Origin of the sequence: Streptomyces sp. NPDC058239, assembly GCF_042882185.1 — a bacterium.
Lineage (GTDB): Bacteria > Actinomycetota > Actinomycetes > Streptomycetales > Streptomycetaceae > Streptomyces.
Genome location: NZ_JBHVWS010000017.1, coordinates 115,112 through 155,908, shown reverse-complemented (window position 1 = coordinate 155,908; position 40,797 = coordinate 115,112). Strand labels below are relative to the sequence as shown.

Sequence of the window (40,797 nt, the reverse complement as noted above, 5' to 3'; positions counted from 1 at the left end):
GCTCGGTCGAGCCCGTCCGGCGCCTGAGGACGGAAGAGCTCAGCCCTGCCAGGAGTGCGGGGCACGGAAGCCCGGGGTGCGTTCCAGGCGGCGCCATCCGGCGGTGCTGCGGCCGCGGTGGGCGGGGGTCGCTGCGGGCTGGGCGGCGGCGCGGGCGAGCAGGACCGCGGTTATGGCGGCCAGCTCTTCGGGGTCGGCAAGACCCTTCTCGACACGCAGCACGGACTCGGCGGCAGTGCTCATGGGTGGTTTCTCCGTCTTCTCGGCAGGTCTTCGCGGGCTCGGCAGGGTTGCTGCGACGCTGCGGACTACTGCGGGGGGTTGCCGTGCTTGCGGGACGGCAGGTCGGCGTGCTTGGAGCGGAGCATGGCGAGCGAGGCGATCAGCACCTCGCGGGTCTCGGCAGGGTCGATGACGTCGTCGACCAGGCCGCGCTCGGCGGCGTAGTACGGGTGCATCAGTTCGGCCTTGTACTCCTTGACCATGCGGGTCCGCATGGCTTCCGGGTCCTCGGCGTCGGCGATCTGCCGACGGAAGATGACGTTGGCGGCACCTTCGGCGCCCATCACCGCGATCTCGTTGGTCGGCCAGGCGTAGGTCAGATCCGCACCGATGGACTGGCTGTCCATCACGATGTACGCACCGCCGTAGGCCTTGCGCAGGATCAGCGAGATCCTCGGCACAGTCGCGTTGCAGTACGCGTAGAGCAGCTTCGCACCGTGCCGAATGATTCCACCGTGCTCCTGATCCACCCCGGGCAGAAAGCCGGGTACGTCCAAAAGAGTGATGATGGGAATGTTGAATGCATCACACATCTGGACGAACCGGGCCGCCTTTTCCGACGCCTCGATGTCCAGGACACCGGCGAGGGACTGCGGCTGGTTGGCGACGATGCCGACGACCTGGCCGTCCAGACGGGCCAGGGCGCAGATGATGTTGCGGGCCCAGCGCTCGTGGATCTCCAGGTAGTCGCCGTCGTCGACGAGCTCCTCGATGACCTTGTGCATGTCGTACGGACGGTTGCCGTCGGCCGGCACCAGGTCGAGCAGGACGTCGCCGCGCCGGTCGGCCGGGTCGTCGCTCGCCACGGTGGGCGGGTTCTCCCGGTTGTTGGACGGCAGCATCCCGATCAGGTAGCGGACCTCGGCGATGCAGGTCTCCTCGTCGTCGTACGCGAAGTGCGCGACGCCCGAGGTCTCGGCGTGCACATCGGCGCCGCCGAGGCCGTTCTGGCTGATCTCCTCACCGGTGACCGCCTTCACGACGTCCGGCCCGGTGATGAACATCTGGGAGGTCTCACGGACCATGAACACGAAGTCGGTGAGCGCCGGGGAGTAGGCCGCGCCGCCCGCGCACGGGCCGAGCATCACGCTGATCTGCGGGATGACACCGGAGGCCCGGGTGTTTCGCTGGAAGATCCCGCCGTATCCGGCGAGCGCGCTGACGCCCTCCTGGATACGGGCGCCCGCGCCGTCGTTCAGCGAGACCAGCGGGGCACCGGCCGAGATGGCCATGTCCATGATCTTGTGGATCTTGGTGGCGTGGGCCTCGCCCAGCGCGCCGCCGAAGATCCGGAAGTCGTGTGCGTAGACGAAGACCGTGCGGCCGTCGACCGTGCCCCAGCCGGTGATGACACCGTCGGTGTAGGGCTTCTTCTGCTCCAGGCCGAAGCCGGTCGCCCGGTGCCGGCGAAGCTGCTCGACCTCCTTGAACGAACCCGGGTCGACCAGCAGTTCGATGCGCTCCCGCGCCGTCAGCTTGCCCTTGGCGTGCTGCGCCTCGGTCGCCCGGTCACTCGGTCCGCGCCGGGCCTGCTCGCGCAGCGCCAGCAGTTCGGCCACACGGCCACGGGTGTCACTCGGCTCGCCCGGGGTTTCGTCCACAACGGTCATGTACCGACCCTACGAAGCCGGGCAAGTAAATCCTGCCGTCGACTCCGTACAGTCTCCTGACCTGTTTCCTGGTGGAGCCTGACAGAACCTTGGGGGCATGCAGGCGAAGTACCAGCCCTTACGGGTCCGTCTTTGTGCGGGTCCGACAAAGACGGACTGTGGTCTGCTGCACACTCGTGTCAGCCTCGGAGTGTGGTCCGGTCGGGGGGTCCGGGCCCTTGCGGACGGCATCCGGCCGCTCCCGTACCGCTCCCGCGCCGGTCACCGGGGCGGGACGCACGGCGGATTTCCGCGAGAATACCCCGGCCCTGCGTCCCCACCCGGCACTCCTCCCGAGCCCCGGCGTCTACCGGACCTCGCACCGCAGGGTGGCTCCCTCCGTTCCCGGCTCGACCCTCAGCACCAGCCGTCGGCCGGTGGCACGTACCTCGATCCCCGGGTCCGCCGAGACGATCTCCCGTACCGGCCGCTCCCAGACCACGTCCACCGGCGCACCGGTCCGGTCGGGCCCGCTGACGCACACCGTCGTGGAACGCCGCCCCTCCCGTACGAGCACGCTCGCCGCGGCCGTGACGGAGAGCGGACCGGCCGCACCCGGCTGCCAGAAATTGGCGGCGGTCACCCCCAGCGAGCGGACGGCGACCGCCTGTGCGGCGGCGGTGTTGGCATGCACGGTCAGCCAGTGCCGGTCGGCCGCGCGGGCGGCGACGGTTCTGCGGGAGGCGCCGGGCATCAGCAGGTATGCGTACTCGGCGTCGACCGGGTCGGTGCCGTGGTCGAGCCAGAGGGTCTGGTAGCGGCGGGTCCGGCGTTCGGTGGAGCTGGTGGTGTTGATGTCGGACCAGGCGCCGGTACGGTCCTCGCGCAGGGTGTGCAGGTCGGCGCCGCCGGGGAAGACCCAGCCGCCGTGACCCGCGAGGTGGGCCCAGCGGGGTCCGGTACGGTCGTCGACGGTGAGGGGGTCCGTGCCGCCCTCGCCGAGCATGCGGTTGTCGACGATCGTCTCGACGGGGACCTTGTCGGTACCGGTGATGCCGGCGCCGAGGCAGACGACCGTATCGGCGACGCAGAACCATGACTTACGGGCGTCCAGGGTCGAGCCGAGGCCCTTGAGGTGCTGGCCCACCGCGCCGAATTCGCCGTCCGTGGCACCGCCGACCCATTTCACCGCGGGTTTGGGCGCACCCCATTCGCCACCCGCCTTGTCGGCGAGCCGTTTGGTGGACACGGTCGTTCCGGGCAGGCGGTAGAAGTCGACGGTCGGCCAGAACCAGTCGGTGTACTGGTCGTTCTCCTTCCCGCCCGGCCACCAGTAGAGCATTCCGGCGCCGGTGTGCCAGCCGCGCGGATTCTCGCCGTTGCCGCACTCGTAGTGCGAGATCCGCTCCGAGGCCATGGAGATGCCCGCGGCCCAGTCCGGGCGGCGGTGCACGGCGCGGGCCATCTCGGCGAAGAGGTGGTGGCCCACCCGCTCGGGCGCGGCCGGTACGGCGGCGGCCTGGACCGCGTGCAGCCGGGCCAGGTCCGCGATGCCGAACTGGCGGGCGGTGAGGATCGGGCTGGTCCGGTCGCGGGCGATCCAGCCCTTGATCATGCCGTGCCACCGGTCGCGCTCTGCCGCTGAGGCACCCGCGGCGAGGAGGGCGATCCCGGCGATGACGCCCTGCCCGTGGAAGTGGTCGCCGCGCATCACCTGGAGGTCGTCGTTCTTCAGGTAACCGCGGCTGATGGCACGGCCGTTGACACTGTCCATGACCAGGCCGTTGTAGATCAGCGGCGCATACGCGCGCTCGACGCTGTCCAGGATGATCTGCCGGTCGGGGTCGGTGACGGCCCAGGTCGAACCGGCGAGCAGCGCGAAGAGGCGGCCGAGGCCGTCGAGCATGACCTGGCCGTAGGTGCCGGAGTAGGCGACGGTGGTGTGCTGGATGAACGACCCGTCCGCGTACAGGCCGTCTCCCTCGGTGACGTACGGGAAGACGGGTGACAGCGCGTCCCTGGCCAGTGCGACCTTCGCGGGCGCCCTGCCGAGGACGCCGCGCAGGGCGACGGAGCGGCACAGGTCGACGCGGTTGGCGCCGGTGGAGGTGCCGCTGTAGTCGCGGAGCACGGCGTCGGGGATGAAGTGGTCGACGGCGGCGCAGGCGGCCTCGACGCGGGCCGCGCCCAGGTGCTCGTACAGGACGGACGTGATGTCCATGAGGATGCGGGGGCTGCCGATCTGCCACTCCCACCAGTTGCCGTACGGGGTGACGGAGGAGTGGTAGGCCGTCCGGGCGAGGTGGTCGTAGCCGCGGATGATGTCGGCGAGCAGTGCGGCGTCGCCGGTCGATCCGGTGCCGGGCTGGGCATACGCCTGGGTCATCGTCCACAGGCGGCTGTATCCCTGGGTGATGCCGGACGGCGGGTTGTACGTGATGCCGGGCCACAGCGAGTCGGCGGCCGGGCTCATCGTGGAACGGAACCCCCGGGCGAGCGTGCCGATTTCGGCGAGGCGGGAGGCGTACGGTTCGGCGGCCGCGTCGAAGCCGGCGCCGAGCGCGATCCCGGTCCAGCGCAGACGGAGGGTGTCGAACTCGTCGGCCTCGGCGGCGGCTGCGGCCGTCGCGGAACCGGGGAGGGAGATCGCCAGGGCGGTGGCGGTCGAGAGGGCGAGCAGGGTACGGCGTGACCATACGGGCGGGTTCGGCATGTACGGCTCCAGTTCGTCGGGGGGAAGGCCATCGCATGCAGATGCGGGACGGGTGCCCACCATGCGCACCCGTCCCGCATCCTGCGCTCTCAACTACCGCAATGGAAGCGTGCGTCACCCCAGTCCGCGTGGTCGTTGCCGTTGCCGTCGCCGCCGTCGCCGACGACCAGTTCGACGTACTTGGCCCCCGTGACGTCCGCCGTCAGCGACCAGGCGCTGTCGGCCGCCTTCAGCACGGGCGACTTCACCTTCTCGGTGCCGTCGGCCGTGACGCTGAACTGCACGCTGCCCCGCGAGGTCTGTACGTCGTCCACGCCGACCTGGGCGGTGAAGGAGGTGCACCTGCCGCCCAGGTAGTAGCGGATCTTCGCCGGGGCGTGGCTGCCGAGGCCCTTGGTGTAGGCGGTGCCGCCGATCTTCAGCGGGGTACCGTCGCCACTGCCCTGCTCTCCGTTGGAGAGGTCCCGCTCGACGGGTCCCCAGCCGTTCTCGGAGGCCGTCCAGTCGAGGTCGCTGGCCCAGCTGTCCGTGGTGGGCGGCGGCGGCAGGGTCCGTACGGAGGTCTGCGCGCCGAGGGTGCGCCGTGCGCCGCCGGCCGTGTACGTCGCCTCGGAACTCAGGCTGTACGTCTGGTACTTGGCATCCACCGGCGGCGTGACCTGCCAGCTGCCGGTGACCTTGGCGCCTGCCGCGACCGAGTCGAAGGTGACGGCGCCCGCGGGCTCGGCCTTCCAGCCCTCGGGGACGGTCAGGCTCAGCGCGACACCGGTCGCCGCGGTGGCCTCGTAGTTGGTGAAGCTCGCCTTGACGGTGTTGGCCGTGCCCGGCTCCAGGGTCTCGGTCGCCGGGTCGACACCGAGCGTGCCGCAGGCGGCCTGCTCGGAGGCGGGGGCCGGGCCGAGGTCGGTCACGGTGAACGCGTCGAGGACGAAGTCGGCGCCGTCGGGTGCGTCGCCGCGCTTGCGCAGTCCGGTCCAGGTGGCGCCGCAGCCCGCGGTGACGGTCTCGCTGAAGTGGCCGGTGGTGCGCTGCTGTCCGACGGGGGTGGTCCGGGTCTCGACCGAGTCGGGGTTTCCTTCTGCGGTGATCCGGTCGTAGCCGTCGACCCATTCATAGGCGCCGGCGTGGCTGGACTGGTAGTCGTACTCGACCTTGTAGCGGTGGCCGTCGGCCATCGGCACGGTCCAGGGGGCGGTGCGGTAGACGAGTCCGGTGTTCTCCTCGTGGGCCTTGAGGGACTCCTTGCCGCCGATGACGTCGTCGACGAGCTTTCCGTTCCAGCCGGCCTGGGTGTACGGGGTGTGCAGCTGGGAGATGACGGTCCGGGGGTCGGTGGAGCCGCCCGCGTCGCCCTTGAGGAAGGGGCCCCAGCCCTGGTCGACGTCCTCGAAGTCCTCGTACACGACGGTGTTCTTCTTTGTCGCCGGGGAGTTGGTGACAATGCGTACGTCATCGGCCCGGACGCTCGCCGCGCTGCCCTTGGCCGCTTCGATACGGAGCGTGGCGCGGCCGTTCGCGGGGGCGGTGAAGTTCACCTTCGCCCGCTGGAAGTACGTACCGTGCCAGTCGGACGCGGCGACGTAGTCCTCGGCGGTGGAGCGGTCCACCGCGACGGACCTGCCGCCGATGGAGAGCGTGGTGTGCCGGGTCTTTCCGGGCTGGACCTCGATGAGCGCGGATGCGGTGTAGCGCTTGCCGGGGGTGAGGCCGTCGATGCCCTGCGAGAGCGCCGCCGTGCCGGTGCCGGAGAGTTCGGCGCTGTTGCGGCCCTGGCCGTCGGTGTCGCGGGCGACGGTTCCGGTCTTCGACCAGGCGCTGAGCCCGTTGTCGTTGAAGCCCGGATCGTCGACCGGGGTGCCTTCGCCCCACTTGGCGTCGGCGGCCTTCGGCGCCCGGTCCGGGTAGAGGACGTACGGCTGACCGGCCTTGGCGGTCAGTGTGATCTTCCCGCCGGACGGCTTGACCGTGCCGGTCTTGACCCGCCCGTTGTCGGTGAGCTCGTAGACGGTGTACGTGCCGTTCGACGGCACCGCCCAGCTGCTCGTACCGCCGGACTTGCTGTAGTGGTACAGCTTCTTCCCGCCGTCCCACGGCAGCAGGTAGTCGGTGCCGCTCAGGACCTTGCGGCCGTGGTCGTAGAACGTCCGCTTGCCGTCCTCGACCGTGCCCCGGACATCGCCGGTGAGGGTGACGTCATTGCCGTCCCAGCGGGTGATCTTCTGCTGCTGGAGGTACTTGGCGGGCAGATTGCGCTGCCAGATGTTGTCGTAGAAGGCGTTCCAGTCGGTCTCGTTGGTCCAGCCCTCGAACTCCTCGATGGCGGTCTGTCCGAGGACCGGATCGTTGTTCCAGACGTCCTTCTCACCGTTGCGGATGAACCGGATGATCTTCGAGTTGAGGCCCTTGTTGGTGGCGCCGCCGTAGTCGAGGTCATTGGCCCAGTGCGACCAGAGCGAGCCGCGCTCGAATTTGTCGGCCCACTCGGTGGCGACGTTCCAGCCCTGCTCCTGCACTTCCTGGAGGGTCTTGTCGGGGATCCAGCCGTGCGTGTAGTAGACGTCGAAGTAGAGCAGGCTGAGGTTGCGGTCCGTCTCGTCCCGCAGCTGTTGTATCCGCTTGGCCAGGTCGCCGCTGTTCACGTCGCGGCGCTGGTCGATGTAGTAGCTCTGGCCGAGCCAGTTCCAGCCGGGCTTGGTCTTGTCGACGAGCTTCTCGTCGAAGGCGTTGGCCTCCGGATACGCCTCGGTGTCGTTGATGTGGACGCCGAAGGTGGCACCCCACTTCTTGCCGTCCTTCAGGAGCTCGTTGAGGTCCTTCAGCCCGCCGGCGCGCTTGTTGTAGTTGCCGCCGTAGTCGGGGTGGGCCGAGTCGTGGCCCTCGGAGGCGAAGCCCTTGAGGATCGCGAGCTGCCCGAGGCCGTCGGTCGCGAGGGAGACCCGCTTGACGTCGTCGAGGGTGCGCAGGAAGGGGTGGGTGGCCTGGCTGGCGAAGTTGAACGGGATGTGGGTGACGACCCGGTCCGGGGTGTCCTTGCTGCCGGGCGCCGCGATGCCGATCGAGCGGAACGCGACGGCTCCGTCCTGCCAGTCGACCTTCTTGTCGCCATTGGCGTCGGGAGTGACGACGACCTTCGCCCAGGGGAGGTTGTCCCCGCTCTCCGGCTTCGGCGCCCCGTCCCCGCGGTAGGTCCACTGGCCGGACCAGACGCCGACCCGGACACTGCCGTCGTCGGCCTTGCGGGCCTGGTGCCAGAACCGGGCGTCGTCGCCGCCGGTGGCGCCGGAGGGCTTGTCGTACGAGGAGTTGGACTCGACGGCCGCGGCGAGCGAGCCGGTGTTGAGAATCGCGTACGAGGCGCCGACCGGCGCCGTGTCGGCGGCGGTGTCCGGAGTGACCCGGGCGAAGACGTCGGCGGTCTTCGTCGAGTCGTTGTCCAGCCTTGTGAAGGCGGTGGCGGCGCCGTTGTCCGTGGAGCCGACGGAGACCAGGTCGTGGCCGGGAATGTCGATGGTGCCGACGCGGAACGCCTCGGTGTCACGGACGGCCGTCACCTTGAAGGTGGTGGCGCGTCCGGAGACGGAGAGCGAGGCGTCGATCTCGATGCCGGGCAGGTCGGTGAAGGTCAGCGTGTAGCGGGCGGTCGAGGCGGTGACCTCGGGTGCTCCCTTGAGCTTCACGGGGTGCGCGGTGCCGTTGAGGGTGACGGCGGTGACCGGCTGCGTACTGCCGAGCAGCTGATCGCCGCTCGCCCTGTCGGTGTACGCCAGGACGCGCGGGAAGTCGTCGGCGACGGCGACCGAGAGTTGCGCGGACCGGATGACGGTGGCGTCCGCGGGTACGGCCGACTCGACTGCGGCGGGTGAGTGGGCGGCGGCTGTGGCGGGGAGCGCGGTCCCCACCAGCGCCAGGACGGCGGCTGAGGCGGCGGCGACAGCGCCCGCCGAAGTGAATCTTCGCGACATGTGCCCTGAGTAGTCCCCCTGTCCGGACACCGTCAACGACGTACGGCTCCTCGGGGCGCTCCAGTCCAACAACCGTGATGCGTAAGTCCAAGTGGACCGTACGCGTCCACCGGCCGACGTCTTGGGGACGGGGCGGCCGGAGCGCCTCGCGCCCCGGGCCGATCGCGCCGGTTTCGGTACGCGATGCCGGTGTCAGGTACGGCGTCTCGCGGCACGGCGGTCGTCGGCGCTGCCGGACGGGTCGGGATCGGTGTCGGCGCCGGCCGGCCCGTCGGGTTCCGCCGGTTCGGCGTGCTTGCCGTCCGCCCAGGTCAGGGCGGCCACCATGGAGCGGAAGGCGGTGCGGTAGATGCGCGGGCCGGTGCCCGTGTGGTGCTGGAAGTGGTGGCGCAGGTTGGCGGGGGTGCCCAGCCCGGTGCGCGTGGCGATGCGCTCCACCGGCTCGTCCCCGCGCTCCAGCAGGCGCTGCGCCGCCTGGACGCGGGCGCGCAGGAGGTACTGGAGCGGGGAGAGCCCGGTCTCGGCCCGGAAACGCCGGTTCAGGCCGCGGACGGTGAGCCCCGCGTGGTCGGCGATGTCGTTCAGCGTCAGCGGGTGGTCGAGGTGGGCCTCCATCCACCGGATCGTGGGCCCGAGGGAGTGCGGGCCGGTCCCGTGGCGGATTGCGGGCCCCGTGGCGTCCTCGGCACCGGCGGGTGCGTGGAGCTGCATGAAGACCTGCCGCTCCGTCTCGATGGCGACCGGTACGCCGTGGTCCAGGGTGATCAGGTGCAGGCAGAGATCGAGGCCGCCGAGTACTCCGGCCGCGCTGTGGAACGGGTCCGCGTCCACGACGGCCCCTTCCGGATCGACCTCGACGCGGGGATGGCGCCTCGCCAGCTCCGCCGCGTACTGTCGCCCGGTGGCCGCCCGGCATCCGTCGAGGAGCCCGGTGGCGGCGAGGGTGAACGTCCCGGTGCCGAACGCGCCGATGCGGCTGCCCCGGTCCGCGGCGGCCCGCAGCGCGTCGGCGACCTCGGGTTCCGGCTCGTCACGGAAACCGGCGTGTCCGGGCAGCAGTACGGTATCGGCGTCCGCCAGCCCTTCCAGGCCCCAGGGCGTGTCGATGCGGAAGGGCGCCGGGGAGCCGGTCCCGCGAAAGCCGGGAGCGGTGCAGTACCGCAGCTCGTACGCGACATGCGGGTGGTGCCGGGCGGCTGTGCCGAAGCACATTCCGGGCCCGGTGAGTTCATGGCCCGGCACCCCGTCGAGCACGAGGACGGCGATCACTGGCATGTCCAGAATTTAGCCGAGGGTGACATCAGGACCGCTTTTTCCGGACGGGACCGATACGGAGGATGGGTGTTGCGCGGCACCGGAAGCGAGAGAACGCCCGGCAGCCGGTTCGCACATCCACCACGCGCACGACGCGCATCGGAACGAAGGAATCACCCGTGTTCACACGCAGCTCGCCGTCCGCCGGCCCGTCCCGGTCCCGCAAGTCCCTCTCCCGCCGTGCGGGACGGGTCGCCGCCGTCGCCCTGGCCGCGACGGCCTGCGTCACGGCCATGTCCCCCAGCGCCAGCGCCATCGTCAACGGGCAGGAGGCCACGCAGCGTTACCCGTTCATGGCCACGCTCCCGCAGACGGCCAAGTTCCCGACAGGTGACGGCGAAACGATCGACGTACGCGCCCAGTGCGGCGCATCGCTGATCACCTCGCGCTGGCTGGTGACGGCGGCCCACTGCGTCAACCCGGAGGCGCTGGACGGCATCGTCCGCATCGGGTCCGACGACCGCGAGTCCGGCGGCACCGTGCGCCACATCAAGCGGACCGTCACCCACCCCGCCTACGACGTCGAATCCGATCCCAGCACGAACGACATCGCGCTCGTCGAGCTGGACCGCCCGGTCTCGGAGAAGCCCATCCGCATCGCCAAGTCGGTGGGCCGGCCCGGCACCCCGACGCGACTGCTCGGCTTCGGTACCGTGCGCGACACCGACTACCTCCCCGATGCGGTGTTCCCGGACAAGCTCAAGCAGCTGGACACCCGCATCGGCGCCGTGAACGAGTGCTCGCCCGGCCGCGCCGACAAGACCCGGATCTGCACGATCAGCAAGACTCCGGGCGCCATGGCCTGCTTCGGCGACTCCGGCGGCCCGCAGATCCAGCACGGCCGGGACGGGCGCTGGGAGCTGGTCGGCGCCACGTCGGGCGACGGGGACACCGACCCGACCTGCGGCACCGGCCCCGGCATGTACACCAACGTTCCCGCGTACTCCAAGTGGATCGACAGGACCATCCACTCGCACCGCTGACGCGGCACGTACCCGGGCGGGGGGACCGTCCGTCGGCCCGCCCGGGTACGTCCGAGTACGCCCTGACCACCGCCGCTCCCCCGTCCCCCTACCCTCGGATAGATTCTGAGTATGTCCGTAATCGCCGTTCTTGTACCTGACAGGCTTCCCGGACACCAGCTGACCACCCCCGGGCTGGTCTTCGGGACAGCGACGACCGGCCACCCCGACGCCGACTACGAGGTGCGGCTCTGCGCCGCCCCCGGCCTCACCGCCACGGGGGCACCCGCACCGCTCCGGATCTCCGTCCCGTGGGGGCTCGACGGCCTCGCCGACGCGGACGTCGTCCTGGTCCCCGGTCAGGACGGCGACGGCCCCCGCGACGAGCCCACGCCCGAGGTGCTCGCGGCACTCCGGGCCGCGGCCGCACGCGGCTGCCGCATCGGCGCGACCGGCACGGGCGTCTTCACCCTCGCGGCCACTGGCCTCCTGGACGCCCGCCGCGCCACGACCGGTTGGCGCCACACCGAGGAGCTGGCCCGCCTCCACCCCCGTATCGAGGTCGATCCGATCGGCACGGTCGTGACGGACGGCCGGTTCCTCACCTCGGCCGGGATCTTCGGCAGCCTGGACGTCTGCCTGCGCCTGCTGGCCCAGGACCACGGCGAGCGGGTGGCCGGTGAGACCTCCCGGGAACTCCTCACCCCGCTCCTGCCCCACGGCGACCGCGTCCAGGAGACCATCGACCGCGAACTCACCGAGAGCGCGGGCATCGAACCGACGCTGCGCTGGCTGGAGGCCCGCCTGCACCTCCCGCTGACCCCGGCGGACCTCGCCGCGCACGCGGGGATCAGTCTCAGCAGCCTCAACCGCCGCTTCCACGCGCAGACCGGCGCCACCCCGTCCCAGTACCTGCTGCGCCGGAGGCTGGAGCGGGCCCGCGAACTGCTGGAGGACACCGACGAAGGGGTGGAGCGGGTGGCGGCCCGGTGCGGTTTCACCTCGCCGGCCAGCCTGCGCCACCACTTCTCCCGACTGACGGGCACCACACCACGCGCCTACCGGACCCGCGCGCGAGGCGGGCCACATCGGGGCGGACAGTGATGAACAGGCCTTGAGCAGGCCGGGATTGCTCCTTCGACCACGGGCGTGTGCAGGAACGGTGGAAAAGTTCCCCGAAGCCGGCCCTCCCCCGGAAGCCCTCCACGTAGCCTGCTACCGAATGACGAGCACGCGGTGGGGGCGGTGCGCGTCCGCTGCCGCGGCTCACCGACGGATGCCATCAGGGGGCAGCATGCTCAAGCTGGACGCTCCGGGTAATTCTTTCCAATCCGTGATCTCCAACCACGACTATCCGGATACGGAAGCCGAGTGGAACGGGACCGGGCCGGGGTGGGGCTGGATGTGGGTTCCTTATCCTTTCAACTCGCAGCGCGTGCAAGGGCAGTTCACCCGTCACGTCTTCAAGCGCAACCAGACGTCACGCGATGATCTCCGGGCTTTCATCGGCGAGAACCTCGCCGAGAACGATCGACGCTGGTCCAAAGCGGCCGCTGCCGCCCTTCGTGGTGTCACTGCTCAGGAGTTCGTCCTGATCTGCTCGAACGTCTGGGCATTCGCCTTGTTCGAGGTCAACTCAGGCTCGACCGCGAAATCCGGTACCGCTTTCTACAACCGGTGGGTCGGAGGGGTGAACGCCGATCCGGAGGCCCCGTACATGCTGATGGCCGCGGAGAAGCCGGTCGTCATGGCGATGGGCTGACCACGGTTTCGCCTCACCGGCCGAGCGCCTGCCGGACGGCGTGGAGCCGGTCCGGCAGGCGTCACCGGCGGACGTGGAACGTCACCAGCGGAGGGCGGTGAAGTCGATCGGCCGGGGCCGCAGCAGCGCCGTGCGTTCCGCCAGTGCGTGCAACCGCCGGGACATCTCGTCGACGTCCCGGCGCTGCCGGTCGCCGTGGCCGGGCAGTACCCACTCGAACCGCAGGTGCCCCGCCGTCCTCGCCAGGGAGGCGGCCAACTCCTCGATGGAGTACCAGGTCACGCTCTCCGCGACTTCGAGATCATCGGTCGTGCGCGACCAGTAGAAGCTGTCGCCGCTGAAGCAGTACCGGTCGTCCGCGAGATAGAGCACGCTGCCCCGGGTGTGGCCGGGCAGCGGATGGGCGGTGACTCCCTCGCCGATCTCCACCGGGTCGAGCCCCCGGATCACCTGGTCCGCGTCCGGCGCCGCGTCGAGGTCCCCTTCGTGGATCCACATCCGGGCGCCGAAGTGGTCGGCGTAGCGGCGCCCGTGCGCGACGTGGTCGCGATGGGTGAGCAGCACATCGGTGACGGGCCCCGTCGTCGCCACGTACCGCTCGGCGAGTCCGGGGCTCCAGCGCGGGGTGTCGATCATCATGACCGTGCCGGACGGGCGCCGCAGCAGATAGGAGTTGGCGCCGGCGGTGTGCTGGGAGTTGTGCCCGCAGACCAGTACGCCGTCGTCCAGCGCCATCGGGAACGGGTCGAGCGCCGGGTCCGGCTGCCCCGACGCGGGCCGGATCGAGCGGGTGTGGCAGGCGAAGACGGCGGCGTGTAAGCGCCGGTTCTCCGCCTCGTCGCTCGGTTGCCGCAGGATCCGTGACGCCCCTTCCTCCTCTCCGATCAGCTCGGGTGCGAACTGTCGGGCTACGTCGCAGTTGGTGCAGCGGTCGTCCACGTACCAGTCGGCCATGGCAGGGTTCCTTTCACTTCCACGGGATACGACCCCATCGGGGGCCGCCGTTCCAGGGATAACCCACGCGCGACCGGAACCGATAGGCCACCCGCCGATCCAGTGCTTCGGATCCCGGGCCCCTCACGCGAAACAGGGCGGCACGCCCGACGCCTGGCGCGGGGTCCGGCCGCGCACCTCGAACTCGCACCACACCACCTTGCCGGGGTTCCGCTCCCCCACCCCCCACTTGTCGGCGAGCGCCGCCACCAGCAGCAGCCCCCGTCCGCCCTCCGCATCGGGCGCCGCGCCCTCATCGGCGAGGCGCACCTCCCCATCACCACTGTCGTGGACCTCGACCCGCAGGACGCCGTCGGCCGGCTCCAGGTAGAGGTGGGTACGGAAACCGCGACCGGGCGGGACACCGTACAGGAGGGCATTGGTGACGAGTTCGCTCACGCAGAGCAACACGTCGTCGACACGGGCATCGCACGCCCAGTCGACGAGGGCCTGGCGCACGAACTGTCGTACGAGCGGGACGGACCGGCGTTCCCGACGGTGGAACGCTTCGCGGAAGTAGGGGAGTTGAGTTGGTTCGTTCACACCGCCAAGGTCACACAACGTCACTACTGTTGATCAGCGCATCGGCTCGTACAACGCAGTTGTACGGCTTCTGACGGGTCATCCGGGTTTCGCGACGGGGAGAGGCACTTCATGCACTCGGCGAGGAAGAACAAGCGGATCACGTCCTGGCACCTGATCGGCGCCCAGCTGGCGACGTTCCGCAAGGCGGCCCGGATGACACAGGCGGCGCTGGCCGACCAGTTCTGCGTGGGCGAGGACACGATCGCGTCGATCGAGCAGGGTCGCAGGCCGTTGCAGGCCGATTTCGCAGCGCAGCTCGACGAACTGCTGGGCACGAAAGGGGTGTTGCAGGTCGCGGTGTCGAAGGTGCCGCAGAAGGAGAGGTTCCCGGCGTTCGTGCAGGATTTCGTGGAGTACGAGCAGGAGGTGCTGACGCTGCTGTCGTACGAGAACCAGGTCGTCCCAGGACAGTTGCAGACCAAGGAGTACGCGCGTGCGGTCTTCGTCTCTCTCTATCCACCGCTGGAGGAAGAGGAGATCGAAGAACGGGTCACGGCGCGACTCGACCGCCAGAAGGTCTTCGATCGCAAGCCGAGACCGATGGCCAACTTCCTGCTGGAGGAGAGCATCTTGCACCGGCCCATCGGGGGGCGTCATGTTCTCCGCGAACAGCTCCGGCATCTGAGACGTTGCGCTGAACTCCCTTTTCTGGGACTGCAGATCATGCCGAGCGACCGCGAGACGCATGCCGCACTGGACGGTCCGATGGTGCTGTTGGAGACCCCCGATCACGATCAGCTGGCCTACATCGAAGGGCAACGCATCAGCTTCCTGATCGACGATCTCGACGAGGTCAGCGTTCTCCAGCAGAAATATGGGATGCTGCGTTCGCAGGCGCTCTCTCCTGAACGAAGCATGCGCCTTTTGGACGAACTGCTTGGAGAGTCATGACCCGCGCAGCACACCCGGCCCCCAGCTCGACCGCTCTCGCCTGGTTCAAGTCCAGCTACAGCAGCGACCAAGGCGGCGCCTGCCTCGAAGTCGCCTACGACTGGCACAAGTCCAGCTACAGCGCCAGCGAGGGCGGCAACTGCGTAGAAGTCTCCGCTCACCCCACCGCCGTGCACATCCGCGACTCCAAGGTCACCGACGGCCCCGTCCTCACCGTTCCCCCCGCCGCCTGGGCCGCCTTCCTCGACCTCGGCTTCACGGCCTGAGGGTCGACACCACCGGGATTTCGGCCCCCCCGTGTGCCGGACCATTGGGCCTGATCGCCGGCTCGGCGGCCTTCGACGAGTCCGGCCTCTGGGAACAGCGGTACAGCGGTTATCGGTGAGAACGATCATGGCCGTCTAGCACAGTGATCCACTTCGCTGCTGGGGTTCGGTGAAACGCCTCCGAACCTGGTCCGGGGCTGGCTACGGTCCGGCTCGTGCCGGTGGAATTTCTGAGCGATGAGCAGGCCGGGGCGTACGGGACGTTCGCCGAGGAGCCGACGAGGCCCGAGCTGGAGCGGTTCTTCTTCCTGGATGATGTGGACCGGGACCTGATCGCCCTGCGGCGGACGGAGCATCACCGGCTCGGCTTCGCACTCCAGATGTGCACGGTGCGCGGCGAAGGTGCTGCTTCAGGAGCTGGAGCTGGTCGAGGAGCAGGAGGCGGACCTGGACGTGGCCGCGCTGTGGGCAGCAGTGGAGGAGGTCGCGCCGCGTGCCGCCGTGATGACCGCGGCGGCCACCGTGGTGACCCTGGTGCCCGAGGACGAGAACTCGGCCGAGGTCGCCATGCGGGCCGCGCTCGCGAACCGGTATGCGACGGTGCGCCCGTTCCTCGCGTTGCTGGGTGAGTCGAAGGCGCTGGACGCGGCGAGTGCCGGGAAACGGGTCCTGGCCGGGGTGCGGGGGCTTCCGGCGCTGGCGCGGCGGAAGGTGGGGGTCAAGCCGCTGCTGCCGCGCGAGGTGGACGCCAAGCTCGTGCCGCCGGCGTGGCGCAAGGCGGTGTACGCCAACCCCGACCTGCCGCAGGGTGCGGTGGACCGGGACGCGTACGTGGTGTGCGTGCTGGAGCAGCTGCACCGGGCCCTGAACAACCGTGACGTCTTCGCCTCGCCCTCGCACCGCTGGTCCAACCCGCGGGCACGCCTGCTGGACGGGCCCGACTGGGACGCGGTCGAGGAGGACGTCCTGGCGGCCCTGAGCCTGGACATGCCTGTCACCGAGCACCTGGCGGAGCTGGTGCGGGGCCTGGACGCCGGGTGGAAGCAGCTCGCCGAACGTCTGGAGGAGGCGGGGCCGGCGGCGAAGGTCTCCATCGAGGTGCAGGACGACGGGCGGGTAAAGCTGAACGTGGACAAGCTCGGCGCGCTCGGCGAGCCGAAGTCCCTGACCTGGCTGCGCAAGCGGATCGGGAAGATGCTCCCGAAGATCGACCTGCCGGACCTGCTGTTCGAGGTGAACGCCTGGACCGGGTTCCTCGACGCCTTCGTCCACCTCGGCGACGGCACGACCCGGATGAAGGACCTGCCCACCTCGGTGGTCGCGCTGCTGGTGTCCGAGGCGTGCAACATCGGCCTGGCCCCGGTGGTCAACCCCGGCTACGAGGCCCTGACCCGGGCCCGGCTCGTGCACGTCGACCAGTACTACCTGCGCGCCGACACCATCGCCGCGGCGAACGCGCGGCTGATCGCCGCCCAGGCCGACATCCCGATCGTGCGTTACTGGGGCGACGGACTGCTCGCCTCCGTGGACGGGCTGCGCTTCCAGGTGCCGGTGCGCACCATCAACGCCGCCCCGTCGCCGAAGTACTTCGGGTTCAAGCGCGGCATCACCTGGCTCAACGCCGTCAACGACCAGGTCGCGGGCATCGGGCAGATGGTCGTCCCGGGCACCCCGCGCGACTCCCTGCACATCCTGGACGCCCTGCTGAACCTCGACGGCGGGGTGAAGCCGGAGATGGTGGCGACCGACAACGCCTCGTACTCCGACATGGTGTTCGGCCTGTTCAAGATCCTCGGCTACAACTTCAGCCCCCGGTTCCGCGACCTGGACGACCAGCGGTTCTGGAGGGCCACGATTCCCGGCGTCGCCACCGGAACGTACGGCGCGGTGGAGGACCTGGCCCGCAACCGCGTGAACCTGAACAAGGTGATCACGCACTGGCCGGACATGCTGAAGGTCGCCGGTTCCCTGGTCACCAACCAGGTCCGCGCCTACGACCTGCTGCGCATGTTCGGCCGCGACGGGCGCCCGACCCCGCTCGGGGCAGCGTTCGCGGAGTACGGGCGGATCGCCAAGACCGAGCACCTGCTGCGGGTGGTCGACCCGGTGGACGACACCTACCGCAGGCAGATGAACCGGCAGCTCACCGTGCAGGAGTCCCGCCACAAGTTGGCCCGGGACGTGTGCCACGGCAAGCGCGGCACCATCCACCAGGCGTACCGCGACGGCATGGAGGACCAGCTCGGCGCACTCGGCCTGGTCCTCAACGCCATCGTGCTGTGGACCACCAAGTACATCAACGCCGCCGTCGACCGGCTGAAGGCCGAGGGCCACGAGATCCGGGACGAGGACATCGCCCGGCTCTCCCCGCTCAAGCACCGCAACCTCAACCTCCTCGGCCGCTATAGCTTCACCGCTTCGACGCCGGTCGCCGGCGCCCTGCGCCCGCTGCGCGACCCGGACGCACCTGAACTGGACGAGGACGACGACGGCGGGGACAACGCGGACTGACTGAACAAGAGGCGTCCAGGGCACTCATCAGCCGTGCAGCGGCTTGGGCCTGCGGCTCCATTGAGCTGCCATTGACCGCCTTGACGCCCTCGGCGTCCAGCTGCTCGGTTCTCACTCGCTCAACAAGGCCGGTGAGTTGCTCTCAACTGACGCAAGCAAACACCGGATCTCGTCGCGAGCAAGTCGGCCCGGTCCGGCCTCTGTCTCATGCATATGCGCTCCGACGACCGGTAGTAGACACTGTCTACTCGGGTTGGTAGACAGTGTCTATGGAAAGTGAGAACTCCCTGCGGGAACGGCTGGTCGACATCGGAGTCGATCTCGTGACGACCGAGGGCTCCGTGTCGGTCGGGCTGCGCGAGATCGCCCGCCGGGCGGGGGTGTCGCACGGGGCGCCACGTCGGTACTTCCCCACGCATCACGCCTTGTTGTCAGCGATCGCCCAGCGGGGCTTCGAGGACCTGGGGGCTCAGTTCGTCGCCGCGATCGCCGACAACACATCCCCGCGGGCCCAGGTGCGAGCCGCCGCGCGGGTGTATGTCGGGTACGCATTGGAGCGCCGCGGCATGTTCGAGCTGATGTTTCGCCACGATCTGCTCGACAGCGAGCAACACGCCCACAGCGAGAGACATCTGCGGAAGTCGACTCTCCCGCTCTTCGAGCGCATCGTCGCCCTCGTGGCCCAATGCCGGGCAGAGCCGAACCCCGCGCACAGGCCCGGCACGACGAACGAGGCCGCGCCAACGCCGGCCATGACAGCCGCGGCCCTGTGGTCGAACCTGCACGGCATCGCCCAACTGTGGGCATGGGGCAGCCTTCAGCTCGCTCTCGACGCCTCACGGCCGGGCAGTCCACCTGACCGCGACCAACTCGACCAACTCATCACCGCGGTGCTGAACACTCACCTGGGCACGGTGAACTCATGACCGCGCATGTACGGCTCCACCTTGCCCTCGTGGTCAGCGTGTCCAGCGCTATGCTCGTCGCGCTGGACGGCACGGTCCTCCTCGTGGCGCAACCCAGCCTGCAGCGCGACCTCGGCGCGAGTGTGGCGCAGACCCAGTGGACGAGCACCGGCTATCTGCTCGCGGTGGCCTCGCTTCTCGTCATCGCCGGCCGCCTCGGGGACAGGTACGGGCACCTGCGGCTGCTGCTGGTCGGCGTACTGGGTTTCGGCGCCGCCTCGGCCGGCATCGCGCTCGCGCCCTCTATCGGCTGGGTGATCGGTCTGCGCGCCGCCCAAGGCGTGTTCGGTGCGCTACTCCAGCCGGCGACACTCGCGCTGCTGAGGCTGACGTATCCGGCGGACCGGCTCGGTAGGCCGATTGCCATCCGGACCAGCGCGATCGCGGTGGCCGCAGGGGCGGGCCCGGTCCTCGGGGGCGTCCTCGTCGCCCACTTGGGCTGGCGTGCCGTGTTCTGGGTCAACGCCCCCATCGTCCTCGTGATCGCCGCGCTCACCCTCAGCGTCCGGCCGCCGAGGCTGGAACGCACCGGCTCGGGGCGGCTCGATCTCGCCGGCGCGGTCCTGCTCGCGGCCGCGCTGGCGCTCCTCGTCCACACCCTGGCCGGCGTACCGGCGCGCGGATGGACCGCGGCGCCGACATTGTCCGGACTGGTCGCCGCCGCAGGACTCGCAGCTGCACTCGCCAGGCACGAGCGCCGCACCGCGGACCCGACCGTGCCGTACGAGGTGGCGCGATCCATACCAGTCACCGCATCGATGGCAATCCTTCTGCTCACCACCGCCGGCCTGTTCGGCACACTCTTCACGGCCACGTTCTACCTCCAGAACATACTCCGCCTCGATGCGCTCGCCTGCGGCCTGCGCGTCCTTCCACTGACCGCACTCATGGTCCTCGGCGCACCCTTCGCCGCCACCGCACTGCGCCGGTACGGCCCGCGAAGCAGCGCGATCACCGGTACGACCCTCGTCGTCACTGGCATCGCCGGGCTGTCCTGGCTCGGCCCGTCCAGCACGTGGATGGCCACGGGCGCGGCATTCGCGGTACTCGGCGCGGGGTTCGCCACCGTGATGGTCACCGCCACCGGAACCGTCGTCGGCGACGCACCACCCGGGTATGCGGGGGTCGTCGGCGGGCTCAAGCAGACCGCCATGAACATCGGCCCGACCCTCGGCATCGCCGTCGCAGCCAGCGCCGGGGCCTCCGCGAGCGGCTCCCCCCTCGTGGCCGGAACGTCCGCTCCGGCGATGGGTTCCACCGTGCTGGTCCTAGCCGGGTTTTCAGCCCTCGGTCTGATACCGGCATTGATGCTGCCCTCACACCCGGCCCGCCGAGCAAGACTCGACACGACCGCCCAATCTGGTGTGCCGCGTCGGTAACCTGAAGCGGCCGCCCGCATCCGTGGCTCCCCGCCTGTCGTCAAACGATCGTTTGACGACAGGCGGCCGACGCGTCCAATGAACCCGCGGAATCAAGGGGTTCGCGGCGGCCCGAATCCAATCGGATCCGATGGTGATTGCTGACAGGGTTTGACGACAGATAGGGTCCGATCCTCCGTACGGAAGGGACCCCACGGTGGCGAACCTGGTCTACAAGCGGGTCTCGACCGACCAGCAGTCCACCGCCCGGCAGGACCTCGTCCTGGACGAGGCCGGCATCGAGGACCCGGTCGTCTTCGAGGAGGACCCCGGCACCTCCAGCCGCCTCCACCCCCTCCAGCGCCCGAAGTTCGGCGACCTGCTCACCTACGGGCGGCCGGGCGACACCGTGCACATCTCCGAGATGTTCCGCCTCGTACGCGGCAACCAGCACATCCTCGACGTGCTCGACGTCCTCCACCGCGACCGCCTCTCCCTGCGCATCCACGACGGCGCGTTCTCCGCGATGGACCTCACCGCCCGCCACCCCCGCACCGGCGAACTGCTGTCCACCGTGAAGTTCATGGTGCAGACCCTCGCCGCCGCCGGCGAACTCCAGCGCGACCTCCAGCGCGAGCTGACCTACGACGGGCTGCGGGCCGCCGAGGCCAGGGGCAGCAAGGGCGGGCGCCGCCCCGCCGTGGCGGCCGACAAGACCGACGACGTGCGCGCCGCGTACCTGGAAGGCCGCTCCATCGCCGCCCTCGCCCGCGACCACCGGGTCAGCCGCGGCGCGATCCGCACGGCCGTCGCCGACCTCCTGCCCGACCACACCCCCACCGAGGAGGACGCCCCCGCCTCGGACCTGCCGGTCACCCTCGACATGCCGTGCAAGGTCGCCGACTACCTCCGCACCACAGAGCTGGAGCCCGCCGAGCGCGCCGCGCTCGACCAGGGGGCGCCCGTACGGCGCGGCCAGGGCTACACCCTGCGCGTCAGCGCCGCCCCCGGCGTACACCGCCAGCTCCTCGCCCGCTGCCAGCCGCTCGACGGCGGCCACGGCGTCCCCGCAGTCCCGGCCCAGCGCAAGGCCCGCCGCGAGTACGAGAACCGCGTCAGCACCCTCACGCCCTGAACAAGATCGTTCTCACCGATAACCGCTGCACCGATGTTCCCCGAGGCCGGAGTCGCAGCTTCCGGTTGTCGTGTCATCGCGAGCCCGCTGATCTCCGGTACGACCGTGCCGATCACCACGTCCAGCACCGCATCCGCGCGCTCGCACGCCCGTCCGCCTGAATGCGCCCATCCTGGCCATCCCGGCCGGCGGCGACCTGTATCAGCGAGGCGAGGACCATGTCGGCCTGTACCGACGGGCATCGGCACCACGATCGCGCGTCGAAGCCCGATCGAGCCTACGAGGTCCGGCTGATCCGTTGAGGTTGCTACGCCTCCTCCGTGCTCGTCGGCCGGGCGAACGCTCCCGGACGACGTCGGCAGACTCGGCGGCAGACTTCCCGGGAGCAGGCCGCAAACCGACAGGTTTCGGTCATGCGGTCGACGGTTGCCTCGTCAGAGGGTTTGCCCCGTGTCCCACGGCTTGTGTGCCGAAGCCCGCGGCTATGGTCTGCCCTTCGACTACAGGGAGTGCGTCATGCGCAAGTTTTGGCTGTCCGTGGCTGCGGTTGCTACCGCTGCCGGGCTACTCACGGCGTGTTCGGGTGCGAAGGACCCCGCCGACTCGGCGAAAGAGGGCGCCCCGAAAGCGGGGACAGGGAGAGCCTGGAGCGAGGAGACCTCGGCGGCGAACCCGTCGAGGGACGTCAGAATCGTGAAGTCAGGGTTCGAGGGCCATCGGGCCGGGGGTCATCGCGCGTACGTCGTGCACTACACGATCAGGAACGGCGGGAGCGGGGCGGCGAGTTACTTCGCGCAGTTCGAGTTCCTGGACAAGGACGGGGATGTTCTCGGGAACACCGGGGTGACGGCCGACAGGCTGGGCCCAGGGAAGACGAGGACGGGGAGCTCGGCTCCACGGGACGCGGAGATCGAGGACGGCACCGTCAAAGACATTGCGTCCGTGCGCCTCACGCACGTCGAGCGCACGTGACGCGCGTACCGGTCACGTCCGCACGTCGCCCGGCAAGGTATCCGAGGCACCTGGCACGTCGATCACGCCGTTGCGCGGCATGATTCCCCCCGATGCCGCGACCGGCACCGCCTTCGTGGGGGACGGGGACGGCTTCGAGATGTGACACCTCGGGCCTTGCCGGGTCTCCGGCGTCGACCGCAGGTCGGATGCGCGGCGGTCACCACGCAACGGAGCCAAGGCGATCGATGAACGTCCCGGTCGGCCCGTCGACGTCGACCATCGCGAGTTTGACGATCGAGTCGGTGCCCTCGGTGGCCGTCAGCCGGCCGGTGTGATTGTTCATGTCAGTGGCGGCGAATTTGCGATGGGCGATTTCTCCAGGAGTGGCGACGTTGAACTTGATCTCCGGGAGCGCCTGGGCGTACCGGACGGTGATCATGTTCAGCGCCGCCTTCGACGAGCTGCAGGCGAGCTCGTGGATTTTCGAGACGGGCTGCTCCGGAACGGTCACGACCGTGAAGAAACTGCCACCGCTGGACACCATCACCACCCGCGGATGGTCTGCCGCCTGCAGCAAGGGAAGGTACGGATGCGTGACCCTGATCGGTCCGTGCACATTGGTGTCGTAGACGGAATGAATTTCGTCAGCCGTCGCGTCTGCAGGCGCAATACACCGCCCTGCTCGGCTGTGACATGTGCGAGCGACCCGTGATAGGCCTCACAACCGGGAGCCCGTTGCGGGCCGATGACTGAGCCAGGAATCCGGGGCCGGTTCTGCGGCAACCACCCCTTCAAGGCGTCGAGTTGTGAAGACTTCCAATTTTTGAGAGCGCTCTCAACCGCAAGTCTTGACGCCCACCCCGGCCATCACGAGAGTGGTGCGCACCGCGGACGCCCCGCCCCATTCCCGCACGATCGCCCCGTCCGTGGCCCCCCACACACCTCGGGAGTCCTCTCGTGATTTCGCGCAGACTGTTCCTGACGGGCGGCGCCGCCGCCACCGCGACCGCCCTCACCTACCCCGCCTGGGGCAGCGCCCTGAGCCCGAGCGCATCTGCTGCCCCCGCAACCTGTGAACTCGCCCTGGTGAACCGCTCGTTGCCCGGCCGGGTCAACGCCTACGTCACCGGCCACGAACAGGGCACCGACCGCTGGGTCCTGCTGCGGGCCGACGGCAGCGTCTACCGCCCCGACTCCCCCGCCGCGCCGCAGACCCCACTACCGGTCGACTGCGCCATCCCCCTGAACCCGGCAGGCGGCGCACCGGTCGTCCTGACGCTTCCCCAGATGTATGGCGCACGCGTCTACTTCGTGCGCGACGACACGCTCACGTTCTACCTCAACCCCGGGCCCGCCCTGGTCGAGCCGGCGTTCGCCACCTCCACGGACGCCAACTACGGGCGGACCTGGTCGTTCTGCGAGTTCACCTTCAACCCGCAGCAGTTGTACGCGAACATCAGCTACGTCGACCTGGTCACCGCGCTGCCGATCGGCCTGACCCTGGAGGGCGACGCGACACACACCGTGGCGCCGCTCCCGGACGGCGCGGTGCAGCGGATCGCGGACGGCCTCACCGCCCAGGCCGCCGCCGACGGCCAGCCGTGGGACAAGCTGGTGATCCGCGGCACGGACGGCGGCGTGCTGCGCGTGATCTCGCCGCAGAACCTGATGGCACCGTTCTTCGACCGGCCGGACCAGATGCCGCTGCGCGACGTGTTCACGTCCTACATCGACCAGGTCTGGGAGAAGTACCGCTCCACCGATCTGCGGATCGATCTCCAGGGCGGCCGCGGCGTCCGTACCGGCCGGGTCAGCGGCGACGTCCTCACCTTCGACGGCGGCCATACCTTCACCAAGCCGGTCTCCAAGGACGTCTTCACCTGCAACCACGGCCCATTCGCCAACAACCCGGCGGACCCCGACGACAAGAAGGCCCTGCTGGCCCGGCTCGCGGCCGGCTTCAACCGCTCCCTGATGCTCACCCACCCCGACCAGCCGAACGGCACCTCGTCGGCCGACTACTACCAGGGCGCGGCGACCAACCACTGGTCGCGCGTGGTCCACGCCAACACCCCGATCGGCTACGCGTTCCCGTACGACGACGTACGCCCCGACGGGCAGCCCGACGTCTCGGGCGCCGCGAACGACGGCAACCCGCGCCGCTTCACGGTAAGTGTGGGGGCCTGATCCTGCGGGTGGCGGTCGCCTCCCGCAGGTGGGCGACCGCCACCTCTTGTGCCGAGTGAGCCCGCATGTACGCTGCCCGGCATTCGGCTCCCTCGATGAACGGATCGACCTCGTGCACGTTGTATTCACCGGCCGCGTCATCGAGTGGCGGGGGCCTTCACCGTTCTACTTCGCCGCCGTGCCCGACGAACAGGCCACCGACATCCGCGAGGTGGCTGCGCTGGCCACGTACGGCTGGGGCGCGGTCCCCGTGGACGCGCGCATCGGCGAGACCGCTTTCACCACGTCGCTCTTCCCCAAGGACGGCAGCTACCTGCTGCCGCTCAAGAACGCGGTCCGCAAGCCGCAGGGACTCTCGGCAGGTGACGAGGTGACTGTGACCATGACCGTCCGCGTATAGGTCTCGCGTGATGTGGGCGTCGGCAGGATCGTGACCGGCCGCCTCGCCCGAACTGCTTGGCAGGCCGGCTCATTTCGGTCAACTCGGGTCAGGACCTCGGCAGTTGACCATGCTGATCCGTCACCGATTCGGATCGACGAGGTGGCCCCCCTCGTCGAGGCCCGGCGCGGCCGACGTGGTGTGAGACAGCGGCACGGGGCGCCCCCGTCCGGCGGACAGGGACACCCCGTGCGGGTCGATGCGTGCGGAGGTCAGCAGCCGCCGCAGTTGTAGTACGTCACATCCCAGTGGTTGCCCTCATCCGCGTAGACGTTGCCGGAACCCGACTGGTACTGGGGTGCACCGTCGCCGCGCAGCCCTATGTAGGCGAAGACGCCGTGGACGTAGTTCGTGAGACAGGTGGACTTGGCGAAGTCGAGCTTGTACCCGTTCCAGTGCGAGTACGTACCACTGGCATGCCCGGTCTCGGTACCACCGGTGATGTTCAACGCGCAGCCCGTGGCGCTCTTGAGGGTCTGGGCACCCTGGGCGGTGGCCAGGTTGAGCTGGTCGAACGAGGTACACGTGGCCACGTTGCGGTTGGAGCAGCCGCCGGAGGACGACCAGGTGATTCCGGAGGAGCTGAACCGGGCGGTGGCCTGTGCGTGGGTGAGCTTCGTGACGGCGTGGGCCTGGGTGGCACCGCTGCCGAGAACGCCGACGCCGGGGGCGAAGAGGACGCCGAGGACGAGGGCGAGGGCGGTCAGGACGGGGCGCAGTGTCATACGGGACACCATGGGGGACTCCTCCTGCTCATGACAAATAAGGGGCAGGGAGATAGTGCCCGAGTTCTACGCGCGTCCGCCAGAGGACAAAGGGCGCGGTTGAAGGAAGGCGAACCGCCCCTCGTAACATCCGCACCCTTGATGTTGAATTTTGAACTAGATGCCGCTAGAGTCAATCTCGTTGAAGGTTAAACAACAACTTCGACCGCCACTCGATCACGTCCCCCGAGGAGGAGCCATGGCTCTGTTCAACCGCAAGAACAACAACGCCCCGTCCGCCACCACCGCCACCGCCGTGGACCCCGCCCTGGCCGCCCTCACCGGGGACTACACGATCGACCCGGCGCACTCCAGCATCGGATTCACCGTGCGTCACGCCATGGTCACCAACGTGCGCGGCACCTTCGGCGAGCACGAGGGCAGCCTGAAGCTCGACGGTCACAACCCCGCGCGCTCCGCCGCCTCGATCGACGTCAAGATCGCCAGCGTCGACACCGGCATCGCCGACCGCGACGGCCACCTGGTCAGCGGCGACTTCTTCGACGCCGAGAAGTTCCCCCTCATGACCTTCCGTTCCACACACGCCGAGCAGCTCGGCGGCGACAAGTACCGCATCACCGGCGACCTCACCATCAAGGACGTCACGCGCCCGCTCGCCATCGACCTGGAGTTCAACGGCTCCGCCACCGACGTCTACGGCAACGAGCGCGTCGGCTTCGAGGGCGGCGCGGACATCCTGCGCTCCGACTGGGGCCTGACCTGGAACGCGGCGCTGGAGACCGGCGGCGTGATGGTCAGCGACAAGGTCAAGCTCAACTTCGACATCTCCGCGATCAAGGCCGCAGCAACGCAGGCCTGACGCCTCCCGCTGCCTCACGCCCGAACCCGAGCGCGCCCGCCTTCCCCCCTCCCCCGCCCGGGGTCGGAAGGCGGGCGCTCGTCGTCGGGCGGGACCGCGCACTGCCGTAGTCCGCCCGCCCGGACCATGCCCTTCGTTCGCCCCTGCAGACCGGCCGGTCACAACCCGTGTCGTCGCTCCCCGAGCACCCGCTCGCAGACTTCGCGCTCCGCCGCCGCCGAGAAGGCAGTGCGGCGACGGGCTGCGACCGCCCGGCGGGTCTCTTCGGCGATCAGGTCCGCATTGATCGCCGCGGCGGCCCGCACCCCGGCGTTGGCGGCGCCGATGACCTGCTCCTTCGGGTCGGCGACATTGCCGGCCACCCAGACGCCGGGGACTTCCGTCGCACCGGTCGGATCGGCGGCGATGTACGTGCCGATCACCTGACCGCCCATCTCCTGCTCGACCGCCGTCAGGCCCAGGGTCGTGAGGACGCCCGCGCGGGCGGTGAAGCGGGGCTGGACCACGACGGCCTCGCACGCGATCACCCGGCCGCCCGCCAGCCGTACCCCGGTGAGCCGGTCGTCCGTCACCTCAAGACCGGCCACTTCCCCGTCGACCACGGCAATGCCACGCGCGGCCAGTTGCTCGTACTCCTCCTCGGTCGGCTCGGGCCCGGCGTGGACGAAGAAGGTGATGTCCGCGCTCCACTGGCGCCACAGCAGTGCCTGGTGCACGGCCAGGGGGCTGGTGGCGAGGATGCCGATCGGGCGGGTTTTGACCTCCCAGCCGTGGCAGTACGGGCAGTGCAGGACTTCGCGCCCCCACCGCTCGGCCACACCCGGCACCGGGGGCAGTTCGTCGACGAGGCCTGTGGTCACCAGGAGCCGGCGCGCGCCGACAGCAGCTCCGTCCTCCCGTACGACACGGAACCCCTCGCCGCCGGGCAGCCGCTCGGCGGCCACCACCGTGCCCTCGACGATCTCACCTCCGTAACCGGTCACCTCGTCACGGCCGGCGGCCAGCAGCTCCGAAGGCGGTGTGCCCTCGCGCCCCAGGTAGCTGTGCACGTGCGACGCGGGGGCGTTGCGCGGCCGGCCCGCGTCGACCACCAGCACCGATCGACGCGCCCTGGCCAGCGACAGGGCTCCGCTCAGCCCGGCGGCTCCACCGCCGATCACCACCACGTCGTACAGCTGATCCACGTCGTTCATGTCGTTCATGTCGTTCGCGTCGCTCATGTCGTTCATGAGAAGCACCTCCGTTCACGAGAGAGCGTCCGCGGTAGAGCATGAAATCGGCAAGCATCCTTGCCGAAGCAGCAAATCATTGACCTTGTCACGGTGTGCGGGCCTGGACTGGGGCCTCCACGGCCGCCGGAGCGCTGCGGGGTTTCGCTGCCCGGCGCCCCGCGGTGGCCGGGCGTCCGCGCCATGACGGCCGGGTTCGCCGTACGCGTCGACGCGCGCCGTCCCGGCGATGCGGCAGCCTGCCCGGACCTGATCGGCCTGACCGATTGCGCGGCGTACTGAACCAGCAGTCCCGGATCCTGGGCGGCCTGCGACACCCGCTCGTCACCGGGGACGACCGGACCCTGGAGGCGGGGCTACGCCAACTGGCTCCGGCGTACGAGCAGTTGCGGACAGAACTCTCCACGGCCCTCAGACCCTGGCCCCGGGCACGTGTGGGTCAGACAGTCAGGCCGGCGTCCGCTTCTCGGTGCATGCCCATGCACAGCGCCCAGATGACGAGGATGTTGACGACGATCAGCACCATGGCCCACAAGGGGTAGAACGGCAGCCACAGGAAGTTGGCGATCGCGCCCAGGCCGGCCACGGCGACACCGAAGAAGCGCGCCCACAGGGCTCCGGTGAATACGGCGCAGCCGGCGAGGACGAGGGCGATGCCCAGAATGAGGTGGACCCAGCCCCAGCCCGTCAGGTTGAACTCGAACACGTAGTGGCGCGTCACGGCGAACAGGCGGTCCTTCGCGATGGCCGCGATCCCCTCGAAGATCGCCATCGCTCCGCCGAGGAGCATCAGGACTGCTGCCAGGACTGTCGTGCCGGATGCGGGCGCGTGCGTGGGGCTCGGCTTCGTGCGGCTCGGTCCGGGTCCGGTGGTGTCACTGGCCATTTCGATCTCCTTGGGTGACGTAGCCGTGATCCCCCGTTTCAGCGTGTCACGACGGCTCTCCGTCGGCACTCCGGGCGACACGCGCTTCAGTCGTCGTCCTCCGTCTCCGATTCGCCGACCGTCTGCTCCGACCAGATCACCTTGCCCGTCTCGGTGTAACGCGTGCCCCAGCGTTCGGCGAACTGGGCGACGAGGAACAGGCCCCGGCCCCCCTCGTCCGTCGTCGCCGCGTAGCGCAGATGCGGTGAGGTGTTGCTGGTGTCGGACACCTCGCAGATCAGGTTGCGGTCGTACAGCAGGCGGACCTCGATCGGTCCTGTGCCGTAGCGCACCGCGTTGGTGACCAGTTCGCTCAGGATCAGCTCGGTGGTGAACGCCTCCTCGTCCAGGCCACGCTCGGTGAGCCACTGGGCGACGTTCTTGCGGACGCCGGCGACAGCCGCCGGATCGGTGGCCACGGCCCATTGCGCGACCTGGTTCGGATCGAGCGTGCGGGTGCGGGCCACAAGGAGGGCGACGTCGTCGGTCGGCGGCCCGGACAGCATCGCGTCGAGCACGTCGTCGCAGGTCTCCTCCGGTGTCCGGTCGCGACCGGCGAGAGTGGCGCGCAGCAGCTCCAGGCCGGCGTCGATGTCCCGGTCGCGGCTCTCGACGAGACCGTCCGTGTAGAGGACCAGACGGCTCCCTTCGGGTACGTGGAACTCGGCCGCCTCGAAGGGCATGCCACCGACACCGAGGGGCAGGCCGACCGGAACCTCGGGAACTTCGACGCTGCCGTCGGGGAGGACCAGCACGGGCCCGGGGTGGCCTGCCCGGGCCACCGAGCAGTTCCCGGAAACCGCGTCGTAGATCGCGTACAGGCAGCCGGCTCCGGCGATCTCGCCGCCACCGCCGCCGGCCGCCTCGTCCTGGTCGATCCGGCCGACCAGTTCGTCGAGATGTCCGAGGAGTTCGTCGGGCGCGAAGTCCAGCGCGGAGAAGTTGTGGATGCTGGTGCGCAGCCGCCCCATGGTTGCGGCGGCGTGCAGCCCGTGTCCGACCACGTCGCCGACGACCAGTGCGACCCGGGCACCGGACAGCGGGATCATGTCGAACCAGTCGCCGCCCACCTCGGCCCGCGCCGGCAGATAGCGGTGGGCCACGTCAAGGGCGTTCAGCTCGGGCAGATCGCGCGGCAGCAGGCTGCGTTGCAGCGTCACGGCCATTTCGTGCTCGCGTGTGTACCTGCGGGCGTTGTCCACGCTGACGGCCGCCCGGGCCACCAGTTCCTCGGCGAAGGACTGGTCGTCCTCGTCGAACGGGTCGGGATTGCCCGCGCGCCAGAAGTTGGCCAGGCCAAGGACGACGCCGCGTGCGTGCAGCGGTACGGAGAGCACCGAGTGGAAGCCGTAGTCCAGGATCTTCGAGGCCCGCGCGGGGTCCCAGTGCCGCCATCCCAGCTGTGTGATCACCTCGGGCCCCAGCCCGACCTCGTCGATGTTCACGCGCATGGCCCCGATCCTGGAGGGAACGAATCCGACCAGTCGGCCGATCGAGTACAGGGGCTGGTCAGGGTCCGAGGCGGCGATGGCGATACGGCGCATGTCCAGCGGGGCGCTGTCCGGCGTGGTCGGTTCCTCCCCGGGGAGCGCGAGATCGGCGAGGTCGACGCTCGTGACGTCGGCGAATCCGGGGGTCGCCACATCCGCCAGCTCCTGGGCCGTCCGGGTGACGTCGAGGGTGGTGCCGATCCGGGCTCCGGCCTCGTAGAGGAGCAGCAGGCGTTCGTGGACGAGTTCCGCCTTGCCTGTGATCTTGCGGAGCTCGGTGGTGTCCCGCAGGGTCGCCACGGTGGCAGGCGGCCCGCCACCCGCGCCCGCCGGCCGGAGGTTGACGGCCAGCAGACGGTTGCCGACACGCAGCACCTCGTCCGTGACGGTCCGGCCGGAGGCGAGCAGTTCCGTGGTCTCGGGGTCCAGTCCGAGGTCAGCCACCACGCGGCCCTCGGCGTCCGAGGGAAGGGCGAGCAGTCTGCGAGCCTCGTCGTTGGCGAGCGTCAGCCGGTGGTCGGCCCCGATGATGAGGACGGCCTCGCGGACCGCGTGCAGCACCGCGTCATGGTGCTCGTACATCCGGGTCATCTCGGCGGGTCCGAGCCCGTGTGTCTGGCGGCGCAGCCGTTTGCTCACGAGCGCCGCCCCGCCCGTGGTGATCGCCAGGGCGGCCACCCCGGCCGCGACGCTGAACGAGATGGACCGGTCGGCCACGCTGTTCACCGAGTTGTCGGTGAGCCCGACGGACACCAGGCCGGCGACCGAACCGTCGAGCCGGTTGACGGGCACCACCGAGTTGATCGACGGCCCCTGGCTGCCGGAGAAGCTCCGGGTGAAGCCTTTGCCGGCCAGCGCCTCCTTGTACGGGCCGATGAGGTGCTTGCCGATCAGCGCGGGGTCGGGGTGGGTGTAGCGGATGCCCTGGGGGCTGGCCACGACGACGTAATCGACATGTGTCGCTCGGCGGACCTGCTCCGCGCGTGGCTGCAGAATGGCGGTGGGGTTCTTGCTGTCCAGCGCCGGTGCGATCCCGGGCGAGTGGGCGAACGTCTCGGCCACGCTCAGTGTGCGCAACCGGGCCTCTTGCAGGCTGTCGCTGCGGCCCTGCAGCACCAGCGCGGTCGCGCCGCCGGCGATGAGCAGGAGTACGAGCCCGAGCACGAAGCAGAAGACCTGGCCGGCCACGGTGCGCAGGCTGAACAGGGACAGCAGTTCACGACCCGGGGAACGGTGGTTCATGTCCCGGCCGGGCGGCGCGGGGGTGGCTTGGCCCGAGCGCCCCCCATCGTGCCGATGTGATCGCCGGACGGGGCGTCGCAGCCTCGCCCAGAATCGGCCGATACCAGACATAACTTCAGGTCTAGCATGAATCGCACCCACCCGAGAGATCGCCGGTCAGCGGCTCAGAACCCGCCTCCGTCGAATCCGCCGCCGCCTCCGAGGTCGCCGCCGCCGAAACCTCCGCCGTCGAAGCCCGAAGAGTCGAAGTCGGAGCCGGAGAAGTCCCCGCCGTTCCAGTCGCCGCCGGAGCCGAAGTCACCGCCGCCGTACTCTGCCGCGTACGCCGGGCTCGACAGCGCCGAGCCGAGCAGTGTGCCGACCAGCAGGCCGGGGAGCAGACCGCCGCCGAAGTAGCCGCCCGCCCAGGGGCCGTACGCCGGGCCCGCCTCCCAGTACGGGCGGCGTCGGCCGTCGCCCGTCTCGACGGTGCGGCCGAGCGGCTCCTCGCCCTCGCGCACCCGGATCTCGTCCGCCGCGCAGACCGGGACCTCACGGGTCGATCCGCCGGACGGGGACCACCGGACGTCGGCGACCGAGGGGCCGTGGCGCGGGTCGAAGAAGCACGGCGGGCGGCGGGCAGGCGGTTCACCGCCTTTGCGGCGGGCCTCCAGGACGGCGAGGGAGAAGCGGCCGTCCTCCAGGGCCTGGGTGACCCCGCGCACGTCGGACGGGTGCTGCGCCTTGGACATGCGGGTTTTGGCGCTCTCGTACGAGTCGAGTGCCCGCTCGTAGTCGGCGCGCATGCTGTCGTCGGCGCCCGGCTCGGCGGGGTGGAAGTCGAGCCGGTCCAGGGTCTCGCCGTACGCGGTGATGTCCTCGTCCACGACGACCCGGAGCTTGTCGAGTGCGGCCCGCTCCTCGGTCTCCTTGCGCTTCCGGTTGCGCCGGAAGATCGTGTAGGCCGTGCCGCCGCCCAGCACCAGGATCGCGCCGACCGTGATCAGGCCGACGGTGGACGATGACCCGTCGCCCGCGGAGGAGCCGCCCCAGGAGGCGGGGGCGCTGCCCCGGGCCTGTTCGACGGCCCGGTCGACGAAGGCGTTCAGCTGCGTCGCGGCGTCGGTGTCCGTGCCGGGTGCCTTCACGGCGGCGGTGAGGTTCTGGACCGCTCGGGTGGACATCACCCGGGGGTCGGCGCCCGCGTTGAACCCGTTGCCGAGGCGGACCGCGTAGACGCCGGTGATGCCGGTGTCGGTGCGCAGGGTGGTGAGCAGATTCTGCTCGGGGAACGCCGAGGTCCGCGGCAGCACCGCCACGAACACCGGCTTGTCGGCGTCCTTGATCTTCTTCGTCAGGGTGGCCGCCTGGCCCGGGGAGAGCTGGTCGGCGGCGGCCGGGTCGACATACACCGGGCTCTTGCGCAGCGCCTGCGCGACATCATTGATGGTGGATGCACCGACCGCTGTGGGCGCAGCGGGTGCCATGGCGAGCACGGCCACCGACAGAATCAGCAGCAGGCCGGCCAACAAGGTCGGGAACAGCCTGTTCCGCATATATCGAAGCTAACCCAGGTGGGCGGCTTGTGCGCCACCACCCACCTGGGCCTGCTTCGTCTTCACGGGACTACGCGGCCCGGTATGCCTCCTTCAGCTTCGCCACCGCACCGGTGAGATCGCCGGTGAGCAGCAGATGGTCCGCGTCGGCGAACGGCTTGGACACCGCGGCGGTCAGCTTCCCGCCGGTCTTCTGCTGGACCAGAAGCCGGGCCCGGTCGACGATTGCCCTGCCTCCCGCCGTCTTTCCGAGGTGGGCCTTCTCCGCGATCTGCGCGGCGACCGCAAGTGCGGAGAGGGTCGGCTCGCCGCCCGCCGGGGGCTTTTGCAGGGTGGTCAGCCCCCAGCCGTACGGGAACTGCGGGTCGTAGTTGGTGTCGCCCACGTTGATCGGCAGCTGGGACTCGGACTTCGGCCAGGTGACCGGCAGCTGTCCGGTGAATGCGCGCTTCCCGTACAGCACGTCGGCCACGCCGTCGCCCTCGGTGCCCGGCAGCCAAGAGGCCACCAGTGCGTCGATGTCGCCGAGCCGGTCGCCGATCAGCTGCGGGCGGCCGGAGACCACCAGGACCGCGCACTTCATCGCGGCACAGACCTTGTCGATCGCGGCCTTGTCGGCGGCGGTCAGCTCCAGGTCGTTGCCGTTGCCGACGTCACCGATGCCTTCGGCGTACGGGGTTTCGCCGACCACCACGACACCGACGTCGTAGCCGTCCGTGGCGGCCGATGCGTCCTTGGAGTACATGACCGAGGTGGTGGCGTCCTTCTTGATGCCGTCCAGGATCGTCGTACCCGTGGTGATCTTCCCGGACGAGCCCTGCCAGCTGACGGTCCAGCCACCGGCCTGGTTGCCGAGGTCATCGGCGTCGGACCCGGCGACGTATACCTTCTGCGATGGCTTCAGGGGCAGCGCCGCACCGTCGTTCTTCAGCAGCACCTGCGACTTGGCGGCGGCCTCGCGGGCCACGGCGCGGTGTTCGGCCGATCCGACCTTGTCGAGGCCGGAGGTGTCCGCGTACGGCTTCTCGAAGAGGCCGAGGCGGAACTTCTGGGTCAGGATGCGGGAGACCGCGTCGTCGATCCGGGCCTGGCTGACGCGGCCCGCGGTGACCTCGTCCTGGAGCGTCTTCGTGAAGTCCTGGTACGCGGTCGGCACCATGATCATGTCGAGTCCGGCATTGATGGACGTGCGGACATCGCTCGCGTAGTCGCCGGGGATCTGGTCGATGGCCTGCCAGTCGCTGATGACGAAGCCCTCGAAGCCCATCCGGTCCTTGAGCACGCCGTTGATCATCTCGGCATTGGCGTGCATCTTCACGGGGCCCTGGTCGTCACCGAGGATGTCGAGCGAGGAGTACGACGGCATGACCGTGCCGATGCCGCGCTTGACCGCCTCGCCGAACGGAGCGAGGTGGACGGCTTCGAGCTCCTGCCGGGTGACCTTGGTGACGCCCTGGTCGATGGTGTACGAGCCGGTGGTGGAGGAGCCGAACTCCGTTCCCCCGTCGCCGACATAGTGCTTGGCGGTGGCCAGCACCTTGTCATTGCGGTCCAGGTCCTTGCCGGACGCCGCGCCCTGCATGCCCTGGATGACCGTCTCCATCGACTCGACCAGCGCCGGGTCCTCGCCGAAGGCTTCGTAGGAGCGGCCCCAGCGTTCGTCGCGGGTCACACAGAGGCAGGGGGCGAAGTCCCACGGGATGCCCGTGGCGCGGACCTCGCTCGCAGTGACCGCACCGGTCTTCTCGGCGAGCTTCGGGTCGCGGCCGGCACCGATGCCGATGTTGTGCGGCATGATCGTCGAGCCGATGACGTTGTTGTGCCCGTGCACCGCGTCCACGCCGTAGATCAGCGGGATCTGGAAGCGGGTTGCCTGCGCCCGGAGTTGGTAGGCGTCGACCATCTTCGCCCACGCCTCGGGTGTGTTCGGCGTCGGGACGGAGCCGCCGCCGGAGAGCAGCGAGCCGAGGTCGTACGTGGCGATGTCACCCTGCGACTTCAGTGCGTTGCGCTCGGCCTGCGTCATCTGGCCGGCCTTCTCGGCCGGCGACATCCGGGAGAGCAGGTCGGCGACGCGCTTCTTCACCGGGAGCTTCGGGTCGAGGTACGGCAGCCCGTGGGCGTCGATGACGACCTGCGGGTTCTCCTTGGGCGGCTTGGCGCCGGTGACGGTGAGTTCGAGCGGGATCGTCTCGGCGGACTCGGCTGCGCCGTCCTTCCTGGTGGCCACCGAGATCCGGTGCGAGGTCCCGGATGCGGTGCCTGCCGGGAAGGTGTACGTGCCGGTGACCGGCGTGTAGTCCTTGCCGGGCTCGGCGCTGCCGCCCTTGGTCTCGTACGCGACGGTGACGGGTTCCTCGATCGGTACGGAGCCCGTGGTGGCGACGGAGACATCGATGTCGGCGGTGCCGCCCTCCTTGACCGTGTGGACGGCCGCGTCCGTGACGACGCTCGCCTTCAGGGCGGCGTCGGCCTTCCCGTACAGCTCCACACCGTCCATGGCGAACGAGCCGGGGGCGCCGGTCGGCAGCGTGAGGGCGTAGCCCCACATCCGGTCGAGGCCGAGGACCTGGTCGATGCCGCCGACGGGCTGGTAGTCGGTGCGGTAGGTGAAGTCGGTGAAGGGGATCTCGACCTGGTGCCAGCCCTCCCAGTCGTCGGTGAAGGACGTCGTCCACAGCTCGGACGACTCGCCGCCCGCGCCGCCGTCCTTGATCTCGAAGTTGATCCTCTTGCCCGAACCGGGCGGCAGGGGTGCGGTGTTCTGGCCGTACCACCAGAAGCGGATGCCCTTGTGGGCCGACCAGTCGTGGGCCGGCTGGTCGGCTGCGAAGTCATGGCTGAGGCCGCCGTACCCGCTGATGTTGTACGTGCCTTCGAGGACCTTGGCGCCCTCGGGAGCGTCGGCGCGGCCCTTCAGGGCCAAGGTGGGCGGGTCGTCCGAATCGCCGCCCCAGGTGAAGATTCCGTCGGCGGGCTGGTTGGCGAACGGGACCTCGCCCTCGAACCGGTCGACGGACACGGGCGCCGGGTCGTCGGCCGCGGCAGCGCTGGGGACGGCTCCGGCGAGCAGGCCGGCGACGACGGTGACGGCGGCGAGTGCGGCCGTTGTGGGTCTTGCCCGATGGCGTGTGCGCGGGCGTATGCGTGGTGGCATTGCGGCTCCTTCGTGCTCTTGCGGCTGCGGTACTGCTTCCTGCTCGGCTACTTCTTCTGCTCCACCCGCACCCAGTCGATCTCCGCCTGGACGCCGCCCTGCGCGATGCGGTCGACGCTGGACTGCGGGAGACCCCAGTAGGGCGCGGCTGTGCGCTGCGCAGCTACGCGTTGCGGGTGTGGCGGATCGTTTCGCGGTACCACTTGGCGCTGTCCTTGAGCGTCCGCTCCTGTGTGTCGTAGTCGACGCGGACGATGCCGAACCGCTTGTCGTAGCCGTAGGACCATTCGAAGTTGTCCATCAGCGACCAGGCGAAGTAGCCCCGGACATCGGCCCCTTGGGCGCGCGCCGCGGCGACGGCGGCGATGTGGTCGGCGAGGTAGGTGGTGCGGTCGGCGTCGTGGATCTGCCCGTCCTCGGAAACGGTGTCGTCGAACGCGGCACCGTTCTCGGTGATGACCGTCGGGACGCCGTACTCCTTCTCCAGGCGCACCAGCAGGTCCGTGAGGGCGGTGGGGGTGATCTCCCAGTCCATGGCGGTACGCGGCAGGTCGCGCTCCACGCCACGGGTGACGGGCAGACCGTCGGCACCCACCGGGGAGCCCTCCTCCGTGACGCCGGAGAAGAGCGTGCCGCGATAGAAGTTGACGCCGAGGATGTCGATCGGGGTGGAGATGACGGTCAAGTCGCCTTCCTGCACGGGGAGTTCGACGTTCTGCAGGGCGAGTTCGGCGATGACGTCCTCGGGGTAGACGCCCTTGACGACCGGGTCCAGGTAGAGGCGGCGGCCGAGCCCGTCGGCGCGGCGGCAGGCCTCGGCGTCCTCGTGGCTGTCGGTCTCGGGGGTGGCGGTGCCGAGGTTGAGCGTGATGCCGAGTTCGAGCTCGTTGCCGCGGGCGGCGGCCGTCTCGCGGATGTGCTGCGAGGCGAGGCCGTGACCGAGGAGCAGATGGTGGACGGCGCGGATCGCGTCACCGAAGTTCTTCCGGCCTGGGGCCTGGTTGCCGTACGCGTAACCGAGCATGGCCGAGCACCAGGGCTCGTTCAGCGTCGTCCAGTGCTTCACCCGGTCGCCGAGCGCGTCGTAGGCGAGGGCGGCGTACTCGGCGAAGCGGTAGGCCGTGTCACGGGCCGGCCAGCCGCCCGCGTCCTCCAGCTCCTGCGGGAGGTCCCAGTGATAGAGGGTGATCCAGGGTGTGATGCCCTTGGACTCCAGCTCGTCGACCAGACGCTTGTAGAAGTCCAGCCCCTTCGCGTTGGCCGGCCCCCGCCCGCCCGGCTGGATCCGCGGCCAGGCGAGCGAGAACCGGTACGTGTCGACGCCCAGGTCCGCGATCAGCTGCACGTCCTCGGGCATCCGGTGGTAGTGGTCGCAGGCCACATCGCCGTTCTCGCCGCGGACGACCATGCCCGGCACCCTGCAGTACGTGTCCCAGATGGACGGGGTCCGGCCGTCCTCGGCGGCCGCTCCCTCGATCTGGTAGGCGGCGGTGGCGACGCCCCAGCGGAAGTCGGCGGGCAGGCCGGGGACGGCCTCGGCGGCGATCTCGCGCGCGTATCCCTGAGGGGTGACGATGTTCATGGTTCTCCTGTGGTGTGCGAGGGGTCGCTACGAGCGGGGTGCCGCGGTGGCCGGAGCCTGCCGGTGGAGCCAGCAGGCCACCGAGCGCGAGTCGTCCCCGTCCGGTACGGCGAGCTCCGGGACATGGGTGGTGCAGGCGTCGAGCGCCTTGCCGCAGCGGGGGTGGAAGGCGCAGCCCGTCGGCATCGCGGACAGATGCGGGGGCGAGCCGGGGATGCCGGTGAGTTCGCGGCGGGGGCCGTGCAGAGCGGGGAAGGAATGCAGCAGGCCTTCGCTGTAGGGGTGGCGGGGGGCCTGGTAGATCACGGAGGCCCCGGCCTCCTCGACGATTCGGCCGCCGTACATGATCGCGATCCGGTCCGAGAACTCGATCAGCAGCGAGATGTCATGAGTGATGAAGACGACCGAGAAGCCCAGCTCCTCACGGAGCCTGACCAGTTGGCGCAGGATCTGGCGCTGCATGACGACGTCCAGGGCCGTCGTCGGCTCGTCCATGATGACGATCTCGGGCTCCAGCGCCAGCGCCATCGCGATCATCACGCGCTGGCGCATCCCGCCGGAGAGCTGGTGCGGGTAGGCGGCGAGGCGGTCGGACGAGATGCCGACGAGGGCCAGCAACTCCTTCGCGCGGGCCGTCCGTTCGGGCCGTTTCATTTCCGGGCGGTGCGCCTGGAGTACATCGGTGAGCTGGCTGTGGACCGTGTGCACCGGGTTGAGCGAGTTCATCGCCCCCTGGAAGACGATGGACAGCTCCTGCCAGCGAAAGGCCCTCAGCTCGGGAGCCGACAGGGTCAGCAGGTCGAGCGCTTCGCCGTCCCGCTGGTGGTAGTGGACCTCGCCGCCGGTGATCACCCCGGGCGGCGACAGCAGCCGGGTGACGGCGTACGCGAGCGTCGACTTGCCCGACCCGGACTCGCCTGCCAGGCCGAGGACTTCGCCCCGGTGGAGGGTGAGGTCGATGTCGCGCAGCGCGTGCACGGCGTCGTCCCCGGTCCCGTAGTCCACGTTCAGACCGCGGATGGTGAGGACGGGCTCGCTGCTCATGAGCGGGTCTCCTTGTCGTGCGTACCGCGTGCCACGGGTGTGAAGCCGACCCGCATCCGGACCTCCCTGGATGCGCCGGTCTCCGTGCGCAGCCGGGGATTGACGAACTCGTCGATGCCGAAGTTGATCAGGGCGAGCGACATGCCGAGCAGGGCGATGCAGAGCCCGGCCGGAACAAACCACCACCACGCGCCCTGTGCCAGCGCCTGATTGGACTGCGCCCAGAACAGGACGGTCCCCCAGTTCCAGTTGGAGATGTCGGCGACGCCGATGAAGGCGAGGGTGATCTCGGACAGGATCGCGAAGATCACCGTGCCGACGAAACCGGACGCGATGACGGCCGTCAGGTTCGGCAGGACTTCGAAGAGGATGATCCGCCAGGTCGACTCGCCGGTGGCGCGGGCCGCTTCTACGTAGTCCCTGCGGCGCAGCGACAGCGTCTGGGCGCGCAGGACACGTGCGCCCCAGGCCCACGAGGTGAGGGCGATGACGGTGGCGATCAGGAGGTCGCCCGTGTCGGAGACGAGACTGGCGATGATGATGATCAGCGGCAGCCCCGGAATGACCAGGAAGACATTGGAGAGCACCGAGAGCAGCTCGTCGGCCGTGCCGCCGAGGAAGCCGGCGCTGACGCCGATCAGTACGGACAGGATCGTCGCGAAGATGCCGGCGACGAAACCGACGACCAGGACGCCGCGGGTGCCGACGAGGATCTGCGAGAGCACGTCCTGTCCGGTCTGTGTGGTGCCGAACCAGTGTGCGCCGGAAGGCGGTTGGAGCAGCTCGTTGCTCATGGTGTCCGGGTCGTACGGAGCGATCCACGGCCCGATGACGGCGATCACGACGAAGAAGAGCAGGATCCCGAGCCCGACGACGGTCTTGCGGCCGCGCAGGAAGCGGAATCTGCGCTTACTGGGCGCCGGGGTCTCGGTCGCGTCGAGCACGGCGACCTCTGCGGCGGTGACGGCCATGTCCTAGGCCTCCCTTCGGGTACGGGGGTCGAGGACCATGTAGATCACGTCGGCGAGGAGATTCGCCGCGAGGACGGAGAGCGTGATGATCAGGAAGATGCCCTGCATCAGGGGGTAGTCCTTGGCAGCCACACCCTGGAAGAGCTGGTAGCCGATGCCCGGGTAGGAGAAGACCATCTCCACCAGCAGCGTGCCGCCGACGATGAAGCCCAGGGAGAGGGCGAAGCCGGAGATGTTGGGCAGGATCGCGTTGCGTGCCGCGTATCCGAACATCACCCGGCGCTCGGAGAGCCCCTTGGCCTGGGCGACCATGACGTAGTCCTCGCTGGACACCGTCACCATCATGTTCCGCATGCCCAGGATCCAGCCGGCCATTGCGCTGAGCACGATCGTCAGGCCCGGCAGCGCGGCGTGGTAGAGCGCGCTGGAGACGAACGGCCAGTCGAAGGCCGGCACCAGGGCGTTGTCGTATCCGCCCGAGGCCGGGAAGAGCGGCCACTTCACGGCGAACAGCGCGATGGCGATGAGTCCCAGCCAGAAGTACGGAATGGCGGAGATGAACGTGGTGACGGGCAGCAGGCTGTCCATCCAGGAGCCGCGCCGCCAGCCGGTGAAGACGCCGATGCCGGTGCCGAGCGCGAAGCTGATCAGGGTGGTGACGCCGACGAGCGCCAGCGTCCACGGCAGCGACTGACTGATCACCTCGCTGACCGGCGTCGGAAAGAAGGTGAAGGACAGCCCGAGGTCGCCGTCGAGCAAATGCGACCAGTAGTCGGTGTACTGCTCCCAGAGCGACATGTGTTTGTCGAGACCGAAGAGCGCCGTGAGCGAGTTGATCGCGCTGGTGTCCAGCTGGCCCTGGAAGCGGGAGAGGAGCGCCTGGACCGGGTCCCCGGGCATCAGGCGCGGGATCAGGAAGTTGATGGTGATCGCGGCCCACGCGGTGACCAGATAAAAGGCGAGCCGTTGCAGCAGATACTTCACTTCGCAGCCTCCTTCTGGTGGTCGTCGGCGGCTTCCGCGGCTTCCGCGTACAGCCAGCAGGCCGCCCACTGGCCGTCCGCCAGGTCGAAGCGCGGCGGCAGTTCGGTGCGGCAGCGCTCCATCGCCTTCGGGCAGCGCGGGTGGAAGCGGCAACCGGCCGGCGGGGCGATCAGCGAGGGCGGTTCG

At 69.7% G+C, this 40,797-nt stretch carries 32 protein-coding genes and 2 pseudogenes (1 of these 34 running past the window's edge); 15 read left to right on the top strand and 19 right to left on the bottom strand.

Translation table 11 applies throughout. The features are described from left to right. Positions 1-39: 39 nt before the first annotated feature. From ACFVYE_RS20305 to ACFVYE_RS20285, 5 genes are all read right to left on the bottom strand, one after another. Positions 40-243: an acyl-CoA carboxylase subunit epsilon gene (locus tag ACFVYE_RS20305; protein WP_093897832.1), complete on the bottom strand. Its 204-nt coding sequence runs from the start codon at positions 241-243 to the stop codon at positions 40-42. Between the two features lie 65 nt (positions 244-308). Continuing rightward, positions 309-1,892, bottom strand: coding sequence for an acyl-CoA carboxylase subunit beta (locus ACFVYE_RS20300; protein WP_114246860.1), 1,584 nt, complete (start codon positions 1,890-1,892; stop codon positions 309-311). Between the two features lie 346 nt (positions 1,893-2,238). After that, positions 2,239-4,584 (bottom strand): polysaccharide lyase 8 family protein, encoded by a 2,346-nt coding sequence (locus tag ACFVYE_RS20295; RefSeq protein ID WP_389606689.1) that lies wholly within the window; start codon positions 4,582-4,584, stop codon positions 2,239-2,241. 89 nt (positions 4,585-4,673) lie between these two features. Next, complete coding sequence (locus ACFVYE_RS20290) at positions 4,674-8,546, bottom strand: endo-alpha-N-acetylgalactosaminidase family protein (RefSeq protein WP_389606687.1); 3,873 nt, start codon at positions 8,544-8,546, stop codon at positions 4,674-4,676. Positions 8,547-8,738: 192 nt separating this feature from the next. Next, positions 8,739-9,821, bottom strand: coding sequence for a GlxA family transcriptional regulator (locus ACFVYE_RS20285; protein WP_389606685.1), 1,083 nt, complete (start codon positions 9,819-9,821; stop codon positions 8,739-8,741). A gap of 158 nt (positions 9,822-9,979) precedes the next feature. On the opposite strand from ACFVYE_RS20285, the gene ACFVYE_RS20280 reads away from it, so the two are divergent. The 3 genes from ACFVYE_RS20280 to ACFVYE_RS20270 all read left to right on the top strand — a co-directional run bounded on the left by ACFVYE_RS20280 (position 9,980) and on the right by ACFVYE_RS20270 (position 12,584). Further along, positions 9,980-10,843 carry a S1 family peptidase gene (locus tag ACFVYE_RS20280; RefSeq protein ID WP_389606683.1) on the top strand — a complete coding sequence of 288 codons (864 nt, stop codon included), beginning with the start codon at positions 9,980-9,982 and terminating at the stop codon, positions 10,841-10,843. Positions 10,844-10,954: 111 nt separating this feature from the next. Beyond that, positions 10,955-11,926, top strand: a complete 972-nt coding sequence (locus tag ACFVYE_RS20275; protein ID WP_389606681.1) for a GlxA family transcriptional regulator — start codon at positions 10,955-10,957, stop codon at positions 11,924-11,926. A 190-nt stretch (positions 11,927-12,116) separates the two neighbouring features. Then, positions 12,117-12,584: a hypothetical protein gene (locus tag ACFVYE_RS20270; protein WP_389606679.1), complete on the top strand. Its 468-nt coding sequence runs from the start codon at positions 12,117-12,119 to the stop codon at positions 12,582-12,584. A gap of 81 nt (positions 12,585-12,665) precedes the next feature. Here ACFVYE_RS20270 and ACFVYE_RS20265 read toward each other — a convergent pair whose 3' ends face one another. Next, on the bottom strand, positions 12,666-13,538 hold the full coding sequence (locus tag ACFVYE_RS20265; RefSeq protein ID WP_389606677.1) for an MBL fold metallo-hydrolase: 873 nt from the start codon (positions 13,536-13,538) through the stop codon (positions 12,666-12,668). A 123-nt stretch (positions 13,539-13,661) separates the two neighbouring features. Further along, entirely contained in the window at positions 13,662-14,120 is a 459-nt protein-coding gene (locus ACFVYE_RS20260) for an ATP-binding protein (protein ID WP_389606675.1), read from the bottom strand. 111 nt (positions 14,121-14,231) lie between these two features. On the opposite strand from ACFVYE_RS20260, the gene ACFVYE_RS20255 reads away from it, so the two are divergent. The 8 genes and pseudogenes from ACFVYE_RS20255 to ACFVYE_RS20220 all read left to right on the top strand — a co-directional run bounded on the left by ACFVYE_RS20255 (position 14,232) and on the right by ACFVYE_RS20220 (position 22,260). Beyond that, on the top strand, positions 14,232-15,053 hold the full coding sequence (locus ACFVYE_RS20255) for a helix-turn-helix domain-containing protein (RefSeq protein ID WP_383973794.1): 822 nt from the start codon (positions 14,232-14,234) through the stop codon (positions 15,051-15,053). Then, the gene (locus tag ACFVYE_RS20250; protein WP_383973796.1) at positions 15,050-15,319 is read left to right on the top strand and encodes a DUF397 domain-containing protein; all 270 of its coding nucleotides are present in this window, start codon (positions 15,050-15,052) and stop codon (positions 15,317-15,319) included. Before ACFVYE_RS20255 ends, ACFVYE_RS20250 begins: the two co-directional genes overlap by 4 nt. Before the next feature lie 215 nt (positions 15,320-15,534). Then, positions 15,535-15,663, top strand: a pseudogene (locus ACFVYE_RS20245) (hypothetical protein); the annotation flags it as partial. Between the two features lie 31 nt (positions 15,664-15,694). Beyond that, positions 15,695-17,830, top strand: a pseudogene (locus ACFVYE_RS20240) (Tn3 family transposase); the annotation flags it as partial. 269 nt (positions 17,831-18,099) lie between these two features. After that, complete coding sequence (locus ACFVYE_RS20235) at positions 18,100-18,756, top strand: TetR/AcrR family transcriptional regulator (protein WP_383973798.1); 657 nt, start codon at positions 18,100-18,102, stop codon at positions 18,754-18,756. Beyond that, positions 18,753-20,174 carry an MFS transporter gene (locus ACFVYE_RS20230; protein ID WP_389606672.1) on the top strand — a complete coding sequence of 474 codons (1,422 nt, stop codon included), beginning with the start codon at positions 18,753-18,755 and terminating at the stop codon, positions 20,172-20,174. Before ACFVYE_RS20235 ends, ACFVYE_RS20230 begins: the two co-directional genes overlap by 4 nt. Before the next feature lie 196 nt (positions 20,175-20,370). Further along, positions 20,371-21,288 (top strand): recombinase family protein, encoded by a 918-nt coding sequence (locus ACFVYE_RS20225; protein WP_389606670.1) that lies wholly within the window; start codon positions 20,371-20,373, stop codon positions 21,286-21,288. Positions 21,289-21,981: 693 nt separating this feature from the next. Then, positions 21,982-22,260 carry a hypothetical protein gene (locus tag ACFVYE_RS20220; RefSeq protein WP_389606668.1) on the top strand — a complete coding sequence of 93 codons (279 nt, stop codon included), beginning with the start codon at positions 21,982-21,984 and terminating at the stop codon, positions 22,258-22,260. Between the two features lie 199 nt (positions 22,261-22,459). On the opposite strand, the gene ACFVYE_RS20215 is transcribed toward ACFVYE_RS20220, so the two are convergent. Next, positions 22,460-22,912 carry an SDR family NAD(P)-dependent oxidoreductase gene (locus ACFVYE_RS20215; RefSeq protein WP_389606702.1) on the bottom strand — a complete coding sequence of 151 codons (453 nt, stop codon included), beginning with the start codon at positions 22,910-22,912 and terminating at the stop codon, positions 22,460-22,462. 287 nt (positions 22,913-23,199) lie between these two features. On the opposite strand from ACFVYE_RS20215, the gene ACFVYE_RS20210 reads away from it, so the two are divergent. Then, positions 23,200-24,429 carry a glycoside hydrolase family 64 protein gene (locus ACFVYE_RS20210; RefSeq protein ID WP_389606666.1) on the top strand — a complete coding sequence of 410 codons (1,230 nt, stop codon included), beginning with the start codon at positions 23,200-23,202 and terminating at the stop codon, positions 24,427-24,429. Positions 24,430-24,541: 112 nt separating this feature from the next. Further along, positions 24,542-24,829, top strand: coding sequence for a DUF1905 domain-containing protein (locus ACFVYE_RS20205; protein ID WP_383972947.1), 288 nt, complete (start codon positions 24,542-24,544; stop codon positions 24,827-24,829). A 251-nt stretch (positions 24,830-25,080) separates the two neighbouring features. Here the strand turns inward: ACFVYE_RS20205 and ACFVYE_RS20200 are convergent, their stop codons facing one another. Further along, positions 25,081-25,605 carry a hypothetical protein gene (locus ACFVYE_RS20200; protein ID WP_266357621.1) on the bottom strand — a complete coding sequence of 175 codons (525 nt, stop codon included), beginning with the start codon at positions 25,603-25,605 and terminating at the stop codon, positions 25,081-25,083. Positions 25,606-25,831: 226 nt separating this feature from the next. On the opposite strand from ACFVYE_RS20200, the gene ACFVYE_RS20195 reads away from it, so the two are divergent. Next, entirely contained in the window at positions 25,832-26,452 is a 621-nt protein-coding gene (locus ACFVYE_RS20195; protein ID WP_383972920.1) for a YceI family protein, read from the top strand. A gap of 158 nt (positions 26,453-26,610) precedes the next feature. On the opposite strand, the gene ACFVYE_RS20190 is transcribed toward ACFVYE_RS20195, so the two are convergent. The 5 genes from ACFVYE_RS20190 to ACFVYE_RS20170 all read right to left on the bottom strand — a co-directional run bounded on the left by ACFVYE_RS20190 (position 26,611) and on the right by ACFVYE_RS20170 (position 36,030). Next, entirely contained in the window at positions 26,611-27,672 is a 1,062-nt protein-coding gene (locus ACFVYE_RS20190) for an NAD(P)/FAD-dependent oxidoreductase (protein WP_389606700.1), read from the bottom strand. A gap of 448 nt (positions 27,673-28,120) precedes the next feature. Next, complete coding sequence (locus ACFVYE_RS20185; protein ID WP_383972924.1) at positions 28,121-28,567, bottom strand: hypothetical protein; 447 nt, start codon at positions 28,565-28,567, stop codon at positions 28,121-28,123. An 86-nt stretch (positions 28,568-28,653) separates the two neighbouring features. Further along, the gene (locus ACFVYE_RS20180) at positions 28,654-31,338 is read right to left on the bottom strand and encodes a SpoIIE family protein phosphatase (RefSeq protein ID WP_383972927.1); all 2,685 of its coding nucleotides are present in this window, start codon (positions 31,336-31,338) and stop codon (positions 28,654-28,656) included. 164 nt (positions 31,339-31,502) lie between these two features. After that, a complete protein-coding gene (locus ACFVYE_RS20175) occupies positions 31,503-32,873 on the bottom strand; it encodes a hypothetical protein (RefSeq protein WP_389606663.1) in 1,371 nt (456 codons plus the stop codon). 70 nt (positions 32,874-32,943) lie between these two features. Beyond that, positions 32,944-36,030 (bottom strand): glycoside hydrolase family 3 N-terminal domain-containing protein, encoded by a 3,087-nt coding sequence (locus ACFVYE_RS20170; RefSeq protein ID WP_383972931.1) that lies wholly within the window; start codon positions 36,028-36,030, stop codon positions 32,944-32,946. A 12-nt stretch (positions 36,031-36,042) separates the two neighbouring features. Here ACFVYE_RS20170 and ACFVYE_RS20165 point away from each other — a divergent pair, with 12 nt between their 5' ends. After that, positions 36,043-36,171, top strand: a complete 129-nt coding sequence (locus tag ACFVYE_RS20165) for a hypothetical protein (RefSeq protein WP_389606704.1) — start codon at positions 36,043-36,045, stop codon at positions 36,169-36,171. 22 nt (positions 36,172-36,193) lie between these two features. On the opposite strand, the gene ACFVYE_RS20160 is transcribed toward ACFVYE_RS20165, so the two are convergent. The 5 genes in view from ACFVYE_RS20160 to ACFVYE_RS20140 are tightly spaced (at most 27 nt apart) and all read right to left on the bottom strand, a layout consistent with a single transcriptional unit that may run on beyond the window. Continuing rightward, positions 36,194-37,612 carry a GH1 family beta-glucosidase gene (locus tag ACFVYE_RS20160; protein WP_389606660.1) on the bottom strand — a complete coding sequence of 473 codons (1,419 nt, stop codon included), beginning with the start codon at positions 37,610-37,612 and terminating at the stop codon, positions 36,194-36,196. Positions 37,613-37,639: 27 nt separating this feature from the next. Next, a complete protein-coding gene (locus ACFVYE_RS20155) occupies positions 37,640-38,656 on the bottom strand; it encodes an ABC transporter ATP-binding protein (RefSeq protein WP_383972935.1) in 1,017 nt (338 codons plus the stop codon). Next, positions 38,653-39,627: an ABC transporter permease gene (locus ACFVYE_RS20150; protein WP_383972937.1), complete on the bottom strand. Its 975-nt coding sequence runs from the start codon at positions 39,625-39,627 to the stop codon at positions 38,653-38,655. Before ACFVYE_RS20150 ends, ACFVYE_RS20155 begins: the two co-directional genes overlap by 4 nt. A gap of 3 nt (positions 39,628-39,630) precedes the next feature. Then, positions 39,631-40,611, bottom strand: coding sequence for an ABC transporter permease (locus ACFVYE_RS20145; protein WP_030971235.1), 981 nt, complete (start codon positions 40,609-40,611; stop codon positions 39,631-39,633). Beyond that, positions 40,608-40,797, bottom strand: the final stretch of a protein-coding gene (locus tag ACFVYE_RS20140) for an ABC transporter ATP-binding protein (RefSeq protein ID WP_383972939.1). It continues 857 nt past the right edge of the window; the window shows 190 of its 1,047 coding nt (coding positions 858-1,047); its start codon lies beyond the right edge, outside the window — the gene reads right to left on this strand; the stop codon is at positions 40,608-40,610. The genes ACFVYE_RS20145 and ACFVYE_RS20140 overlap by 4 nt, the downstream gene beginning before the upstream one ends.

Excerpts from the sequence above, each read along its gene's own strand:
- ACFVYE_RS20305 (WP_093897832.1), bottom strand. The coding sequence starts at position 243 with ATGAGCACTGCCGCCGAGTCCGTGCTGCGTGTCGAGAAGGGTCTTGCC.
- ACFVYE_RS20300 (WP_114246860.1), bottom strand. The coding sequence starts at position 1,892 with ATGACCGTTGTGGACGAAACCCCGGGCGAGCCGAGTGACACCCGTGGC.
- ACFVYE_RS20295 (WP_389606689.1), bottom strand. The coding sequence starts at position 4,584 with ATGCCGAACCCGCCCGTATGGTCACGCCGTACCCTGCTCGCCCTCTCG.
- ACFVYE_RS20290 (WP_389606687.1), bottom strand. The coding sequence starts at position 8,546 with ATGTCGCGAAGATTCACTTCGGCGGGCGCTGTCGCCGCCGCCTCAGCC.
- ACFVYE_RS20285 (WP_389606685.1), bottom strand. The coding sequence starts at position 9,821 with ATGCCAGTGATCGCCGTCCTCGTGCTCGACGGGGTGCCGGGCCATGAA.
- ACFVYE_RS20275 (WP_389606681.1), top strand. The coding sequence starts at position 10,955 with ATGTCCGTAATCGCCGTTCTTGTACCTGACAGGCTTCCCGGACACCAG.
- ACFVYE_RS20270 (WP_389606679.1), top strand. The coding sequence starts at position 12,117 with ATGCTCAAGCTGGACGCTCCGGGTAATTCTTTCCAATCCGTGATCTCC.
- ACFVYE_RS20265 (WP_389606677.1), bottom strand. The coding sequence starts at position 13,538 with ATGGCCGACTGGTACGTGGACGACCGCTGCACCAACTGCGACGTAGCC.
- ACFVYE_RS20255 (WP_383973794.1), top strand. The coding sequence starts at position 14,232 with ATGCACTCGGCGAGGAAGAACAAGCGGATCACGTCCTGGCACCTGATC.
- ACFVYE_RS20250 (WP_383973796.1), top strand. The coding sequence starts at position 15,050 with ATGACCCGCGCAGCACACCCGGCCCCCAGCTCGACCGCTCTCGCCTGG.
- ACFVYE_RS20235 (WP_383973798.1), top strand. The coding sequence starts at position 18,100 with ATGGAAAGTGAGAACTCCCTGCGGGAACGGCTGGTCGACATCGGAGTC.
- ACFVYE_RS20230 (WP_389606672.1), top strand. The coding sequence starts at position 18,753 with ATGACCGCGCATGTACGGCTCCACCTTGCCCTCGTGGTCAGCGTGTCC.
- ACFVYE_RS20200 (WP_266357621.1), bottom strand. The coding sequence starts at position 25,605 with ATGGTGTCCCGTATGACACTGCGCCCCGTCCTGACCGCCCTCGCCCTC.
- ACFVYE_RS20195 (WP_383972920.1), top strand. The coding sequence starts at position 25,832 with ATGGCTCTGTTCAACCGCAAGAACAACAACGCCCCGTCCGCCACCACC.
- ACFVYE_RS20190 (WP_389606700.1), bottom strand. The coding sequence starts at position 27,672 with ATGAGCGACGCGAACGACATGAACGACATGAACGACGTGGATCAGCTG.
- ACFVYE_RS20185 (WP_383972924.1), bottom strand. The coding sequence starts at position 28,567 with ATGGCCAGTGACACCACCGGACCCGGACCGAGCCGCACGAAGCCGAGC.
- ACFVYE_RS20180 (WP_383972927.1), bottom strand. The coding sequence starts at position 31,338 with ATGAACCACCGTTCCCCGGGTCGTGAACTGCTGTCCCTGTTCAGCCTG.
- ACFVYE_RS20175 (WP_389606663.1), bottom strand. The coding sequence starts at position 32,873 with ATGCGGAACAGGCTGTTCCCGACCTTGTTGGCCGGCCTGCTGCTGATT.
- ACFVYE_RS20170 (WP_383972931.1), bottom strand. The coding sequence starts at position 36,030 with ATGCCACCACGCATACGCCCGCGCACACGCCATCGGGCAAGACCCACA.
- ACFVYE_RS20160 (WP_389606660.1), bottom strand. The coding sequence starts at position 37,612 with ATGAACATCGTCACCCCTCAGGGATACGCGCGCGAGATCGCCGCCGAG.
- ACFVYE_RS20155 (WP_383972935.1), bottom strand. The coding sequence starts at position 38,656 with ATGAGCAGCGAGCCCGTCCTCACCATCCGCGGTCTGAACGTGGACTAC.
- ACFVYE_RS20150 (WP_383972937.1), bottom strand. The coding sequence starts at position 39,627 with ATGGCCGTCACCGCCGCAGAGGTCGCCGTGCTCGACGCGACCGAGACC.